We start from the raw sequence: 55,696 nt of genomic DNA, 5'->3' as shown, positions 1-55,696 counted from the left end.
TCGCCGGGCTGCTCGCTGACGAGCCCCAGCTTGCGCCGTGCCTGTGCCAGCCAGGCTTGCTGGTAGTGGTCCTGGAAGCGGTGGATGACCTCGGTGGCCTGCGCCACCGCAGCATCCATATCGGCAGCATCCAGCAGCGGCAGCAGTGCTTCCGCCAGCCGCGCCAGGTTCCACTGCGCGATGGCGGGCTGGTTGCCGTAGGCGTAGCGGCCGCGTTCATCGATGGAGCTGAATACCGTGGCCGGGTCGTACGCGTCCATGAAGGCGCACGGGCCGTAGTCGATGGTTTCGCCCGACAGCGTCATGTTGTCGGTATTCATCACGCCGTGGATGAAGCCAACGTGCAGCCACTGCGCCAACAGCCTGGCCTGACGCTGGCACACCGCCTCCAGCATGGCAAGGTAAGGGTTGGCCGCATCCTGCAGCTGCGGGTAATGCCGCTGCAGCGTGTACTGCGCCAGCTTGGCCAAGGTGTCGCGATCGCCACGGTTGGCAAAGTACTCGAAAGTGCCGACACGGATATGGCTGGCCGCCACCCGTGTCAGCACCGCCCCCGGCAACGGGCGGTCGCGGTAAACGGTATCGCCGGTGGCCACTACCGCCAGCGCGCGGGTGGTGGGGATGCCCAGCGCCTGCATCGCCTCGCCGATGATCACCTCGCGCAACATCGGCCCCAGCGCCGCCTTGCCGTCGCCACGGCGCGAATACGGCGTGCGGCCGCTGCCTTTCAGCGCGATGTCGCGGCGCTGGCCCTGTACGTCGATCACTTCGCCCAGCAACAGCGCACGGCCGTCGCCCAGCTGCGGCGAATAGCCGCCGAACTGGTGGCCGGCGTACACCTGGGCAAACGGCTGCGCGCCTTCCGGCACGGCGGCACCGGAAAAACAGGCGGCCAGCGCGGCCTCATCCAGCCCTGGCGCCAGGCCCAGCTCGCTGGCCAGGCGGGTGTTCCAGTAGCGCAGTTGCGGCGCGCTGGCGCTGGCGCTGGCAGGGCTAACGTGGCTGCCAGCTTGCGGCAAGGCCTCGGCGTAGCTGTGTTCAAACGGGAGGCGGATCATGGCGGGCTCCTGCAGGTGGGTGCGGTTTGGACGACATTATCGATAAAAAGTGCGGCCAGACAGCACAAAGCCGCCTGGCGGCGGCTTTGTGGACGGGCCAGACAGCGGGCTTAGCGGCTGCGGCCAACCTTGCCGCCCTGCTTGGCCTGCGGCTTGCCGGTGGCAGCCGCACGCGGGGCGGCCGGTTTGCCTGCCGGCTTGGCGCCGGCCGGTTTACCGGCGTGGGCCTTGGCGGTGGCCGGCTTGCCCTTGCCGGGTTGGCCGCCGTAGTTGCGCGGCTGGCCCTGCTGCGCCTTGGCGCGGGCGGCCAGGCTCTGGCCGGCAAAGCGGTGACGCGCAGCAGCGGCCTTGTCACCCGGCGGCGTCGGCGGAATCAGGCAGTGCTTGGCGTGGCCGATCAGGTCGGTGCGGCCCATGTCGACCAGCGCGTCGTGGATGATCTGCCAGTTATCCGCATGGTGGTAACGCAGCAGCGCCTTGTGCAGCTTGCGGCGGTAGCCGTCGCGCACCACGTCCACTTTTTCCGAGCTGCGCGACAGGCGCTTCAACGGGTTGCGGCGGGTGTGCCACATGGTGGTGGCCAGCGCCATCGGCGTCGGGGTGAAGGTTTGCACCTGATCGAGGCGGAAGTTGTTCTTCTTCAGCCAAAGCGCCAGGTTGACCATGTCTTCGTCGCTAGTGCCGGGGTGGGCGGCGATGAAGTACGGAATCAGGTACTGCTCCTTGCCGGCCTGGCGGCTGAAGCGCTCGAACAGCTCTTTGAACTTGTCGTAGGCGCCCATGCCCGGCTTCATCATCTTGGACAGCGGGCCGTCTTCGGTGTGTTCCGGTGCAATCTTCAGGTAGCCGCCCACGTGGTGCTGTACCAGCTCCTTGATGTACTCCGGCGATTTCACCGCCAGGTCGTACCGCAGGCCTGACTGGATGTTGATCTTCTTCACGCCCGGCAGCGCGCGCGCCTTGCGGTACAGCTGGATCAGGTGGCTGTGGTCGGTATTCAGGTTCTCGCAGATGTCCGGGTACACGCAGGACAGCTTGCGACAGGAACGCTCAATAGCCGGGTCTTTACACGACAGCCGGTACATATTGGCGGTGGGGCCGCCCAGGTCGGAAATATGGCCGGTGAAGCCCGGCGTCTTGTCGCGGATTTCCTCGATTTCCTTGAGGATGGACTCCTCCGAGCGGCTCTGGATGATGCGGCCTTCGTGCTCGGTAATCGAACAGAAGGTACAGCCGCCGAAACAGCCGCGCATGATGTTGACCGAGTACTTGATCATCTCCCAGGCCGGGATGTGGGCATCGCCGTAGCTGGGGTGCGGGTTGCGGGCGTAGGGCAGCCCGAACACGAAGTCCATTTCTTCGGTGCTCAGCGGAATCGGCGGCGCGTTCAGCCACACGTCGCGCGTACCGTGCAGCTGTACCAGTGCACGGGCGTTACCGGGGTTGGATTCCAGGTGCAGCGTGCGGCTGGCGTGCGCGTACAGTACCGGGTCGTGCGCCACCGCCTCGTAAGACGGAATGCGCAGCACGGTCTTGGCGCGTTCGGCACGGCGCTTGGCCAGGCGCTCTTCGCGCGACTCAATGCGGATCACCTGCGGCTTGGCCGGATCGTTGGCCGCCGTAGCCTCGGCAGCCTGCTCCGGAATCTCTTGGTACGGGTTCAGGATCACGTCCACCTTGCCGGGGGTGTCCACCACGCTGGAGTCCATCTCCTGCCACTCGTCGTCCGGCTTCCAGCCGTGCGGCACCATGAAGGCGGTACCGCGGATGTCGCGCATCTCGGACAGCTTCTCGCCACGGGCGGCACGGTGGGCAATCTCCACCAGCGCACGCTCGGCGTTGCCGTACAGCAGGATGTCGGCCTTGGACGTCACCAGCACCGACTGGCGTACCTTGTCGCTCCAGTAGTCGTAATGGGCGATGCGGCGCAGCGAGGCTTCGATAGAGCCGATCATCACGCCTACGCCGGGGAAGGCTTCGCGGCAGCGCTGCGCGTACACGGTAACGGCACGGTCCGGGCGCTTGTTCGGCTCGGCGTGCGGGGTGTAGGCGTCGTCGGAGCGCGGTTTGCGGTCGGCGGTGTAGCGGTTGATCATCGAGTCCATGTTGCCGGCGGTCACGCCGAAGAACAGGTTGGGCTTACCCAGCGCGCGGAAAGCGTCGGCGCTGTTCCAGTCCGGCTGCGCAATGATGCCCACGCGGAACCCCTGCGCCTCCAGCAAGCGGCCAACCAGCGCCATGCCGAAGCTGGGGTGGTCGATATAGCAGTCGCCGGACACGATGATGATGTCGCAGCTATCCCAGCCCAGCTCGTCCATTTCGGCGCGGCTCATGGGCAGGAAGGGGGCGGTACCAAAGCGCTGGGCCCAGTACTTGCGGTAGCTGTTGATGGCTTGGGGTGCGGCAGGAAGCGTCATTGTCATGCAGGTCTATTCTCGAAGACCGCGCATTGTGCCAGAAAGCGCACAGGCTTTCACCTGAAAAAAGGCTTTTTTTTCATCGACATAGACGCAGAATAACCCTGCCGCAAGGCTGGATTTTGTGTCTGGCAATAATTAATCTGCCAAATAGCCCTGATGAATTTGCCGCCTATTCTTTGGTATTCGATAATAAGTTGACAGCTTACAGGAGCACATCGGCATGACGTCACCATCATGGTTAGCGGGTTTGACTCTTCGAACCCAGTTTTTGCTGGTTCTTTCCATCGTGGGTGCCGGCCTGCTGGTCATGGGTATCCTGTCCTGGCGTCAAATGGAAGAGCTACGCATTAACGGCCCAGCCTACCATCGTATCGTGCAAGGCAAAGACGTCATTGCCGACATCTTGCCACCACCGCGCTACATCATCGAAGCCTATCTGGTGGTGCTGCAATCGGAACACAGCCAGAGCCTGACCGCCGTCAAAACCTACCAGGACAGACTGCAGGCACTGGAAAAGGACTTCAACGACCGTCACGCCTACTGGCAAAAGATGCCGCTGGACGACACCAGCAAGCAGCTGCTGCTGGAGAAATCGGACGCGAGCGCACGCGAATTCTTCAAGCTAGCCAAAGAGCAGTATTTTCCACAAAAGCTGGCCGAACAGGACACCCGTAGCGTGCTGACCCAACTGGCCAACTACTACCAGCAACACCGTTTCGAAATCGACAAGCTGGTGAAACTGCAAAACGAACTGCTGGCAGCAGAAGAGCTGCGGGCGGAACGGCTGGTGACCCAGGGCCGGCTACTGATGGGCGCCTCCCTGGGGCTGGTACTGGTACTGGCCATGCTGGTGGTGTGGCGAGTCAGCCAGCAGCTGCAGCGCAGTGTGAATACACTCCGCAAGGCGCTGGCCAGCCTGGCCAGCGGACGTCTCAATGTGACACTGCCACCGCAGGGTGATAATGAACTTGGCCAATTGGGGCAAAGCACCGAAAGCATGCGCCAGCAACTGCGTGAGCTAATTCTGCAAATGCAGCAGGCCGCTGCCGAGCTGCAGCACCATGAGCGTGACATCATGCACGAGGCCGGCCAAGTCCAGCAGCTGGCCAGTAACCAGCTGGACAACATCTCGCAAATGGGCGAACAGGTGCAATCGCTCACCGACACCCTGGCGCGGCTGGCGCAAGATAGCGAGACCTCGGCAGCCACCTCGGTTGCTGCCATCGATTCGGCACGCAACAGTGCCCAAGACCTGCAGCACAGCCGCGACGTGCTGGCGCAAGTGGTGCAAACAGTACGCGAAACCACGCAGCTGCTGGACGAGCTTACCCAGAAAGCCGGCCAGATCGGCGGTGTGGCCAACACCATCCAGGAAATCGCCGAACAGACCAATCTGCTGGCCTTGAATGCCGCTATCGAGGCGGCCCGCGCCGGCGAAAGCGGTCGCGGTTTTGCCGTAGTAGCCGACGAAGTGCGCAAGCTGGCCGAACGCACTTCGCAGTCTACCCATAGCATCAGCGCGATTCTGGATACCGTGCAGCGCTCCACTAGCGAAGCGGCCAACAGCATACGCCACGGCCTGACCCAATCCGAAGAAGGGCTGGACAAAGTTCAGCATGCCGGTAACAGCCTGGATGCCCTGCAACACAGCATCAACGCCTTGGGCCAAGCATTGCAGCACGTGGTGAACCAGATCCAGGGTAGCCAGCAAACACGACAGCAGGTACAGCATGACCTGGGGCAGGTTCTGCAGGACACACAACACCAGCAACAATCGGTTACCCGGCTCTACCAGCTCATCCGCGCTGCTGACGACACCACGCAAAAGCTGGAACAGGCCAGCCATCGCTTCACCCTCTGACAGGAACACCCTATGCCCTTACCTCGCCTGCTGCCGCTACTCACTTTGCTCGTGCTTAGCGGCACGCTTGCAGCCAACCCTATGCGCGGCACAGTGACCGTTGCCTTTGGTGAATCGCTGGAACCTTACGTCATACCGCAACTGGAGGCCGGCATTGAACTGGACATTATCCGCGCAGCACTCAAAAGCCAGCGTTATCAGATGCAGCCGGTATTCCTGTCGCAAAAGCGGCTGCCACAGGCGCTTAGCGACCGCAAGATCGATGCGGTAGCGACCATCGTGCCGGAGTCGGGTGCCAAGGGCGCCTACTCCGACGTATACATCAGCTACGAAGACGTCGCCATCACCCTTACTCAGCGCCGGCTGAACATCAACAAGATTGCCGATCTGGCTCCATACAGCATCTCGGCTTTTCCGCTGGCAGGCCAGTACTTGGGTAGCGAGTTTGCCGCGCTGAGCGCACGCCACCACGACTACCACGAAACCGGTAACCAGATTGACCAGAACCGCCTGCTGTACCGTGGTAGCGTCGATGTGGTAGTGGCCGACCACCGCATCTTTCATTACATGAACAAGCGCATGCAGGCTGATTTTGGCGAGCAGCCGCTCCCCGTTACCTACCACGACATCTTCATCAAATTGCCCTACCGCGTGCTGTTCCGCCAACCAGCACTGCGTGACGCTTTCAATAGCGGACTGAAAGCGATCCAGCAGAACGGCGATTACCAGCGCATCCTCAAACGTTACAACTAGCGGCAGCTTTGCTGCTGGCAAGGTGCAGCAGCTGGGCTAGAATGCGGCATCGTTTACACCCCGATACCCGATGAAACCGACCCTTGCCCTGCTAGGCAGCTGCGCGCTGCTTGGCGCCTGCGCTACCCCGCCGTCCCCACTGACCAGTCAGCCGGTGCCGGCCCCCATCCTGCAGCAAAACCAGCCCGCCGCCCCGTTACCGCCAGCAGCCAGCCAACCGCTGCCGCAGCCTCCAGCCAGCAGCCAACCGGTGGTGACACCGCCTGCGGTGGTGGTGCCGCCTGTCGTAGCGCCCAAGCCGGTAGCGGCCAACCCCAAGGCGCTGGTGGACAAGCTGCTGCCCGATTACGTGAAGCCGCGCCAGGGCTGGCGCGATGACCTGGTATCGGCGTTCAGCGCCTTGCAGATTCCGCACAGCGCCGAAAACTACTGCGCCGTCATCGCCATCATCGAGCAGGAATCCACCTTCCAGGCCGACCCGGTGGTACCAGGTCTGTCGCGCATCGTCTGGGACAAGATTGGCGACAAAGCCGGTAGCTATTACGTGCCGCTACCGGTGGTAAAAACCGCTTTGCTGAAAAAATCACCGAATGGCCAAAGCTATAAAGAGCGCATCGACAATCTGCGTACCGAAAGGGAAATGAACGAGCTGTTCGAAGACATGTCGGCCGAAGCGCAAAAGCTGGGGCTGCCGGTAGGCATGAAAAATCCGATCCGTACCGGCGGCCCGATGCAAGTCAGCGTCGAATTTGCTGAAGCCCATGTCCGTGCCTGGCCCTATCCTTACGCACGCAACGGCAGTATCCGCGACGAGGTATTTACTCGTCGCGGCGGTGTCTACTTTGGCAGTGCCATCCTGCTGCAATACCCGGCACCGTATACGGAAATGCGCTACCGCTTTGCCGACTTCAATGCTGGGCGCTACGCCAGCCGCAACGCCGCCTTCCAGCATGCAGTGAGCACACTCAGCGGTAACAAGCTGGCACTGGACGGCGACTTGCTGCGCTACAAGAACGGTCAGCCAGCGAGTGAGCGCAGCAGCACGCAGCAAGCACTGGCCAAGCTGCGCCCACGCCTGGGCCTGAGCGATGCCGATATGCTGCGCGATCTGAAGCAGGAAAAAAGCGCCGGGTTTGCACAAACCGCGCTCTATAGCCGCGTCATGCAATTAGCCGACCAGCAACAAGGGCGCAAGGTGGGCCGCGAGAAAATGCCGGAGATCCGCCTGCAAAGCCCCAAGATCACCCGCAAGCTCACCACGGCCTGGTTTGCCGATCGTGTCGATGGCCGCTACCAGCGCTGCTTGGCGCGACGTTAAGCGGTAGCGAACAGCAAAAAGCCCTTCCGTTTGCGGAAGGGCTTTTTGTTGCCGTTTTTATTACCGTGCCGGCCAAGGTTGGCCGCACACAGTCAAATAGGCAGGAAAAACAAAAAAGCCACCTTGCGGTGGCTTTTTTGTCGAATCTTGGCGTCCCCACGGGGATTCGAACCCCGGTTATCGCCGTGAAAGGGCGGTGTCCTAGGCCTCTAGACGATGGGGACAGGTGGCGCACCCGGAGCGATTCGAACGCCCGACCCTTTGGTTCGTAGCCAAATACTCTATCCAACTGAGCTACGGGTGCGCGGTTTTGGCGGAGAAAGAGGGATTCGAACCCTCGATACAGGTTTAAGCCCGTATGCTTCCTTAGCAGGGAAGTGCCTTCGACCTCTCGGCCATTTCTCCGTCAAGAGAACGCCATATTAATTAACACGACGCCCCCTGTCAAGCACTACTTGCAATAATTTTGCTTAGGCCGGCTGATCCAGGCCAAACACCTTGTGCAGCACGCGTACGGCCAGCTCCAGGTACTTCTCGTCGATCAGTACCGACACCTTGATTTCGGAGGTGGAGATCATCTGGATATTGATGCCCTCTTCCGCCAGGGTACGGAACATGGTGGACGCCACGCCGCAGTGCGAGCGCATGCCCACGCCCACGATGGACACTTTGGCAACCTTGTCGTCGGAGTCGATCTTGCCGGCGCCGATGTGGGTCTGCACGTCACGCAGGATGGACAGCGCCTGCTGGTATTCGCCACGCGGCACGGTGAAGGAGAAGTCGGTGGTACCGTTCTCGCCGACATTCTGGATGATCATGTCCACTTCGATGTTGGCATCGGCGATCGGGCCCAGGATCTGGTAAGCGATGCCCGGCTTGTCCGGTACGCCTTTCACGTTGATGCGTGCTTCGTTTCGGTCAAACGCGATACCTGCCACTACGGCCTTTTCCATGTTTTCATCTTCCTCAAACGTAATCAGTGTGCCTTCGCCCTCGTCTTCGAAACTGGAGAGCACGCGCAGGCGTACCTTGTATTTGCCGGCAAACTCTACCGAGCGGATCTGCAGCACCTTGGAACCCAGGCTGGCCATCTCGATCATCTCCTCGAAGGTGATGGTCTTCAGGCGGCGGGCTTCCGGCACCACGCGCGGGTCGGTGGTGTACACGCCATCCACGTCGGTGTAGATCTGGCATTCGTCGGCGTTCAGCGCGGCAGCCATGGCCACGGCCGAGGTATCGGAGCCGCCACGACCCAGCGTGGTGATGTTGCCGTCTTCGTCCAGGCCCTGGAAACCGGCTACTACCACCACACGGCCGGCGCTAAGGTCGGCACGCATGGCGGCGTCGTCGATGGACTGGATACGGGCTTTGGTGTGGGCGCTATCGGTGGTCACACGTACTTGCCAGCCGCAGTAGCTCTTGGCCGGTACGCCGATTTCGTTCAGGGCCATGGCCAGCAAGCCGATGGTGACCTGTTCGCCGGTGGACATGATCACGTCCAGCTCGCGCGGATCCGGGTAATCCTGGATTTCCTTGGCCAGCGCGATCAGGCGGTTGGTTTCACCACTCATGGCCGAAACCACAACCACCACGTCATGTCCCTGGGCTTTCCATTTGGCGACACGGCGGGCCACGTTCTTGATGCGCTCCGGGGAGCCCATCGAGGTACCGCCGTACTTTTGTACGATAAGTGCCATGTTTGTTTTCTTGAATAGGGTTGGGATGTCGGACAATGATTCTGTCCCGATAAGGGCCCTGCTGGCAAGGCACTTGCACCGCATTTCACCGCTTTTTTGCGGCAAGGCGGCATCCTGGCGCCTGCGCTGCAATGGATACAAAATCCCATTGAAAAAGCACGGTAACTGTATGCATGATTTGACAGCCCGGTGCGGCCAACTAGCATGAAGGTAGACACTGCGGCAGCCGGTGCTCACGCCGGCAGACAGGACACACCATGAAAAAGATCATCCTGATCGTCGATGACTCCGCTTTACTGCGCCAGATTTCCAGCGAGGCACTGACCGAAGCCGGCTACAAGGTAGTACAGGCGGCCAACGGCCAGGAAGGCCTGCAGCAACTGGATCTGATAATGCCGGCGCTGATCGTCAGCGACCTCAACATGCCGGTGATGAACGGACTGGAGTTCATCCGCGCGCTACGCCAGCGCCCTGCCCTTAAACAGCTGCCGGTGATCATGGTCACCACCGAGCTCAGCGACGCGCTGAAACAGGCCGGCCGCGATGCCGGCGCCACCGCCTGGCTGACCAAGCCGCTGCAGCCACCGCTGCTGCTGAAAGCCATCCGCACCCTGCTCGAACAATAGGCCCTCCGCCAGTGACAAGCCCCCAACCGTGTGCGGGCGGAGGCTTGGCCGGTGGCTGGGTCAGGGCATCGCCCACAGTGGCGGCTGCTGCATGGCCTGTAGCTGCTGCTCCAGCTCGCCGCGGCGCTCATGCCAGTAATTATCGCTACCGAACCAGGGGAACGCTGCCGGAAACGCCGGGTCGGCCCAGCGCGCCGACAGCCACGCGGTGTAATGCAGCAGGCGCAGGCTGCGCAGCGCTTCCACCAGCCGCAGTTCGCGGTAGTCAAAATCGCAGAACTCTTCATAGCCAGCCAGGATGGCGGCCAACTGCGACGACTGCTGTTCGCGCTCGCCGCTAAGCAGCATCCAGATATCCTGCACCGCCGGCACCATGCGGCTGTCGTCCAGATCGACAAAGTGCGGGCCGTCCGGCGTCCACATCACGTTGCCGGCGTGACAGTCGCCGTGGCAACGTAGCCAGTCCACATCGGGCACCGCCGCAAACGCTGCCTCTACCGCCGTCAGCAGTTCACGCGCTACCCGCAGGTAATCCGCGGCCAGCTGCGCGGGCAAATGGCCGCCAGCCTCGATGCCGGCCAGCGCCTGGTGGCCAAAACTGGCCACGTCCAGCCGCGGGCGGCTGCTGAACGGCCGGCTGCGGCCTACCAGATGGATGCGCCCCAGAAAGCGGCCCAGCCATTGCAGCGTGTCTTCGTCCTCCAGCTCCGGTGCGCGGCCGCCGCGGCGCGGGAACAGCGCAAAGCGAAAGCCCTGCCACTGCAGCAGCGTCTGCCCGTCGAAAGCCAGCGGCGCCACCACCGGAATCTCGGCGGCAGCCAGCTCGGCGGCAAAGGCGTGTTCTTCCAGAATCTGCGCGTCCTGCCAGCGGCCCGGGCGGTAGAACTTGGCCACCAGCGGGGTATCGTCTTCGATGCCCACCTGATAGACACGGTTTTCGTAGCTGTTCAGCGCCAGCACGCGGCCGTCGCAACGCAGGCCGGTGCTTTCCACCGCGTCCAGCAGCAGGTCCGGCGTTAGCGCGGTATAGGGGTGTAAGGTATCCATGCCGCCATTATGCGCGCCGTGCGCCGGCGGCGGCCAACCTTTGCAGTGGCGGCACCCAGGGCTTACCATCGTGGCATGAGCCTATCGTTTACCTACTTCGAAGCCGAAGACCGCCTGCTAGTGGTGATGCAGCCCGGCAACCACCAGCTGTGGCTGACGCGCTACCTGACCCAGTCCATCCTGCGCGATATCGCTGCGCTGTTTGCCCGCATGGTGCCGGGCGAAGGGGTGCCGGGCGCCGGCACGCCTGAGCAGCGCATTGCGCTGGAGCACCGCATGGCGATGAACGAGGAAGACCTGGCCGACCGCGACAACAGCAGCGTCAGCAGAATGGGCTTCAGTCAGCAGTCCCCCGCCCTGCCGGCGGCAGGCAGCGTGTTGGTGTGTACCGGGCTGGATGCCAAGGCCGGCGTGGATTACGCCAGCATCAGCTTTACCGTCGGCGACAACCAGATCAACTTGCGGCAAAGTCGGCCTGGCTTTCACCGTTTTTTGCGAACGCTGGCGCTGTGCGCCGACAAGGCCGGCTGGCAGATTCAGGACGTACCGCCGTGGCTAAGGCAAAGCCTGGTACAAGACCTGCTGGGCAAGCTACCACCACTGGATGAAGAGAAGCCAGACGAATACAAGCCGGACCAGCCGGTTTAAGCCTCCTCTCAGCCAGCCATGGCAGGCTGGCATTTTATCCGGAGCCACCTTATGGCCAGCCTTCACTCCGATAGCCCGCTGCAACGCGCCGCCCACCGTAGCCTGTGGGTCAGCGTCGGCGTCAACATCGTCCTGACTGCCATGCAGCTGATCACCGGCTTGTGGGCGGGGTCGCAGGCACTGGTGGCCGATGCGCTGCACTCGCTGTCCGACCTGGTAGCCGATTTTGTCGCCCTGCTGGCGCGCAAACACAGCCACAAGGCGCCGGATGCCGACCACCAGTACGGCCATCAGCGTTACGAAACCGCCGCCTCGCTGGTGCTGGGGCTGCTGTTGCTGGCTGCCGGCTGTAGCATGCTGCTGAGCGCTGGCAACAAGCTCACTGGTGCCACGCCGCTGGCAGCGGTGCATCAGGCCGCGCTGTATGCCGCGCTGTTCACGCTGGCCAGCAAGGAGCTGCTGTTCCGCTACATGCTGAAAATCGCCACCGAAGTCCGCTCCAGCATGCTGGTGGCCAACGCCTGGCACGCCCGTGCCGACGCCGCCTCCTCACTGGTAGTGGCGGTCGGCATTATCGGCAACCTGGCCGGCTATACCTGGCTGGACCCGCTGGCGGCCGCATTGGTGGGCTTCATGGTTGGCCGCACCGGCTGGCAGTTTGCCTGGGACGCGCTCAATAAGCTGATGGACCGCGCCGCCGACGACGACACCGTCGAGGCCATCCGCGCCACACTGCTGGCCACGCCGGGCGTGCAGGGCCTGCACGACATGCGTACCCGCCATATGGGCGACCAGATCCTGGTAGACGTGCACCTGGAAATCGACGGCGAACTCACCGTCTACCAGGGCCACGATATCGCCGCCAATGCCCGGGCAAGGGTGATGGCCGAGCACCACGTGCTGGACGTGATGACCCACATCGACCCGGTAAACGCCAGCCAAGCAGGAAGACACTAAGGCACGCCGGTGTGGCAGCAAGGGTAAGTCCGCATTGGCATCGCGCTGTGTCGTGGCTTTAATCAGGGTGAGGACCTGTCAGCACCCCTGCGGCGTCGGCAGACCTGTCCGTTTGGCATTGCGTCGGAGAGCCCCCACACCGCCATGAAAGTCGCCCTTTTCATCCCCTGTTTCGTCAACGAACTGTACCCGCACGTGGCCATGGCTACTGCCGAGCTGCTGGAAGGCTATGGCGTAGACGTGCACTACCCGCTGGCACAATCCTGTTGCGGCCAACCGTTGAGCAATAACGGCGACAGCCACGGCGCCTGTACGGCCGCGCAGCGCTTTACCGGTATCTTCAAGGATTACGACTACGTGGTATCGCCGTCCGGCAGCTGTACCGCCTACGTCAAGCACCACTACCCGTGGTACATCGCCGACAACACCGACTACCAGGCACTGCAGCCGCGCATCTACGAAATCGTGGAATTCCTGCAAGACGTGCTGAAGGTGGAAAAACTGCCGAAGCCGGTGTACTTCCCGCACACGGTGTCCATTCACCAAAGCTGCCACGGCCTGCGCGAGCTGGGTCACGCCGCACCGTCGGAGCTGATGATTCCGTACCAGTCGCGGCTGGAGCGCATCCTGCAGCTGGTGGACGGCATCGAGGTCAAGCAACCGGAGCGCCGCGACGAGTGCTGCGGCTTTGGCGGCACCTTCAGCGTGGACGAGCCGGAAGTGTCGGTAGCCATGGGCGAAGACCGCGTGGCGCAGCACGAAGCCACCGGCGCGCAGTACATCGTTGGCGCTGACCCGTCGTGCCTGATGCACATGGGCGGCATCATCCGCCATCGCTGCCGCCCGATCCGCCCGCTGCACATCGTGGAAATCCTCACCGGTCGCGGAGGCGCAGCATGAAGCACGACAATATCCACCACGCCGAAGCCGCCGCCGCCTTCCTGCAAGACCGCGAACAGGCACGCTGGCACGACAGCGCCATCTGGTGGGTACGCCAGAAGCGCGACATGCAGGCCAAGCAGCTGCCGGAATGGGAGCAACTGCGCGCACTAGCGCAGCAGATCAAGGCGCATACGCTGTCGCGGCTGGACGAGTACCTGCAACAGTTCCAGGCCAACGCCGAGAAAAACGGCGTCACCGTGCACTGGGCGGCCGACGCCGACGAGCACAACCGCATCGTGCATGGCATTCTGGCCGCCGGGGGCGTGAAGAAGCTGGTGAAGTCCAAGTCCATGCTCACCGAAGAGTGCGGGCTGAACCCTTATCTGGAACAGCACGGCATCGAGGTGATCGATACCGACCTGGGCGAGCGCATCGTGCAGCTGCGGCAAGAGCCGCCCAGCCACATCGTGATGCCGGCCATCCACCTGAAGAAAGAACAGATTTCCGAGCTGTTCCACCGCGAGCTGGGCACCGAGGCGGGCAATAACGACCCCACCTACCTCACCCACGCCGCGCGCGCCAACCTGCGCGAACACTTTCTTAGCGCCGACGCCGGCCTGACCGGCGTCAACTTCGCCATTGCCGAAACCGGTGGCGTGGTGGTGTGTACCAACGAAGGCAACGCCGACCTCGGCACCGCGCTGCCGCCGATACACATCGCCAGCATGGGCCTGGAAAAAATCATTCCGCGGCTGGAACACCTGGGCGTGTTCACCCGCCTGCTGGCGCGCTCGGCCATCGGCTCGCCGATTACCACCTACACCTCGCACTTCCACCGCGCCCGCCCCGGTGGCCAGATGCATATCGTGATCGTGGATAACGGCCGCAGCGACATCCTGGGCAACGACGACTTCTACCAGAGCCTGCGCTGCATCCGCTGCGGCGCCTGCATGAACACCTGCCCGGTGTACCGCCGCAGTACCGGCCACAGCTACAGCTACATCATCCCCGGCCCCATCGGTTCCACCCTGGGCCCCAGCCGCGACATCAAAAAGCACGGCAGCATGGCGTTTGCCTGCACTACCTGTGGTTCGTGCAGCAATGTGTGCCCGGTAAAAATCAACCTGCACGAGCAACTGGTGCTGCAGCGCAAGCGCGCCTTCGACGCCGGCACGCTGAAGCCGGCCAAGAAAATGGGCCTGCTGGCGATGCGCTTCCTCACCCAGCACCCGTCGCTGATGGACGCCGGCGGCAAGGTGATGCGCAAGGTGGTGCCCATCGTGCCGGACAGCCTCACCCGCCACAGCGCGTGGTCACGCGCCGGGCGGGCGCTGCCGGAGATGCCGGAACAAAGCTTCAAGGAAATGTGGCAAGCCCGTCAGGAGAAAAAAGCATGAGCAGCCGAGAACAGATCCTGGCGCGGCTGCGCCAGAACCGCCCGCAAGGCCCGGCGCTGCCGGACATCGACGCGGTGCCGTTCATCACCTTTGACGACAAGTTCGACGCCTTCCGCATCCTGGTGCGCAACCTGGGCGGCGACGCCGTGCAGCTGGCCGACGGCGACAGCGTGCTGAGCGTGGTGCAACAACGTTGGCCGCAACACGGCCGCCTGGTGGACCTGACCCGGGCAGGCCACGAAGAAAGCGCCAGCCCGCACGCCTGGCACGACGTGGACGTGGCCATCGTGCCCGGCGAACTGGCGGTAGCCGAAAGCGCGGCAGTATGGGTCAGCCACGCCGATAACCAGTGGCGCTCGATCTACTTCCTGACCCAGAAGCTGGTGCTGGTGGTACCGCGCGACGCCATCGTAGACACCATGCGCGATGCCTACCGCCGCATTGCCATCCGCGAGCACGGTTTTGGCGGATTCATCAGCGGCAGCTCGCGCACCGCCGATATCGAACAAAGCCTGGTGATGGGCGCGCACGGTGCCATGGCGGCGCTGGTGATTTTTGTCTGAATTACCGTAAGTTGTTGCTTCTTTGGCGGCCCGTGTGGCCGCTTTTTTTGCGGCCAACGTTGACCGCAGACGCAAAAAAAGCCACCCGGAGGTGGCTTGTTGCGACGCTGTGGACTCAGCGCTCCACTTTGTAGCGCGGCGGCAGCAGCAGGGCCGGAATCTCGCGCTGGCGTTGCGGCAGGATACGGCCGCCAATGCCCAGCTTCACTACCTTGCGGCCTTCGCCTTCACCTTCGTCGCCATCGCGGCGACGGTCGAGGTTGCTGGTATAGGTGGTGGCATTGCGTTCGCTATTGCTGTTGCGGTCGTGACGATCGCGGCTATGGCGCTCGGGCCGTTCGCGGCGCTCTTCGCGCTCACCACGTTCGCTGCGCTCCGGGCGTTCTGTGCGTTCCGGGCGCGCGCTACGTTCTTGGCGCTCGGCGCGCTCCGGCCGTTCGCTGCGCTCGCGGCGCGGCGCACTATCGGTCTCGTCACGTGGCGGGCGCGCACCGAAGCCTTCCGGCGGCGGCAGCGGCGTCAGCGTTTGCTTGGTGAGCTTTTCGATCGCTTCGTGCTGGCGGGTTTCGTCCGGCGCCATCAGCGAGATGGCCACACCGGAGGCGCCAGCACGACCGGTACGGCCGATACGGTGCACGTAGTCTTCCGGCGAGTTCGGCATTTCGTAGTTGACGACGAACGGCAGCTCGGAAATATCCAGGCCACGGGCGGCCACGTCGGTGGCAACCAGTACCTTGACCTCGCCGCTCTTGAAGCGCTCCAGCGTTTCCAGGCGGGCGCTCTGCGCCTTGTCGCCGTGGATGGCCTCGGCAGCGTGGCCGTCACGCTTCAGGTCGCGCGACAGCTGGTCGGCGGAAATCTTGGTCTTGCAGAACACGATAACCTGGCTCATCTCGCGCTGGCGGATGAGGTGGGACAGCAGCGCGCGCTTGCGGTAGGCATCCACGGCAAACACCAGTTGCTCTACCTGGGCGTTGGTGGAGTTCTGGCGCGCCACTTCCACCGTTTGCGGGTCGCGCATGAAGTCGGCGGCCAACTTCTTGATTTCCGGTGCAAAGGTGGCGGAGAACAGCAGCGTCTGGCGCTCTTTGGGCAGCAGCGACATGATCTTGCGAATGTCCTGGATGAAGCCCATGTCCAGCATGCGGTCGGCTTCGTCCAGCACCAGCACGTCCACCTTGTTCAGCTGGATGGTCTTCTGCTGAATGTGATCCAGCAGGCGGCCCGGCGTGGCGATGACGATCTCGACGCCACGACGCAGGTCGGCCACCTGCGGGTCCATGTTCATGCCGCCATAAATGGTAGTGCTACGCAGCGGCAGGTATTTAGTGTAGGCGCGAGCGTTGACGCCGATTTGGTCAGCCAGCTCGCGGGTGGGCGACAGGATCAGCGCGCGTACCGGGTGCATGGCCGGCGACACGCTGGGGTTGGCAAATTTTTTCAGACGCTCCAGGATCGGCAACAGGAAGGCGGCGGTTTTACCGGTACCGGTCTGGGCAGCAGCCAGCAGATCGCGTCCGGACAACACCAACGGAATGGCCTTGGCCTGGATGGGGGTAGCTTCCGAGTACCCCATTTCGTCGATGGCACGCAGGATTTCAGGTGCCAGGCCTAGCTCGGCAAACGACATGTCAGGAACTCCATCGGTCTCGCCGTCTCGTGCGGCAACACCGTTATGCAAACGTTAAAAAAAGCGAAGCGCCGCCAATGCCTGGCGGCGCCTGCAGGCCCGGCGCTAGCCGAACAGGCTGACCACACTGGTCAGCAGGATCACGAATAGCCACAGCAGCACGGTTCGCCATACCAGACCAACCGCACTCTTCAGATAGGCCGGGTCGGCGTCATCGCCAACCCCCAGCTCCGGGCGGAAATTAAGGGTGTAATTCTGACGCAGCGGGTCGCCCAGCTTGACGCCCAAGGCGCCGGCGGCAGACGCCAGCAGGATACCGGTAGCGTAGTTACCCCAGGTACGCGCCTGGGAGCGCCAGCAGTACACCGCATCCTCAAAGTCGCCCATCACGGCAAAGCTGGCCGCAGTCAACCGCACCGGCAACCAGTCCAGCCATTCGCCGGCACGCCCTGCAAAGCGACCAAACAGATCGTCGGCACTGCGGTTGCCCCATTTCTGCGCCAGCAACTGGGTAAAGCGGTAAAGCACGGCGCCACTGGGGCCAGGCAGCACCACGAACCAGAACATGGTGCCAAACACATGACGGTAGCTGTCCACCACACCTTGCTCGATGGCCAGGCGGGATACCTCGCCGACCGACAATTCGGCGGTGGGCTGGCCGGTCCAGCTGGCTAGCGCCTGCTTGGCCTCCAGCTCCTGGCCATCATTCAACGCCAGCGATACTTCCGAGAAGTAACTGGAAAAATGACGAAAACCCATGGTGAGGTAGAGTACCAACACGTTCCATGCCAGCCCCAGTACCGGATTGATGGCGTACAACACGTAATAACCCAAGCCAGCAATCAGCAACACCGGCACCATTGCACACAGCCAAGCCAGTACACCGTGCCGGTTATAACCGGCGTTCAGCGTGCGCTCCAGATGATTGGCATAGCGGATGAACACCAGCAGTACGCGGTTGCGGTTACCCAGCGGACGGAACTGCTCCAGCATCAGCGCAGCAATAAGTGAAATCAGGGTCATGGATCGGCAGAGTGGAAAAGGTGATTGCCCACCAAAGAAGATACCACAAAAGCGCCTTACGGCGGTGGCGGGCCGGCAAGGCTGGCAGCCTGCCTTGAAGAAGTCGATCAATCAGAAGAGTCAGGCAGAACCCAGGCGGCGAGAGCCGGTAAGCGCACTAGACAGCGTACCGTGGCGGCCATAACCATCCACTCCCTGCATCGAGTTGCGCAGCTTTTCAATAACAGCAGAGGCAAATTGCATGCGCTCATCCGCTAAGGCTGCGTTGATGTCATTGAGCGCCTTGAGCCGCATCATGGCTACTTCCAGCGCCTGCCATCGCTGTTGCACTTCCGGTGTGGCTTGCTGTAGCCACGGCAACCAGCTATCAGTCTGGTCAATACCCGCCGCCTGCTGCAAACCCAGGCGCTGTGCCCGCACTGCCGAAAGCTGCTGCAATTGCTGCAGCTTGATATCTGCAAGCTCGTCAATCAGCAAGGCATCCAAACGCAAAATAGCCTGCTGTTCCTGTTGCAGCGTGTGCTGCAAGCTATCCAGCAAGGCCATTTCCGACTGGCACGCGGCCAGAAATACTGCAACATCCATTGCGACGGTCCGTTACCAGCTCAGCGAGCCAACAGCTCCTTGGCAGACGCAATCAGGCTGTCAGCAATCGCACCGGGATTGATCTTGAATTCGCCAGAGGCAATCGCCGACTTGATTGCGGCGACCTTGTCGGCATCAAAAGCGGGAGAAGCTGCAGCAGCTTGCTCCATGCCTTGCAAACGGCTGGCAAACGGGTTGATCGCAACGCTTTCGCCTGTGGCACGAGAAGCAGCCTGGGCACTCGCATCGCTTTCTTTGGCGTTGGTACGGCTAGGTACGGAATAGCCTGTAACGACCTTGCCTGTGTTGTCGATTTTCATGATTCACCTGCACTACTCTCAATCGGTTATTTCTATTATCGCCCGAAAAATCCGAAACTTGACGCTTTTTTTAGGGCACATTCACAGAAACCGAACCATCAGCCTCGACAACGGCTGATACGACCTTACCGCTGGCTACGCGCACATTGACACGCTCACCCACGCCAGCATTGCCCAGCGCAGTAGCATCGCTGCCGACTGCGAACCCCTCTCCCCTAGCCAACAGCCGAACAGGCTGATTCATTTTGACAACATACGGCGCTCGAAGTTGCGCTCCTTGCAGCATGGCACCTGCCGGCACTGTGGCATCGATCATTTTACCCAACACGTCTTGCAAGTCACGCAGGCCTTGCGATTGCCGATTCTGTGCAACAGGCGCCAGGCGCACGTCAGCAGCTGTCAATACTTCACCGCGCCGCAGCAAGCGCGTCGCTATGACTGCTACAGGTAAAGCAGTGGCCTGCACCGGTAGACGCAAGCTCCAGCCCAAAGCGGGACACGCTACTTCAACCGCATTGCGTGGCGCAGTACTGCCAGCTGGCCACGCGGCTTGCAATGCTTGCTGGCAAGCCGGCATCTGTACTTTTTGCCGCGCCGACTGCAAGCGGTACTCGTAACCATCCACACCGCGCTGCGCTTGCAAGAATGCCTGGGCAACGCGCTCAGGCGGCCATTTGTCGACCGCTGCCGCGTTTAACGTCAGCAGCAGGCCAAGCAGGCCGAAAAAGATTTTGTTCATGATCTGAATTGTAACGCCATAACAACAAACCGGCTGGCGACGGCAACAATTTGGACAATTGTTTGAAACAGTCTCTATAAACGAGCTTATGCTCTAAATACACAACAAGCGGCACACCGCAGCCAACACGAGGAGACAACCCATCATGCGCTCAACCCTGCGCCTGGCCGTTATGGCCGCCCTGCTTGCCCCTGCCGCACACGCGGCAGGGGGCTTCAGCAATATCTATTTCTTTGGTGACAGCCTGACCGACACCGGTGCCTTTGGTGGCCAAGCCATCCCCAATGGTTCCGGCGGTTTTGTCATCCTGCCATCGGACGCCCGCTGGACAACGGATAATGCAGCCAACCACGCCAATGTGCTGGCCGGCAAACTGGGCCTGACCGTCACGCCCAGCAATGCCGCCAGTGCGCTAGGCACGGCAGGCAACAACTTTGCGCAGGGTGGCGCACAATCGGTCACTTATGCGACCGGCGCCACCCTGCCCAATAGTAGCAACACCCAAGGTGCCGGCCCGGGCGGGCTGGATATCCGCGATCTGCCACAGCAGGTACAAGATTATCTGGCAGCACACGGCGGCCAAGCAGACCCCAATGCACTGTACTTTGTCTGGAGCGGCGGCAACGACATTCCCACTGCCGCAGGAGCAGGTAGCAGCAACGCATCCAACGTCGCCTCTGCCGCAGCCGGTAGCCTGGCCACCCAGATTGCCACGCTGAAGAACGCCGGCGCCACGCTGATCATCGCACCCAACCTGCCGGCATTCGGCAACACACCGGCTGCGCTGTATGCCGTTATCGACAACGCCACCACTAATGAAACCACCCGCAATACGCTGAAAGGCATCGTTGCTGGCGTGTTGCGCAGTGAAGCCACGCCCACCAGTGCGTCGCAGGATGCGCTGGTGAACAAGGCTCTGGCCGCACTGGCGACTGCACTGAGCGGTGGAGCTACCAGTGGTACGCTATTCGATACCACGCTCACTCAGGTCACCAACGGTTACAACACCAGCAAAACCGGGCTGAACAACCTGTCCACGCTGTATAACACCACGGCAGACGGCGCCATTGCCGCTACCGGTGCCAACGTAGTGCGCGCCAACGTCAACCTGCTGTTTGCCGAAGTGCTGGCCAATCCGGCCGCCTACGGTATCGATAACGTTACCGGCCCGGCGTGCGGCACCACGTCGTCGCTGGTCTGCACCAGCGCCAACGTCAGCGGTACGCTGAGTTACCTGTTTGCCGACGACCGCCATCCTACCCCGACCACCCACGCCTTGCTGGGGAACTATTTTGCCAACCTGCTGCAAGCGCCCTATTTTGCCAAGGCGCTACGCCAGGTGCCGGCCGCTGCACAAGCACGCGTCGGCAATACGCTTGATGCCCGTGCCCGCGCGCTGGATCATGAAGCTCGCGCAGAAGACAGCGTCGGTGCATACAGCAGCCTTGGCGGTGGCAAGCAAGACGTTGGCCGCAGCGGTGAAAGCAGCAAGGGCGAACTGCTGACCGTGGGCATCGACTACCAGGCGACCCCAAGCCTAAGCCTTGGGCTGGCGTTCACCCAGGGCAAGCTTGATACCGGTGTCGGCAGCGCCGGCAGCTACGACAGCCGCCATCAGCTGGTGACGTTCAGCGGCAACTACCGGCTAGGCAGCTTCTGGCTGGATGGCGATGCCACGCTGGGCACCGCCCGGATCGATACCAGCCGCAATGTGGACCTGGGCAGTGTCAAGCGGGTGGAAAGCGGCAACGCCCGTGCGGTTCACCACGCGGTGCGCCTGAACGCCGGCTACCGTCTGCAACTAGGGCAGTTGCGTACCGGCCCGATGCTGGGCGTCAACATCCAGAACGGCGAGATCGGTTCCTTCACCGAAAGTAACAAGCAAAGTACCAGCATGCATTTCGGCACCCAGAAGCTGGACTCCACCGTGCTCCACGCCGGCTGGGAAGCCCAGGCATCGCTGGGCACGGTCAGCCCTTACCTCAGCATCAGTATGAAACAGGAACAGAAAGACGATGCCCGCGTACTGCGCAGCGGGGTATACGGCACGGTTGGCGAATTCAGCGTAACCGGCAGCAAACCCGACAGCCACTGGACCGAATGGCAGGCGGGCGCCACCGCCACGCTGGGCAAAGGGCTGAATGCGTTTGTCCAGGTTACCGGCACCAGTGGCCGCCAAGGCGGTAATGGCACACGCTACAACCTGGGTCTGGCGAGTACGTTTTAAGCACTGGCTCCCTCTGACAGCCCGCTTCCTCGGCGGGCTTTTTTTATGCTGCGGCCAACTGTGAAGGCCACGCCTAGCCACGCGGATGGTGGGCAGCGTGCAGGGCTTTCAGGCGCTCGCGCGCCACGTGGGTGTAAATCTGCGTGGTAGACAGGCTGGCATGACCCAGCAGCAGCTGCACCACGCGCAAGTCGGCACCATGGTTGACCAAGTGGGTGGCAAAGGCGTGGCGCAGCGTGTGCGGGCTAAGCGGTGGAATCCCCATCTGTTTGCCATAGCGGGTAATCAGGTGCCAGGCCATTTGTCGTGTCATCGCCTGCTTGCGGTTGCTGACAAACAGGTCCTCGCTGCGCGCTGCGCCCATGATCAGCGGCCGGCTTTCCGCCAGATAGCGGCGCAGCCAGTGTTCGGCCACTTCGCCCAGTGGCACCAGCCGCTCCTTGTTGCCCTTGCCGATGATGCGCACATAGCCTTCGCCCAGATACAACTGGCCCAGAGTCAGGCCAACCAGCTCGCTGACCCGCAGGCCGGTGGCGTACAGGGTTTCGATCATGGCCCGATCGCGCAATCCCAGCGGCGTGTCGGTATCCGGCGCCGCCAGCAGCGCATCCACGTGGCTTTCGGATAATGCCCCCGGCAGGCGCAGGCCCAGACGCGGCGCCTGCAAGCGCGCCGACGGATCGTCGTCGCGCAGTTTCTGCTGGCACAGGTAGTGGTAATAGCGCCGCGCAGCAGACAGCCGGCGGGCACGGGTGGCCGGCTTGTCGGTGTCGATCAGGCCCAGCATCACCTGCTCCAACGCCGGCGTGTCGGCACTATCCAGCGTATGGCCGTACGGCGCCAGCGCCGCTTCCAGCCGCAGCAGGTCACGGCGATACGCGGCCAGGGTGTTAGCCGACAGGTTGTCGGCCAACCACAGGGTGTCGAGAAAAGCGTCCAGATAAAGCGATTTTGCTGCCTGTTGCATGGAATGCGGCCAACCTTGAAACCATAAAAAAAAGCGCCAGCCGCAGCTGACGCTTTCAGGGTACGACAAGTTGCTCCCGAAGGGATTACTTGCGAACCAGTTTTTCCTTGATACGTGCGGACTTGCCGGTACGACCACGCAGGTAGTACAGCTTGGCGCGACGTACGTCACCGCGACGCTTCACTTCGATGGAAGCCAGCAGCGGGGAGTAGGTCTGGAAGGTACGCTCAACGCCTTCACCGGAAGACAGTTTACGTACGATGAAGGAGCTGTTCAGACCGCGGTTACGGATGGCGATAACAACGCCTTCGTAAGCCTGCAGACGCTCGCGGTTACCTTCCTTTACCTTAACCTGAACGACAACGGTGTCGCCCGGTGCGAATTCGGGAATGGTTTTACCCAGACGGGCGATTTCTTCCTGTTCCAGTTGTTGGATCAGATCCATGTTACTGCTCCTTGTTTTTGAGGATATCTTGTTCCTGCTGGTACTCTGCCAGCAGCCGAGATTCCTGTTTCGTTAATGTGCGCCCTGCCAGCAGCTCGGGACGACGCTCTTGCGTACGGCCCAGCGACTGCTTGAGGCGCCACTTGGCAATCATGGCGTGGTTACCGGACATCAACACATCCGGCACCCGCATGCCACGATATTCTTCCGGGCGGGTGTAATGCGGGCAGTCCAGCAGCCCGTTGACGAAGGAATCTTCGTACGCAGACTGGGCGTCGTTCAGCGCGCCGGGCAACAGACGCACAACGGCGTCCATCAGCACCATGGCGGGCAGTTCGCCGCCGGACAACACGTAATCACCCACCGATATTTCTTCGTCGACTTCGCTGGCGATCAGGCGCTCGTCCACCCCTTCGTACCGGCCGCACAACAGGATGAGGCCGGGACGGGCTGCCAGCTCGGCAGCCTTGGCGTGTGTCAGCGCACGACCTTGCGGCGACAGGTAGATCACATGAGACTGTGCCACCCCTGCCGCAGCCTGGCGCGCGCGCGCCGCCGCAATGGCTTTTTCCAGCGGTTCGATCAACATCACCATGCCGGGGCCGCCACCGTAGGGGCGATCGTCGATGGTGCGGTAATTGTCGCTGGTAAAGTCGCGCGGATTCCACGCGGCAAACTGCCAGATCGATTGCTCGATGGCCCGCCGGCTAACGCCGAAGCGGGTCACGGCATCGAACATTTCGGGAAACAGCGAAATGGCATCAAGCTGCATTAATAATCGAGGCCCCAGTCCACGGTAATCCGTTTTGCGGCCAGATCCACATCGACAATGTAATCGGACACAAAAGGTATCAGCCGCTCATCCGTTTCACCACGGACAACCAGGACGTCGTTGGCACCGGTTTCCATCAGCTGGCTTACCTTGCCCAGCACGATGTCTTCCTTGTTCACCACGTCAAGGCCGATCAGATCAATCCAGTAATACTCATCATCTGCTGCTGCCGGCAGCTGGTCGCGCGGAATGGCAATCTGCATGCCACGCATCGCCGCAGCGATTTCGCGGTCGTCGATTCCTTCGAACTTGACGACCAAACCTTTGGGCTGGGCAGAGCCATCCGCAAAGGTATAGGGCTTCCAGTCGCCGTTTCTGCCCAGCCACCACGTCGGGTAGTCGAACAGGCTATCGGCGTATTGGGTATCCGCCTGGACTTTCACCCAGCCACGAACACCAAAGGCGCCGCGGACAAACCCCATTACTACAAGATCAGCGTCACGCATGCGCCTTGCTTCCGTACTGTAGTCTGATCAAAGATCAGGCAGCTTTCTGCTCTTTCAGCAGTTTGGCTACGGAGTCGGTCACCTGGGCGCCAACGCCGATCCAGTAGTTTACGCGGTCCATGGCCAGACGAACGCGCTCTTGCTTGTCGTTGGCTACGGCGTTGTAGAAACCCAGACGCTCGATGAAGCGGCCATCGCGACGGTTGCGGGAGTCAGTAACAACGATGTTGTAGAACGGACGGTTCTTGGAGCCGCCACGTGCGAGACGAATTACTACCATTGTCGATTGTCCTTATATACGGAATCGTAGAAAAGCCCCCGATTCTAGGGCATTTTTCCCTTACGCTGCAAGTGCTTATTGGGGTGTTTGCACATCGGGCTGTTGCAGCAGGTCTTTGGTGACGATGGTCAGCGCCCGGTCCTCGGGGTGAACCTGTACGCTAAAGCCCAATCGGGACATGAGTTTAAGCATGCCCTTGTTGCCTGCCAGCACCTCGCCCACCATCACTTTCAGGCCCTGTTCGCGCGCGGCGTCGAACAAGGCGTTCATCAGGATGACGCCGATACCCTTGCCCTGCCAGTGGTCAGCCACCTCCAGGGCAAATTCGCAACTCTCGTTGTCGGGGTCGGTCACGTAGCGCGCCACCGCCAGCTGCTCTTCGCCAGCGTCGGTTTCGCGCGTCATCGCCAGCGCCATCTCGCGGTCGTAATCGAGCTGGGTAAAGCGCACCAGCATGGTTTGCGACAGCTGCTTGATGCTGGACATATAGCGGTTGTAGCGGCTTTCTTCCGACAGGTTGCGCACAAAAGCCTGCGTCATGTCGGCGTCTTCCGGCCGCACCGGGCGGATGTTCACCGGCGTGCCGTCCTTCAGCATCGAACAGTGCACCATGTGCATCGGGTACGGCATGATGGCCATGTGGCCGTACGGTTTGCCGCGCTTGGGTGCTTGCACGATGATGCGCGCGTCCAGCGCAATCACGCCCGATTCGTCCGCCACCAGCGGGTTGATGTCCATCTCGCGCACTTCCGGCAACTCGCACACCAGCTCGGACACGTGCAGCAGCACGCTCTTCAAGGTGTCGAGATCCACCCCCGGCATGTTCTTGAACGGCCCCAGAATCTTGCCGATGCGCGTCTTGTCGATCATGCGGTCCACCAGGTAGTGGTTGACCGGCGGCAGGCTCAGCGCCCGGTCCTGCATGATTTCCACGGCGATGCCACCGGCACCGAAAGTGATGACCGGCCCGAACGAGGCGTCGGCCGTCACCCCCACCATCAGCTCGCGCGCGTGGCGCCGCTTGCGCATGGCCTGTACCGACACGCCGTCGATGCGCGCCGTGGGCTGCGCCTCCAGCGTCCGCGCCATGATGCTGGCGTAGGCATCGCGCAGCGACTGCTCGCTACCGATGTTCAGCTCCACGCCGCCCACGTCGGATTTGTAAATGATGTCCGGCGAGTCGATCTTCAGCACCACCGGGTAGCCGATATCGGCGGCCAACCTCACCGCCTCGTTCACATCGCGCGCCAGCGCGGTGCGGTTGACTGGAATATTGAACGCCGCCAGCACGTCTTTGCTTTCGCGCTCGGACAGCACGCTGCGCCCTTCCAGCAAGGCGGTGGCAATCACCGCGCGGGCCGTCAGCACGTCCGGCACCACCTGTTCGCCTTCCAGCGGGGCGGGCGTTTGCAGCAGCATCTGCTGGTTATGATGGTAGGACGCCAGGTTGCGGAACACCTCGATGGCGAATTCCGGCGCACGGAAATGCGCGCACTTGGCCTTGGAGAACAGCTCGCGGCTTTCCGACACCTTGGCGTCACCCAGCCACGACAGGAACATCGGCTTGCTGCTTTCGCGCTGCAGCCCCACCATCAGCTGGGCGGTGGTCAGGTGGTCGGTACCCGCCTGCGGGGTAAAGATCACCAGCACGCCGTCCACGTTCGGGTCGTCCAGACAGGCTTTGACGGCGGTACGGAAGCGCACCGGGCTGGCGTCGCCGATGATATCCACCGGGTTGCCACGCGACCAGTTGGCCGGCAGCGACTCGTTCAGCAGGTCCAGCGTGGCCGGCGCCAGTTTGGCCAGCTCCACGCCGTACATATAGGCGCTGTCGGCGGCCAGCACGCCGGGGCCGATACCGTTGGTCACGATGGCAAGGCGCTTGCCGGTGACGCGGTAGTTGGCCGCCAGCACCTTGGCGGCGGTAAACAGCTGGGCGATGGTGGCCACGCGCAGCACACCGGCACGCGACAACGCGGCATCGAACACATCGCCGCTTTCCACCAGGTTGGACGAGTGCATCAGGCCGGTCACGTCGTCTTCGTAGCGGCCGGACTTCACCACTACCACCGGTTTGGTACGTGCGGCAGCACGCAGCGCGCTCATGAAGCGGCGAGCGTCGTGCACGTGGTGCACGTGCAGCAGGATGCCCTGGGTGAAGTTGTCGGCCACCAGGTAATCCAGAATCTCGCCGAACTCCACGTCCAGCGCCTCGCCCACCGACACCACGCTGGAAAAGCCGATGCCCTTGCTGTCGGCCCAGTCCAGCATGGCGGTACACAGCGCCGACGATTGCGACACCAGCGCCAGGTTGCCGGCTTTTACTTTACTGGTGTAATTGCTGGCGTTGAAGCCGGCCACTGGCCGCATCAGGCCCAGCACATTGGGGCCAAGAATGCGGATGCCGTAGTGCTTGGCAATCGATACCGCCTCGTTCAGCGCCTCGCGCTCCTGCGCTTCGCTGTCGCCGAAGTCCTTGGCCAGCAGAATGCCTTTTACCCCTTTCTTGCCACAGTCCTTCACGATAGCGGGCAGGCTGCGCAAGGCGGTGGTCACCACCACCATATCCACCGGGCCTTCGATCAGCCGGACCGAGGTGTAAGCCGGAATGCCGCCCACCACACGGTGGTGCAGGTTGACCGGGTACAGCTTGCCCTGGAAATTGCCGGCCAGCAGGTTGGCAAAAATCGCCTGCCCCACCGAGCCCGGGGTGTCACTGGCACCCACCACGGCAACGTTGCGCGGCGAAAACAGCGGTGTGAGGTAATGCGGTTTCATGGTTTGTCCGTCCAAGTAGTAAAGGCATGTTGCCGTAGCCGCCGTCTATCGACAACGGCCTGCGGCCAACCTTGCGCCGCTTTTATCCTGTTGTTCTGGCCACGCCGGCAGGGCTTTTGACACGGTCATCAGACGTATCAATGCAGTAGCGCAGTGTGCACAATATTGCTAATCTTCGCGGTTTCGCGGCGCGCCCATGTTGTGCCGCATCAAACGATGACCCACATCAGGAAAAGGCCCGTCCCGCCAGGGAGTACCGACATCATGAGCAAACGCGTTGTAACCCTCGCCCACTACTACACCCAGCCGGAAATCCAGCAAATGGCCGACAAGGTCGGCGATAGCCTGGAGCTGTCGCTGTTTGCCCGCGAGTCCAAGGCCGACATCATCGTGTTTGCCGGTGTCCGTTTCATGGCAGAAACCGCCAAGATCCTGAACCCGCAAGCCGAAGTGATCCTGCCGGACGCCGGCTCCACCTGCTCGCTGGTTACCCAGACCGACGTGGCTGCCCTGCAACAGTGGCGCGAAAGCCACCCCGACCACGTGCACGTGTCGTACATCAACTCGTCCGCCGCGCACAAGGCGCTGTCGGACTGGATCGTCACCAGCCGTAACGTGGACGACATCATCGCCCACCTGTACGAACAGGGTAAGCAGGTGATCTTCTCGCCCGACCGCAATATGGGCGCCTACCTCAATTATCAATACGGCTACGATATGCCATTATGGTCGGCCGTGTGCGAGGTACACGACAAGTTCAACGAGGCAGCGCTGGACGAAGCGCTGACCGCCAGCCCCAACGCCCACCTGATCGCCCACCCGGAAAGCCCGCTGCCGGTGCTGAAGCGTGCCGAGTACGTCGGCTCCACCTCCGGCATGCTCAACTGGGTAAAAGCCTACAGCGGCGATGCGGCCAACGTGATCTTCGTGGCCACCGAAGACGGCATCCTGTACAACATGCGCCTGGCACGCCCGGACCTGGACATCCGCCAGGCACCGATCTACGCCGGCTGCCAGTGCAACTCCTGTCCGTACATGAAGATGAACACCATCGAGGCGGTAAAACGGGCGCAGCAAGGCGAAGGTACCCGCATCGATTACCTGACCGAGGCCGAGATGGACGCCGCGCGCTTGCCTATCGAACGCATGCTGGACTTCAGCCAGCGTTACTACAAGTAACCGGCCCGCGCCACACAGCCCGCCCCCAGCGGGCTGTTTTTCTTTATGCAACCGGCACGGCGGTTTTCGCCCGCCCGATACACGGCTACAATCATCCGATCTTGACGGAACCTTGCCATGAAAATCCTGCTTAGCAACGACGACGGTTATTTCGCTCCCGGCCTTGCCACCCTGGCTGCCCACTTGTCTGCCTTGGGCGACGTCGTGGTAGTCGCGCCGGAACGCGACCGCAGCGGCGCCAGCAATTCGCTGACGCTGGACCGCCCCTTGTCGGTGAAGCAGGCCGCCAGCGGCTTTTACTATGTCAATGGCACCCCCACCGACTGCGTGCACGTTGCCGTCACCGGCTTTCTGGATTTCCGCCCCGATATCGTGGTGTCCGGCATCAACCACGGCCCGAATATGGGCGACGACACGCTGTATTCCGGCACCGTCGCCGCGGCGACCGAAGCCTTTTTGCTGGGCATTCCGGCCATTGCCGTGTCGCTGGCCGGCAAAAACCGCCATTTCGATACCGCAGGCCAAGTAGCGGCCAACCTGGTACGGCGCTTCCAGGCCCAGCCGTTCAGCCGGCCCATGCTGCTGAACGTCAACGTGCCCGACATCCCGGCCGAACAGCTGGCCGGCACCGAAGTGACCCGCCTGGGCCGCCGCCACCACGCCGAACCGGTGATCCGCGCCAACAACCCGCGCGGTGATACCGTATTCTGGGTCGGCCCGGTCGGCCCCGAACAAGACGCCGGTAACGGCACCGATTTTCACGCCATCCGCCAGCAGCGTGTGTCTATCACGCCGTTGATGATAGACCTGACCGCACGCGATCAACTGGATGTAATACAGACATGGCTCAATCCCTAGTCGCAGGCAACAATTTCGGCATGTTCTCCGACCGCACGCGCATGCGCATGATCGAGCGCCTGCGGCAGAACGGCATCCGCGAAGAGCGGGTGCTGGCCGCCATGTACGAAGTGCCGCGCCACCTATTCATCGACCAGGCGCTGGCTACCCGAGCCTACGACGACGTGTCGCTACCCATCGGCCAGGGGCAAACCATTTCGCAGCCGCTTACCGTGGCACGCATGACCGAAAAACTGCTGGAAGGGCGCGACAAGCCCGGCCGCATCCTCGAGATCGGCACCGGCTGCGGCTATCAGACCGCCGTGCTGCTGAAAACCGGCGCCGAGGTGTTCTCGATTGAACGTCTGGCCGGCATTCTGGACAAAGCCAGACAGAACCTGCGGCAAGCCAAGCTGGTGCATGCCCGTCTGGTACACGGCGACGGCCACCTCGGCCTGCCGGATGTTGCCCCCTTCGACGGCATCATCATTACTGCCGCCGCACGTCAGGTACCGCCCGCCTTATTGGCACAGCTAGCCGATAACGGCAGGCTGGTGTTACCGGTAGGCGATAAGGAGCAGCATCTGTGGCTTTACGAGAAAACTGCAGACGGCTTGCGCCAGACACAGCTGGAACCTGCCAAGTTTGTTCCGCTACTGCCAGGCAAGCAGTAAGCAAAAATGCAACACCCTTTCCTATAGATTCTTGTCTGACAATTTACAGCAAGCAGATAGCTGACATATAAAATCGACATCCAATGCAGAACATACTGTTAAAAAAACTGGTCGCCATCGGCAGCAGCACCGTCGCCCTGTCTTTGCTGGCAGGCTGCGCCCAGCTGCATCAGGAAACCCCGGCGGACATCGTCAGGGGCAGCCCCACGACGCTGAAACCGCGCAGCGAGGCTGTTGCCAAAGTGACAGGCAGTACCGCCACTAACAGCAGCCAGGCCAGTACACAGGCAATCGCACTGGGTAGCGCACCGCAAGCCAGGCCGGTTGCGGCAAAAACAACCCACACCGTTCAAGCCGGTGAAACCCTGTACCGCGTTGCCGTCAACAACGGCCTGCGCTATCAGGACCTGGCGGAATGGAACCGATTAGACGGTTACACCATCAAGGTTGGCCAAATCTTGCGGCTGACCCCGCCGGACGCACCACAAACTGGTGCGCCGGTAACCGTCAGCGCCGGCGCTGCTACCGCAGCCAAACCGGCAGAAACCAAACCGGCAGCGGGCCAGATGCCGGTTGAAGCGAAGGCACCGGCATCCGGTACCGACGCTCAGGCAGCGAGCAAGCGCTATCCGAAAGCCTTGAAGCTGCCCTACTCGGAAGAGGCCATCAAGAGCCTGCCGGCCCAGAGCGAAGGAAATGGCAAAGTAGCTGCCAACGTACCACCTGCCAAGAACACACCGGATAAGCCGGAAACCAAAGTTGCAGCCGACACACCTGTCGCCGCACCTGCTCAGGCAGCTACGGCGAGCAGTCCGAAGGCGGCGACAAGCAGCAACGTGGTATGGGCCTGGCCTACCCAGGGTAACGTGATCCGGGGTTTCTCGGAACAGAACAAGGGCATCGATATTGCCGGCAAGGCGGGGCAACCCGTGGTGGCGGCAGCAGACGGCAAGGTGGTGTACAGCGGTAGCGGTTTGCGCGGTTACGGCAAGCTGATCATCCTGCGACACGACAAAACCTATCTGTCGGCCTATGCCCATAACAGTCAGTTACTCGTCAAGGAAGGCCAGTCTGTCAAGAAAGGGCAGAAAATTGCCGAAATGGGTAATACCGATGCTGACCAAGTCAAACTGCATTTTGAAATCCGTCAACTCGGTAAGCCTGTAGATCCAAGCAAGTATCTGGAAACCAGACCCTGACAGGCCAGACCTGATCAGGAGCGCACAAGCGGGGGAACATCATGAGCGACGATCTTGATCTGCTGGAAGAAGTGCTGGAAGACGAGCTGGAAAACGAAGACGAGCCGCGTGCCGAAGCAGAAGATGCCGAAGAAGCCGCGGCCAGCAAGGGTTTTGAAGACATCGCCGATGTCACCCAGATTTACCTGAACGATATTGGCAGCAATGCGCTGCTAACACCGGCTCAGGAAGTAGAACTGGCGCGCCGCGTGGTGCAGGGCGACTTCAGCGCGCGCCAGAAAATGATCGAGCACAACCTGCGTCTGGTCGTAAACATTGCCAAGCACTACATCAACCGCGGCCTGGCGCTGCTGGACCTGATCGAGGAAGGCAATATCGGCCTGATGCACGCGCTGGAAAAGTTCGACCCGGAACGCGGCTTCCGCTTCTCCACCTACGCTACCTGGTGGATCCGGCAGAGCATCGAGCGCGCCATCATGAACCAGTCGCGTACCATCCGCCTGCCGGTGCACGTCATCAAGGAGCTGAACGTCTACCTGCGCGCTGCCCGCCACCTGGAAAGCCAGATGGGGCGCGAGCCGACTCTGGAAGACATTGCCCACCTCACCGGCAAGCCGGTAGACGAAGTGCGCAAAGTGCTCAACCTGAACGAACGCATGGCCTCGCTGGACGCGCCGCTGGATATCGACCCGATGCTGTCGATCGGCGAGTCCATCCCCGACGAGCAGCACGAAGAACCGGACATCCAGCTGCACAATGCGCAGATCGAGCACTTCGTGCAAGACTGGCTGGGCCAGCTCACCGACAAGCAGCGCATGGTGATCGAGCGCCGCTACGGCCTGAACGGCCACGAAGTCTGCACGCTGGAAGAACTGGCCTCCGCCCTCAGCCTGACCCGCGAGCGCGTACGCCAGATCCAGATCGAAGGCCTGGAGCACCTGCGCCGCATCCTGCGTCGCAAAGGCGTCACCAAAGACTACCTGATCTGATCTTGCACCACCCCAAAAAAACCGGCAGCCATAGCTGCCGGTTTTCTTTTGCCAGATCGCCCAAGCCTGCCCAAGCGATCACCGGTATGGGCAGGGCCTAGCGGCCGGTTTTGCGGCCAACCCTGGCCGGGCGGAACGCCTTCACTTCGCGCAATAGCGTGCGCCAAGCATTGTCGTCAACCGCCGGCGGCGCGTACTGCAGCCGTTGCCAGCGTTGCAGCAAGCCAGCCAGCTGATCACGCTCCGCCGCCGTCAATGCTGCCGCCCGCGCCTGCAGCTCGCTGGCGGTATCTGCAGCCTGCGCCGCGATGCCGGCAGCCTGCAAGCGGCGCAGCAACAGCGCATGCACCTGCTGCGGCAAGGTTTGCGGCGCCTGGCGACGGCGCAACAGCCACCACAGTAACGGCCCGCCTGCCAGCAGCATGCCGCCCAGCAGCGCCTTGACGATGCTGGCGGCCGACACATCACCCAAGCCCAGTTTCTGGAACAAGCCTTGCTGGCTGGCGGCATCGTACCCCACCACCCAGCGCTGCCAGCTGAAATTGGCCAGTTGCCACTGCTGGCCCACCCACTGCGCCCAACCCGGCGGTTTGCCGCCCACCAGCGGCATGCGCGGCGCTGCTTCGCCCAGGGTATTGGCGATGCCGGCCTCGATACGCTGCGGCGCCACCAGGCTGGTGGCGTCCACCCGCTGCCAGCGGCCGTCTACCCACACCTCGCTCCAGGCGTGCGCGTCCGACGACCGTATCTGCCAGAAGCGGCCCTGGCCATTGAATTCGCCGCCCTGAAAGCCCACCACCACCCTGGCCGGCAAACCGGCGGCGCGCGCCAGCACGGTAAAGGCCGAGGCAAAGTGCTCACAGAAACCCTGCCGGCTACCAAACAGGAAGCCATCCACCACGTCGCCCTGCAATTGCGGCGGGTTCAGCGTATAACGCAGGCCCTGCTCCGCCAGCCACAGTTGCAGCGCCTGCAAACGGGCAGCCGGCTGCGGGTGGCGCCCGGCCAGCGCCTGCGCTGCCGCCACCGTCCGCAGGTTGCCGGCAGGCAGGCTCAGGTAAAAGCCTTGCTCGCTGTCGGTCAGCGCATCGGCAAAACGCGGGCTGGCGATACTCTCTACCTGGTAGCGGAAGCGTGCCTGGTTGGCCGCATCCAGCCGCCGCAGCCGTTGCTGGTACACCAGCGTTACCCCGTCGCCGCTGGCTACGCCCTGCTCCAGCAGCGGCAGATAGCCCTGATACGGCTCGGCCACCACTTCGTAGCGCAGGCGCGGCGCATCGGCAGCCACCGTTACGCTGCGCTGGCGCGCCAGGTTGGCCGCACGCCAGCTGCTGCCGTCAAACTGGTCGAACACCATCACCCGCCAGTACAGCTGGCTGGGGCGCGGCTGGGTGCCGGCAAACTCGGCGGTAAACACCGGCTCGCGCGACAGGATCATCTTGCCGATGGCGCCCGGGCTCATGCTGTCGGCCAGGCCGGTAGTGGCGCCCTGCTGCTGGCTGGGCATGCTCCACAACGGACCGGGCAGCCGCGGCATCACCACGAACAGCACCACCATCAAGGGGAAGGACAGCAACAAGGCGCGGGCGGTGATGCGCGGGCTAAGCCGTGCTTCTTCGCCGGCCAGCAGCACCATGGCACAGGTCAGCGCAAACAGCGACAGCACCAGCCATAGCGCCGACAGCGGGCTCTGGTCGAACAGCAACGGGGTGGCCGCCAGAAAGAAGCCCAGCGCCAGCAGTACACGCCAGTCGCGCAGGGAGGCGGTTTCCAGCGCCTTGCCGCCTACCAGCAGCAACAGGAACGCCACGCCCCCCTCGCGGCCAACCAGCGTGCGCAGCTCGAACCACAGCGCGGCAATCGGCAACAGCAGCGCCAGCATCAGCCACACACTGTGCGGCAACGCCCGCCCGTGCCACACCAGCCAGCCGCGCCACGCCAGCAGCAGCATGTAGATCATCGGTATCCACGCCGGCAGTTGCAGCAACAGCGGCATGGCCACCAGCGCCAGCGCCAGCAAGGCGGCAAAACAGGCCAGACGGCGCGGGTCAGCCAGCATCGCGCACTCCAAAGCTGGCCAGCGCGATCAGGCCTTCATCGCCCTGCCCCGGCCCCAGCTGCAGCGCTTGCTGCGGCAGGCACAGCAACAGGCCCTGCCCCGCCGCCTGCGCTTGTAACAGCTGCCAGCACAGGTGCGACAAGCGCTGTTCCGGCGGCATGGTGGCCGGGTAGTCATCCCAGTTCAGGCACAGTTGGCCGCCGGGTGCCTGCGGCGTGGCAAATTCGCGCGCGGCCAGCACGCCACGGCGGGCGTACACGCGCCAGGCAATGCTGCGCACGCTCTGGCCCGGCTGCCAGGCTGCCAGGCCGGCAAAGTCGTCGCCACCGGGCAGGGCCAACGCCACGTCGGCCTCGCCCTCGTCGCTGGCGGCGGCCGGCACGCGTGCCTCGGCCAGCGGCCGCGGGTACACCCACAGCCGGCTATCCAGCCGCACCTGGGTAAAGGCGCGCACCAAGCCCAGCGGCGCTTCCGACCACACGCGCAGCACCGGCATCGCCAGTTGGCCGCGATGCGGCGCCGGCAGTGGCAAATCCAGCACTGCCGGCTGACGGCAGCGCTGCAAGGTGGCGGGCTGGCCGTACCAGCCCAGGCACACGTGGCGCGGCTGGCCGTCGTCCCACTGCAGGCGCAAGCGGAACAGCGCCTCGCCGCCGGCAAACACGTTGGCCGCCGGCAGGGCGTGCAGTTGCAGGCCGGCCAGCTGGCGATAAGCCAGCAGCACCGACACCAGCATCAACGCTGCAATCCAGAACGCCAGCCCGTAAGCCAGGCTGACGGCGTAATTGAGCGCGCCCACCCACACCGCCAGCGCCACCAGCAGCATCATCGCGCCCAGCGGCGTAGGCAGCAGGTAGATGCGACGCTGGCCCAGCGTGACGCTGGCTTCGCGCGGTGTGTGGCGCAGTACCCAGCGCTGCAGCGCCTCACGCCAGCGGAACATGGGCCAGCATCCGCTGCAGCAGCGCCGCGCTGTCGGCGCCCGGCAACCGCGGCACCAGCCGGTGCGCGGCCACCGCCACGAACACCGCCTTGATGTCTTCCGGCAACACGTGGTCGCGCTCGTCCAGCAAGGCCCAGGCGCGCGCGGCGGCCAACAGTGCCAGGCCGGCGCGCGGGCTCAGGCCGTGCACGAAGTGCTCCTGCTCGCGGGTGGCTTGCAACAGGGCCAGCACGTAGCCGGCCAGCGCCGGGGACACGTGCAGGCTGGCCGCTTTTTGCTGCAAGGCCTGCAGCTCGGCCACGCTCAGCGCGGCTTTTAGCTGCTGGGTGGCCTGACGCCGGTCGCCGCCCTGCAACAGCTTCAGCTCGGCATCGGCTGGCGGGTAGCCCAGCGAGATGCGCATCAGGAAGCGGTCCAGTTGTGATTCCGGCAACGGGAAGGTGCCGCGCTGACCATCCGGGTTCTGCGTGGCGATGACGAAGAATGGCGACGGCAGCGGGTGGGTATGGCCGTCGGCCGACACCTGGCGCTCTTCCATCGCCTCCAGCAGCGCGGACTGTACCTTGGGCGAGGCGCGGTTGATTTCATCCGCCAGCAACAGCTGCGAGAACACCGGGCCGGGCCGGAACTCGAAGCGGCCCTCCGCCGGCAGGAACACGCTGCCGCCCAGCACGTCGCCGGGCAGCAGGTCGCTGGTGAACTGCACCCGCCGGTAGCCCAGGCCCAGCACGGCGGCCAGGCTATGCGCCAAGGTGGTTTTGCCCACGCCGGGCACGTCCTCGATCAACAGGTGGCCGCCCGCCAGCAGGCAGGCCAACGCCAGCCGCGTTTGCTGCGGTTTCCCCAAAATCAAGGCATTAAGTTGACGATACGCAAAGGTGATGGATTGCATTCGGGCCTGCTTACGCGCACTATTTATTAAAAAATCATATATCCCTTTTGCCTCGGCAAAGCAACAAGGAAACGCTCGTGCTTAACTGGTTGAAATCCCATATTACCGGCGGGGGACTCACCGCCTACATCACACACGGAGACTGCCTGCAACACAATATGGGGGTGGGCCATCCCGAGTGCCCCGAGCGGCTGATCGCCATCCGCGACCAGCTGATGGCCGGGCAGATTTTCGACAGCCTGCAGGAAGTGGAAGCCCCAAAGGTCAGCGAACAGCAGCTGGCGCGCGTCCATCCCCCCCATTATGTGGAGTACATCGAGGCGTGCGCGCCGTCGGTGGGTACCTTCCGCGTCGACCCCGACACCGCAATGAACCCGGGCACCCTGCCCGCTGCCCAGCGCGCCGCCGGCGCCGTGGTCAAGGCCGTCGACATGGTGATGGGCCGCGAGGCGCCCAACGCCTTCTGCGCCATCCGCCCGCCCGGCCACCACGCCGAAAGCGACAAGGCGATGGGCTTCTGCTTCTTCAACAACATCGCCGTCGGCATTGCCCACGCGCTGTCGCAGCACCGGCTGGAACGCGTGGCCGTGATCGACTTCGACGTACACCACGGCAACGGCACCGAAGAAATCTTCCACGACGACCCGCGCGTGCTGATGGTATCCATCTTCCAGCACCCGTTCTACCCCTACAGCGGCGACAACCCGATGGGGCCGAACATGCACCACGTGCCAATGAAGGCCGGCAGTGGCAGCCGCGAGTTCCGTGAGGCGGTAGAGTATTTGTGGCTGCCGCAGCTGCGCGAGTTCCAGCCACAGATGATTTTCATCTCGGCCGGTTTCGATGCCCACCGCGAGGACGACATGGGCTCGCTGGGCCTGGTTGAAGCCGACTACGAGTGGGTGACGCGGCAGCTGATGATGGTGGCGGCCGAACACTGCGAGGGCCGCATCGTGTCGGTATTGGAGGGCGGCTACGACCTATCGTCGCTGGCGCGCAGCGTCACCGCCCACGTGAAGGTGCTGTCCGACGGCTAGCCCGGCAGCCGGCCCGGCATGCAAAAGCCCCGCTGTCGCGACAGCGGGGTTGTCGTTTCAGGGTGTCATGACGCCAGCTGCGGCAGCCATTGCGGGTGGCGCCAGTACACCCAGCGCTGACGCCAGCGCGGCAGGTGGTCGACAAACACGCGGCCGGCCAGGTGGTCCAGCTCGTGCTGGATGGCGGCGGCCTGGAAATCGTAAGCGGTGAGGGTAAAAGGTTGGCCGCAGCGGTCGAGTGCAGCCAGTTCGATGACTTCAGCGCGGGCGATGCTGGCGCGGTAGCCCGGCAAACTCAGGCAGCCTTCCTTGCCGCGCACCCGGCCGCGCTGCGCCACGATGCGCGGGTTGATCAGCACCAGCGGCGCATTGCGCTGGTCGCTGACATCCACCACGGCCACGGCGAATGTTTCGCCAATCTGGTTGGCCGCCATGCCCACCGCGTTGCGGGTGGCGTACAGCGTATCGAGCAGGTCATCCACCAGAGGCTGCACCTGACTGACATCGTTTACCGGTTGGGCCTGGCGGCGCAGGCTGGGGTCACTCAGGGGCAGTATCGGGCGGATGGTCATGGCTCAGGGCTGGTTTTTGTCTCCCGGCGCGGCTTGGCCAATCTTGTCTTCCTGGCCGGTCAACAGGTTTATCAGGTTCGATTTATGGCGGTGTACCACCAGAATCGCGATGATAATGCTGGTGCCCCAGTACACACTTTGCGGTCCGACAATAAAGAATGCATAAACCGGGGTCAGCACACAGGCCACGATGGCCGACAGCGACGAGATCTTGACCACAAAGGCCATGAACAGCCAGGTGGCCAGCGCCGCCAGCGCCAGCCAGCCATTGAACGCGGCCAGCACGCCCACCGCAGTGGCCACGCCCTTGCCGCCCTTGAAGCCGAAAAACACCGGCCACATGTGGCCAGCCAGCACCGCCAGGCCGGACATCGCCACCGCCTGCTCGCCCAGGCCGTAGGCCGGGCCGAAGTGGTTCACCAGTACCACGGCGATCCACCCTTTGACGCCGTCGCCCAGCAGGGTAAGCGCCGCCGCCAGCTTCTTGCCGGAACGCAGCACATTGGTGGCACCGGGGTTTTTGGAACCGTAGGTACGCGGGTCGGCCATGCCCATCAGCCGGGTAACGATCACCGCGAAAGACAGGGAGCCGATCAGATAGGCGCCCAAAATGAAGGCAAACGCTGTTGTGGTCATGGCTTATCCACTAGAATGCAAGGCTTGGCATTTTACGGTATCGGGCACTAAACCCAAAGCCCGCAACGATGGACATTATCTTTTTGCGCGAAGTGCGCGCCGACACGGTCATCGGCGTTTACGACTGGGAGCGTACCGCCGCCCAGACGGTGTTGCTGGATATCGAGTACGGCATTCCCAGCGAAGTGCCCTGCCACAGCGACAATATCGGCGACACCATCCATTACGGCGAAGTGGTGGAGCGCGTGCGCGCCTCGCTGGCCGAGCAGCACTTCCTGCTGATCGAAGCGCTGGCCGAGCACATCGCCAGCATTGTGCGCGACGAATTCGGCGCCCCGTGGGTGCGCGTCGCCGTCACCAAGCTGAACATCCTGCCGGACGTCAAACACGTGGGCGTGATGATCGAGCGCGGCCACCGCCCGCACTAAGCGACACGCCAAAGACAAAGCCCTGCGGCCAACCCTGTTACAGGTTGGCCGCAGGGCTTTTTGCTGCCGACCGAGCGAGGGTTAATCCTCGCGGTTACGCATGAAATCGGCGGTGTTGTAGAACGCCTCGATCAGCTTGGCCTTCAGCCAGTCTTCGCACACCAGCTCGTTCACCGCCTGCGTCATGCACTGCATCCACTGGTCGCGCGCTACGCTGTCCACCGCGAACGGCATGTGGCGCATGCGCAGGCGCGGGTGGCCGAACTTGTCCATGAACAGCGGCGGGCCGCCCAGCCAGCCGGATAGAAACATGTACAGCTTTTCGCGCGAGCCGGCCAGGTCGGCCGGGTGCATGTCGCGCAGCGCCTTGACCGACGGGTCGCTGTCCATGATGTCGTAGAAGCGGTCGGTCAGCCAGCGCACCACGCCAGCGCCGCCCAGCAGCTCGTATGGGGTCATTTCCTGCATGATGGTTTCCTGCCAAACAAGGCGCACATGGTAGCACGCGCCCCCGGCGCTGCCGCGTGCTCAGGTCAACAAATCACACGCCCAGGAACGGGAAGGCCAGCGGCACCGGGCGACCGCAGATCAACTCGGCCAGCGCACGGCCGGAGCCGGGGCCTTCGGTCCAGCCCAGCGTGCCGTGGCCGGTATTGAGCCACAGGTTGCGGTAGGCAAAGCGGCCGATCAGCGGCACATTGCCGGGCGAGGCCGGGCGCAGGCCGGTCCAGAAACGGGCGGCGTCCCAATCACAGGCGTCGGGAAACAGCTGCTGCGTACGGCGCACCAGCGCGGCGCAGCGCACCGGGTTCAAATGGCTGCTGTAGCCCGACAGCTCGGCGGTGCCGGCCACCCGCAGCGTGTCGCCCAGCCGCGAAAACACCAGCTTGTGCGACTCGTCGGTAATGCTCACCTGCGGCGCAGCGGCGGCGTTGCGCACCGGCAAGGTGGCGGAGTAGCCCTTGGCCGGGTACACCGCAATGCGCTGCCCCAGCGGCGCCAGCAACAGCGGGCTATGGCTGCCCAGCGCCAGCACGTAGGCGTCGGCCTGCAGCGTGTCGAAACGGCCATCCGGCCCGGTAATGGACACCCCGGCTAGCTGCGGCCCTTGCGGCAGCAAGGCATTGATGCGCGTCTGCCAGGCAAATTCGACGCCGGCGTCGGCGCAGGCAGCCGCCAGCTGGCAGGTAAACTGGTGCACGTCGCCCGATTCGTCGCTTTCGCACCAGGTGGCGGCCAGCAACTGCGGGGCGATCGCCGCCAACGCCGGCTCGCGCGCCACCGCGTCGTCCGGCGACACCAGCCGCCGGGTAACGCCCTCCTCCGCCAGCAGCTTGCAGGCGGTCAGCGCGTGCTCCACGTCCTGGCGCTGGAACAACAACGCCAGAATGCCTTGTTGGCGGTGCGCATACTGCAGCGGCAACTGCTGGCGCAGCATGGCGAAGGTTTGCTGGCTGTAACGCCCCAGCGCCACCATGTGGCGCAGGTTGGCCGCGTGGCGGCCGGGCAGGCACTCGGCCAGAAAGCGCAGCGCCCAGCGCCACTGCGCCGGGTCCAGGTGTGGGCGGAACCACAACGGCGCGTCCTCGCGCAGCATCCAGCGCAGCACGCGCCACGGTGTGGACGGGTGCGCCCACGGCTCGGACTGGCTGACCGAAATCTGGCCGCCGTTGGCAAAGCTGGTTTCGCGTGCCGGCCCGCTGGCGCGGTCCACCACCACCACCTCGTGCCCGGCCTGGCGCAGGAACCAGGCGGTGGAAATACCGATAATGCCGGCACCCAGTACCGCAACCTTCATCGCTTACCTTTCGTGCATGCATGCCGCCGCCACAGGCCACCACTGGCGCGGACAAGAAAAAGGGCCCCCGCAGGGGCCCGGGCCGGCAAGCATGGTAAAGCGATGCTTGCGGCATGCCAAGCTGACGTCTCCGTCAAGGCTTGCGCTTGGCCATCTCGTACACTGTCTTGCCGCGCAGGGTGAAGTACTCGGAAGCGAAATAGAAGTTTTCCGAGTGGCCGACAAACAGCAGGCCGTGCGGCTTGATCAGCGGATGGAACTTCTTCAGCACCGCAAACTGGGTATCGCGGTCGAAGTAGATCATCACGTTGCGGCAGAATAGCGCGTCGAACTGCTTGCGGATCGGCCAGTTGTTGTGCACCAGGTTCAGCTGGCTGAAGGTGATCATGCTGCGCAGCTGCGCCTTGGCCTGGTAGGTGCCGTCCGGCAGCTTGTCGAAGTAGCGGCTGGCGTAGCCGGCTGGCAGCTTGGCGATCTTGTCTTCGCTGTAAATGCCCTTGCGGCCAACCTCCAGCACGCTGGTATCGAGGTCGGTCGCCAGAATGCTGATATTGCCGCGGCCGCCGCTGGCTTCCAGCGCGGTCATGGCAATGGAGTACGGCTCTTCACCGGTGGAGGACGCCGCGCACCAGATGTTCACTTCCTGCCCGGCCGGCAGCGTTTTCAGGAAGTCGGCCAGCATGTGGAAATGGTGTTCTTCACGGAAGAAGAACGTGAGGTTGGTGGTGAGCGCGTTGACGAACAGCTCGAACTCGCGCTTGCCACCGGCGCTTTGCAGGTATTCGATATAGGGGCCGAAGCCGGCCAGTTTCAGCTCGCGGATACGGCGCACCAAGCGGCCGTATACCATGTCTTTTTTGGTCGGATTCAGCGAAATGCCGGCTTCCTTGTAGATCAGCTGACGGATGCGCTCGAAATCCTGTTCCGTAAAGGCAAACTCGCGGTTGAACTCCACCTTGGGCAATACGATGGGCGGAATCTTGTTATGCATGACGGTATCTCCGCAAACAAAAACCCGGGCGAACCCGGGTTTTGTACGACAGGCCAGGCCCGGACTTACACCGAGAAGGACGAGCCGCAGCCACAAGTGGTTTGTGCATTCGGGTTGCGAATGACAAACTGCGAACCTTCCAGGCTTTCCTGGTAGTCGATCTCGGCACCTACCAGGTACTGGTAGCTCATCGGGTCAACCAGGAAGGTTACGCCACCGCGCTCAATAGCGGTATCGTCTTCATTGGCGATTTCGTCAAATGTAAAACCGTACTGGAAGCCGGAGCAGCCACCGCCGGTAACGAAAACGCGCAGTTTCAGATCCGGATTGCCCTCTTCGGCTACCAGGTCGCGTACCTTGTCGCAGGCGCTGTCGGTAAAGTTGATCGGGGACGGGGTTTCGGTCGCTGCAGTCATTTCTCTAGCCTTTCGGTGCAAGGACGGGCCGCGCCTAGCGGCCCTTCATCCTAGTATTTTAGTAGGATATCGGGCCAGCTGGCGAGTTTTCAACCATTAGGGCAACAGGGGTACGATGTCCAGGCCGGCGTTTTCCGGCTGGCCGAACATCAGGTTCATCACCTGTACCGCCTGGCCGGATGCGCCTTTTACCAGGTTGTCTTCTACCACCAGAATCACCAGCAGGTCGCCGTTACCCGGGCGATGCACGGCAATACGGGCAGTGTTGGCGCCACGTACCGAGCGGGTTTCCGGGCAGCTGCCAGCCGGCAGCACATCGACGAACGGCTCGCCGGCAAAGCGCTGCTCGAATAGCTGCTGGAAATCCACATCACGGCCTTCCGGCTTCAGGCGGGCATAGATGGTGGAGTGAATGCCACGGATCATCGGCGTCAGGTGCGGCACGAAGGTCAGCCTCACCGGTGCACCGTGAATGGCAGACAGCCCTTGCTCGATTTCCGGGCTGTGGCGGTGGCCCTTCACGCCGTACGCCTTGAAGTTGTCGCCGGCTTCGGCAAACAGGGTGCCTACTTCGGCCTTGCGGCCGGCGCCGGACACGCCGGACTTGCAGTCGGCGATCAGGGTATCGGTTTCGATGTACTGCTTGCCCCCTTCCAGCAGCGGCAACAGGCCCAGCTGTACCGAAGTCGGGTAGCAACCGGCCATGCCGATCAGACGCGCTTGCTTGATGGCATCGCGGTTGACTTCGGGCAGGCCGTAGACCGCTTCGGCCAACAGGTCGGTGCAGCTGTGCTCCATCGCGTACCACTTGGCGAATACGGCCGGGTCTTTCAGACGGAAGTCGGCCGCCAGGTCGATCACCTTCACGCCGGCTTCCAGCAGCTCGCGTGCCTGGGCCATGGCCACGCCGTGCGGGGTGGCAAAGAACACCACGTCGCACGCCTTCAGGTCGGTCTCGTCCGGCGTGCTGAACGCCACGTCAACGCGGCCACGCAGGCTGGGGAACATCTCGGCCACTTTCATGCCGGCTTCCTTGCGCGACGTTACCGCCACCACTTCAGCACCCGGATGGTTGGCCAACAAACGCAACAGCTCAACACCGGTGTAACCGGTACCGCCGACAATGCCCACCTTGATCATGCCAGGCTCCTCTGGATATAAAAAAATGTCGCAAAGGCGACATGGTAAGGAGTGCTGCAGCGCAATGCAACCAGCAAAACAACGCGGGTCAGCTGCTGCCAAGCAGGGCTTTTCTGGCTAGGCAAGACAGCCGGCATTGCGGCCAACCTTGGCAGATAACACCCGCACCAAAAGAAAAAAGCCACCGCGAACGGTGGCTTTTTTTGTCTCGCAACAAGCAGATTAACGCTTGGAGAACTGCTTGCGACGACGGGCTTTGCGCAGACCCACTTTTTTACGTTCCACTTCACGGGCATCGCGGGTAACGAAGCCGGCGTGGGACAGGGTCGGTTTCAGCTCGGCGCTGAAGTCGATCAGGGCACGAGTAATGCCGTGACGGATAGCACCAGCTTGGCCAGTTTCGCCACCGCCGTTCACGTTAACCATGATGTCGAAAGACTCCAGGTGTTCGGTGATTTGCAGCGGTTGACGGATTACCATGCGACCGGTTTCGCGAGCGAAATACTGGTCAACAGGTTTGCCGTTAACGATGATCTGGCCGGAGCCTTTTTGCATGAACACACGAGCTACGGAGCTCTTGCGACGGCCGGTACCGTAGTAGTATTTACCGTTCATCTATACTTGCCTCGAATCAGAAGTCCAGCACTTTCGGCTGTTGGGCGGCGTGCGGGTGCTCGGTGCCGGCGTATACCTTGAGCTTCTTGATCATGGCGTAGCCCAGCGGACCCTTCGGCAGCATACCTTTAACGGCTTTCTCCAGAACACGCTCCGGGAACTGGTTTTGCAGTTCGGTGAAGTTGCGTTCGTAGATACCGCCCGGGTAGCCGGAGTGACGGTAGTACTTCTTGTCCAGTGCTTTGTTACCGGTAACGCGCAGTTTTTCGGCGTTAACGACAACGATGTAGTCACCGGTATCAACGTGCGGAGTGAACTCCGGCTTGTGCTTGCCGCGCAGACGACGAGCGATTTCGGCAGCGAGACGGCCCAACACCTTGTCTTCGGCGTCGACCACGAACCACTCGCGCTTTACCTCATGCGGCTTGGCAGAAAAGGTCTTCATGGAACTCTTCCATCGTAATTCTTGAAAGTTCCGGATTCTATTACAGCAACACTTTACTGTCAAACCTAAGTCACGATTCAAGGCCTTGTCGGGCAAGGAGAAACCGTTTTTGTCTCATCTGTCTGCAAAAGGCAAAAAAAGAGCGCAATCGGGCTTGCCTGATTGCGCCAAGTTCCACCTATAGAAGGAGGATGGAGGAGACAACACCAAAACGCACACTTTCACGCAACGTCCTGATGTAGTTTGATTATGGAATTGCCATCGGTGCTTGGCAAGGCAATTTTGTGCATTGCATCAAAAATTGTCGGCCTGACGCTACAATCCCGATGCAATGCACAAAAGCAGGGCAGCTTTACAGCTTCAGCGCGGTTTCCAGCGCGATGTCCATCATGTCGCGGAAGGTAGTCTGGCGCGCCTCGGCGTCGACCGCCTCGCCGGTCGGGATCACGTCCGACACGGTGACGATGCCCAGCGCCCGGGCGCCGTACTGCGCGGCCACGCCGTAAATGCCGGCAATTTCCATCTCCACGGCATTCACGTTCATCGATTTCAGCGTATCCAGCAGCTGCGGCTGCACGCCGTAGAACAGGTCGGCGGAGAACACATTGCCCACGTGTACCTTCTTGCCCAGCTCGGCGGCGGTATCTACCGCGGTGCGCAGCACCTCGAAATCAGCAATGGCGGCGTAATCGTGGTCCAGGAAGCGCATGCGGTTGACCTTGCTGTCGGTGCAGGCGCCCATGGCGATGACGATATCGCGCAGGCCCAGGCGGGCCGCGTCGACCGAGCCGCAGGAACCGATGCGGATGATGGTCTTGACGCCGAAATCCTTGATCAGCTCGGTGGTGTAGATGCTGGCCGACGGAATACCCATACCGTGCGCCATCACCGACAGGCGCTTGCCCTTGTAGGTGCCGGTGTAGCCGAACACATTGCGCACGCTGGTCACCTGTACGGCGTTTTCCAGGTAGGTGTCAGCAATCAGTTTGGCGCGCAGCGGGTCGCCCGGCATCAGCACGATGTCAGCGAAGTCGCCGCGTTCGGCGCCAATATGCGGTGTAGCCATGTCAATCTCCCAAATAATGATCGCGGCAGCCGGCCGATACACGGATAAGCGTGAACCTGCCACGCCGGAACGGTGCTCTGCCCGCTGCCGGAGATGGTGTGGCGGCCAACACGTCCGTTCCGGTGCGTGTATGTTGGCCGCAGTCAAATGCTTGCCGGGCTCAGCCCAGGAAGGCGGTGCCGTAATCCATGGCCGGCAGGCCCAGCCAGCTGGCCACGCTCTGGCCGATATCGGCAAAGGTGGCGCGCTCGCCCAGGCTGCCGGGCTTTACCTGCTTGCCGTAGCACAGCACCGGAATATGCTCGCGGGTGTGGTCGCTACCGGGCCAGGTGGGGTCGCAGCCGTGGTCGGCGGTGAGGATCACGATATCGTCGTCGCCCATGGCGGCCAGCAGCTCGGGCAGGCGGGCGTCGAACTGTTCCAGCGCGCGGGCGTAGCCGGCGACATCACGGCGGTGGCCGTAGCTGGAATCGAAATCGACAAAATTGGTGAAGATGATGCTGTTACCCGGCGTGGTCTTCAGCGCGGCCAGCGTGGTATCCCACAGCTCGTCCAGGCCGGTGGCCTTGTATTTCTGCGTAATGCCGACGTGGGCGTAGATATCGGCGATCTTGCCCACCGACACCACCTCGCCGCCGGCTTCGGCCAGCTTCTGCAGCACGGTAGGCGCTGGCGGCTCGACAGCCAGGTCCTTGCGGTTGCCGGTACGGCTGAACTGGCCCTTGCCGCTGCCGACAAACGGGCGCGCAATCACGCGCCCGATGTTGTACGGGCCCAGCGCCTCGCGCGCAATGCGACACAGTTCGTACAGACGCTCAAGGCCGAAGCTTTCCTCATGGCAGGCGATCTGGAATACCGAGTCGGCCGAGGTGTAGAAAATGGGCTTGCCGCTGGCCATGTGCTCTTCGCCCAGGCGGTCGAGGATCTCGGTGCCGCTAGCGTGGCAGTTGCCCAGGTAGCCCGGCAGGCCAGCCTTGGCCACCAGTTCGTCCAGCAGCGCCTGCGGGAAGCTGTTTTGCTTGTCGTGGAAGTAACCCCAGTCGAACAGCACCGGCACGCCGGCGATTTCCCAGTGGCCAGACGGGGTGTCCTTGCCACTGGACAGCTCGCGGGCGTAGCCGTAAGCCGCTACCGGCGCAGCCGGGTCCATGCCCTCGGGGAAGTAGCCGGACGACAGCTCACAGGCGTGGCCCAGCCCCAGACGGGACAGGTTGGGCAGCTGCAGCGGGCCGCTGCGGCCAACGTTGGCCGCGCCGCTGGCGGCGGCACGGGCGATACTGCCCAGCGTATTGCTGCCTACATCGCCAAACTTGTCGGCGTCGGCACTGGCGCCGATGCCCAGCGAATCCAGTACCAGAATGATGGCGCGTCGGTTTGTCATGGTGTTGCCTCTTCGTGTGGGTGACGCGGGGCATGGCCCGCGCTTTGTCTGTGTTTTTAGCACGCTGGCGGCGGCAAGGACAGTGCCTGCCGGGCCAGGGTGCCTCAAATGAAAAAGGTTGGCCGCATTGCTGCGGCCAACCTTGCAGGGCTCAAATAGCCCTTGGCGCCGCTAACAAAATCTCGCAACGCACCTGAGCCAAGGCGCGCCGACGAAGACAGTACAAGTAGTACGGCAAGGAGGCGCAACGCAGGATCAGGGGTTTTGTTGGCGGCGCTTAGTAGCCGCTGTGCTGGGTGATTACCCCGCCCTGCACTACCGCCTGCAAATTGGCCAGCAAGCCGGAGGCGCCAAAGCGGAAGTGTGCCGGCGTCAGCCACGCCGCGCCCATGATGTCGGTGGCTAACTGCAGGTAAACCACGGCATCGTCCAGCGTGCGTACGCCGCCCGCCGCCTTGAAGCCGCAGGGACGGCCGCTGTCGCGGATGGCCTGCAGCATGATGGCCGCCGCCTCCGGCGTGGCGTTCACCGCCACCTTGCCGGTGGAGGTTTTCAGGAAGTCGGCACCGGCGGCCAGCGCAATGTCGCTGGCCTGACGGATCAGCGCCGGCGTGGCCAGCTCGCCGCTTTCAATGATCACCTTCAGCAGTTTGTCGCCGCAGGCGGCTTTGCACGCCGACACCAGCTCGCGGCCAACATCTGCGTTGCCGGCCTGCAACGCACGCCACGGAAACACCACGTCTACCTCGTCGGCACCGTAAGCGATAGCCGCGCGGGTTTCGGCAAGCGCAATCGCCGCGTCGTCATCGCCATGCGGAAAGTTGGTGACGGTGGCGATGCGCACGCTGCCGGCACCGGCACGCTCCAGCGCACGGCGCGCGTGCGGCACAAAACGCGGGTACACGCATACTGCGGCCACCTGGCCGGCGTCGCTACGCGCGTTGGCGCACAGCGCCTCGATACTGGCGGCGGTGTCGCCGTCGTTGAGCGAAGTCAGGTCCATCAGCGACAGCGCCAGCTGCGCCTGCAATGTCGGGTCTTGCATGATGCACTCGGATAACAGTGATTGCAGGCCCATCCCGGGCCCGGCGCCAGCAGGCAGGCTGCCGACGAGAACACGCGGCGCGGCCAACGTTGGCCGCCGCCGCTTAGACGCGACGCGCTTCGTGCACGCCGCGCACCTCCATGATGTGGGCCAACACGCGGCTGATATCGCGCACCTGGCGCACCTCCACGGTAAAGCGCAGCTTGGCTTTCTGCGCCCGCGACAGCGTGTTGACGCCGATCACGTTCAGTTTTTCGCGCGAGAACACGTCGGAAATATCGCGCAGCAGGCCGGAGCGATCCAGCGCGTGGATTTCCAGATCAATCGGGAACACGCTGCTCTTCTGCTCGCCCCAGTCGGCGGCGATCAGCCGCTCCGGCGCTTCCGCCGACAAACGCTTCAGGGTGATGCAGTTGCTGCGGTGGATGGAGATGCCACGGCCACGGGTCACAAAGCCGGCCACGCTGTCCGGCGGCGCCGGCTTGCAGCATTTGGCCAGGATGGTCATCAGGTTGCCGACGCCCTCGATCAGCACACCGCCGGAATCGTGGCCGCCACGGCTGCGGCGTACCAGGTCTTCCGGCGCCACCTCCAGCGGTTGCTGCGGGGCAAAGCTTTCGATGGCGTTGCTGATGGCGCGGGTGCCCAGCTCGCCGTGGCCCAGCGCGGCGTACAGCTCGTCCATGCGCGAGAAGCCCAACTTGTCGGCAATCTGCGCCAGGCTGGGTTGCACGTGCTGGTGGCGGGACAGCTCGCGCTCGAACAGCTGGCGGCCGGTCTCGCGCACCACGTCGGCGTTTTGCTGGCGCACGTACTGGCGGATCTTGGCGATGGCGCGGTGGCTCTTCACCCAGCCTTCGTGCAGCCAGTTGACCGACGGGCCGCCCTCTTTCGCGGTAAGGATCTCCACCCGCTGCCCGTTTTGCAGCGGGGTGGACAGCGGCACGATATGGCCTTCCACCTTGGCACCGCGGCAACGGTGGCCGAGGTCGGTATGCAGGCTGTAGGCAAAGTCGATCGGCGTGGCGCCGTACGGCAAGGCCAGTACCCTGCCCTGCGGTGTCAGCACGTAGATGGTGTCGGAGAACAGCTCGGTCTTGAAGGCGTCGGCCAGGTCGCTGCGGTCGGAGTCTGACATGTCCTCGCGCCAGTCCAGCAGCTGGCGCAGCCAGGAGATTTTCTCTTCGTACTGCGCGTCGCCCTTGCCGCCTTCCTTGTAGCGCCAGTGCGCGGCCACGCCGAATTCGGCGTGCTCGTGCATTTCGAAGGTGCGGATCTGCACCTCCACACCGCGCCCTTCCGGGCCGATGACGGCGGTGTGCAGGCTGCGATAATCGTTGGCCTTGGGGTTGCTGATGTAGTCGTCGAACTCGCCCGGAATCGGCTGCCACATACTGTGGATCAGGCCCAGCACGGTGTAGCAGTCTTGCAGGCGCTCCACCAGGATGCGTACGGCGCGGATGTCGTAAAGCTCGGAGAAGTCGAGCTTCTTTTTCTTCATCTTCTTCCAGATGGAATAGATGTGCTTGGGCCGGCCGGCCACATCGCCCTTGATGCCGGCTTTCTTCAGCTCGCCGCGCAAGATGTCCAGCACGCGCTCGATATAGTCGATGCGCTCCAGCCGGCGCTCGTCCAGCAGCTTGGCGATCTTCTTGTAGTTGTCCGGCTCGGTGTGGCGGAAGCCCAGGTCTTCCAGCTCCCACTTGATCTGCCATACGCCCAGGCGGTTGGCCAGCGGCGCAAACAGGTCCAGCGTTTCTTGCGCAATCTGGCGGCGCAGGCCGGTGTCGGCCACCTGCGACAGGTAGTGCATGGTCTGCGTGCGCCACGCCAGCTTGATCAGCACCACACGGATGTCGGCCACCATCGCCAGCAGCATCTTGCGCATGGTTTCGGCCTGGCGGGCGCGGTCGTCCGGGGTGGCCAGCTTGTCCAGCCGCGCCACTTCGGTGAGGCGGCGCACGCGGTTGCCGCCCTCAACCAGCGTCAGCACGGTGCGGTTGAACGCTTGCGGCAGCCACTCCTGCCAATCTTCGCGGTAGTCGGGCACGGCAAACAGCAAGGTGGCGGCGATGGCGTCGGGCAGCAGGTTCAGGTCGGCCACGATGGCGGCGGCGGCTACCGCATGGCTGAACACATCCTCGCCGGTATGCGGCAGCTTCTTGCCGGCGTACAGCTCGCGGGCGGCGTCGAAGGCGCGTTGCAGCATGGCGCGCTCGGCGTCAGTCAGCGCGGCGGACAGCTGGGCCAGCCATACCGCCGGATCGGCGGCGTCGGCCAGGGTATCGGCGACGGAACGTACTACGGAAACCATCTTTCAATTCACCTTGCGGCCTGGCCGCGTCAGGGTTGGGCTAAGCGGGTGCCGCTTGCGGGCGCCTTGCGCGGCAGCCCGGGGCGACACGGTCAATCAGCGCAGGCCTTGGGCCTGCAACAACAATTTGCGCACCGGCGCCGGCACGCCGGCGTCCACAGCCTCGGCCAGCGGCAGCCATTGCCAGCCGTCGTCGTGACAGGCGCTACCCGCCAGGCTTTGCAACTGCACCAGCTGCGGGGTAATGGTGAGGCGGAAATGGGTGAAAACATGCACCATTTCCGGCCACGCTGGCAACAGTTCGCCATCGGCGTTGGCCGCCAGCCAGTCGTCTACCGCCAGCGTGCTGTCGAACTCCGGCAGGCTCAGCAAACCGCCCCAAATACCGGAAGGTGGCCGCCGCTGCAACAACACCTGCCCCTGGTACAGCGCCAGCAACATCACGGTTTCGCGCTGCGGCACAGCCTTGCGCGGCTTGCGCTGCGGCAGCTCGGCGGTTCGCCCGCTGTTGGCCGCCACACAGCCGTCCAGCATCGGGCATGCAGTACAGGCCGGTTTGCTGCGGGTACAGACGGTGGCGCCCAGGTCCATCAGGCCTTGGGTATAAGCCTGCATATCGGCCGCCGCGGCCGGCGTCAGCCGCTCGGCCAGCTGCCACATGCCGGTTTCCACTGCCTTGTCGCCGGGGTAGCCCTCCACGCCGAAGCAGCGCGCCAGCACGCGTTTGACATTACCGTCCAGAATGGTTTCGCGCTGGCCAAAGGCAAACGCGGCAATCGCCGCTGCGGTGGAACGCCCCACGCCGGGCAGGCGTTCGATGTCTGCCCGCTGCTGCGGGAACGCACCGCCAAATTCCTGCATCACCATCTGCGCCGCCTTGTGCAGGTTGCGGGCACGGGTGTAGTAGCCGAGGCCGCTCCACAGCGCCAGCACGTCGTCCACCGGGGCGGCGGCCAACGTGGCCAGGTCCGGGAAACGCGCCAGAAAGCGCGGGTAGTAGCCCAGCACCGTCGCCACCTGGGTCTGCTGCAGCATGATCTCGGACAACCATACCTTGTACGGGTCGCTAACCTGCCACGGCAGGCCATGCCGGCCAAACTGGCGCTGCCATGCCACCAGGCGCGCCGCAAACTGCTTTTCGAGCGTTGCCACTGCGTATGCCATTCAAAATCGAACCGGCCATGTTAAACCAAAGCGCAGCGAGCACCAAGCAGGCCAGGCCCGAATAGGCTAGAATGGTGGATTGATTTCAAAGGATTACCGCACGATGTCCACTTTCCGTTCCCGACAGCGCGCCGCGCAACGCCGCCAGCCCACTTCGTTTGCCGAGCGCAACGCACCACCTGCCGGGAATGACGCACCGCCAGCTGGCCAGGCCGGCCATAACTCCCGTTTTGGCAATGACAGCCGCGGCTTCGACAAACCGCGTGACGGCAACTTCGCCCCGCGTGGCGAGCGTCGCGAAGGTGGCTTCCAGCGCGAAGAACGCAGCTTCGACAAACCGCGCTCCGGCGGCGACAAACCGCGTGATGGCAATTTCGCTCCGCGTGGCGAACGTCGTGAAGGCGGCTTCCAGCGCGACGAGCGCAGCTTCGACAAGCCGCGCTTCGGCGGCGACAAACCGCGTGACGGCAACTTCGCCCCGCGTGGCGAGCGTCGCGAAGGCGGCTTCCAGCGCGAAGAGCGCAGCTTCGACAAGCCGCGTTTTGGCGGCGACAAAGCGCGTGACGGCAATTTCGCCCCGCGCGGCGAGCGTCGTGAAGGTGGCTTCCAGCGCGAAGAGCGCAGCTTCGACAAGCCGCGCTTTGGCGGCGACAAACCGCGCGACGGCAATTTCGCTCCGCGTGGCGAGCGTCGTGAAGGTGGCTTCCAGCGTGAAGAACGCAGCTTCGACAAACCGCGCTTTGGCGGCGACAAACCGCGTGATGGCAACTTCGCCCCGCGTGGCGAGCGTCGCGAAGGTGGTTTCCAGCGCGAAGAGCGCAGCTTCGACAAGCCGCGCTTCGGTAGCGACAAACCGCGCGACGGCAACTTCGCCCCGCGTGGCGAGCGTCGCGAGGGTGGCTTCCAGCGCGAAGAACGCAGCTTCGACAAACCACGCTTCGGCGGCGACAAACCGCGCGACGGCAACTTCGCCCCGCGTGGCGAGCGTCGCGAAGGTGGTTTCCAGCGCGAAGAGCGCAGCTTCGACAAGCCGCGCTTCGGTAGCGACAAACCGCGCGACGGCAACTTCGCCCCGCGCGGCGAGCGTCGTGAAGGCGGTTTCCAGCGCGAAGAGCGTAGCTTCGACAAGCCGCGCTTTGGTAGCGACAAGAGTCGTGATGGCAATTTCGCCCCGCGTGGAGAAAGCCAGGGCGACAACCACATGCAGCGTAGCGAGGGCCACGCCCCGCGCGGCGATCATGGCCTGGATAAACCGCGCACCCTGTTTGGTGGCAAATCGTTTGCACCGGCAGCGGATACTGCGGCCCCTGCGCCAGCCGAACGTCCGCAAAAGACCTACACCCGCGACCGCGTTGCCGGTCGTGGTGGCAAGGCTCACCCGGACTACGTGGCACCGCCAAGCCAGGAGACGCCGGATACCCCTGCCCAACCCGCTTCTAGCCAGGCACCGCGTACCGGCTTTCTGAAGCGCGTTGGTGATACCCCCACTGCACCGCAAGCCGAGCGCCAAGAAGGCGGCTTCCAGCGCGAAGAACGCAGCTTCGACAAACCTCGCTTTGGCGGCGAGCGTCGCGAGGGCGGCTTCCAGCGTGAAGAACGCAGCTTCGACAAACCGCGCTTCGGCGGCGAGCGTCGCGAAGGCGGCTTCCAGCGCGAAGAGCGCAGCTTCGACAAACCGCGCTTCGGTGGCGAGCGTCGCGAAGGCGGCTTCCAGCGCGAAGAACGCAGCTTCGACAAACCACGCTTCGGCGCCGAGCGTCGTGAAGGTGGCTTCCAGCGTGAAGAACGCAGCTTCGACAAACCACGCTTCGGCGGCGAGCGTCGTGAAGGTGGCTTCCAGCGTGAAGAACGCAGCTTCGACAAACCGCGCTTCGGCGGCGAGCAGCGTGAAGCGCGCGGCGAGCATCCGCGTCAACACGGCGGGGACAAGGTTGGCCGCACACCGTTCGTGAAAGCGCAACCGCGCAGCCTGAAAGCCGGCGAGTTTGCGCTGTTTGCCAGTTGCCCGCGTGGCCTGGAAAAGATTCTGGCCGACGAGATTACCCAGCAAGGCGGCACCGAGCTGCAGCTCACCGACGGTGGCGTGGCCTTCACCGGCAACCGCGAAGTGATGATGCGCGTGAACCTGCACTCGCGCACCGCCAGCCGCTTGCTGATGCAGCTGGCGATAGGTAGCTACCGCGACGAACGCGACATCTATAACCTGGCCCGTGGCATCGACTGGCCGGCGCTGTTCGACGTTGGCTGCACCATCAAGGTAAAAACCGACGGCCATGCCCGCCTGAAGAGCATCGATTACGTGTCGCTGGTAGTAAAAGACGCCATCTGCGACCGCTTCCGCGAGCTGGGCGGCGAGCGCCCTAGCGTCGATACCCGCACCCCGGACATGCGCATCCGCGTATTCCTGTCCGGCTTTGATATCCAGATCTATCTGGATACCAGCGGCGAAGCCCTGTTCAAGCGCGGCTGGCGCGAAGAAACCGGCGAGGCCCCGCTGCGTGAAAACCTGGCGGCCGGCATCCTGCTGCTGGCTGGCTACAACGGCACCCAGCCGCTGCTGGACCCGATGTGCGGTAGCGGCACCTTCCTGGTGGAAGCTGCCGACATCGCGCTGAACCGCGCCCCAGGCCGCGATCGCCGCTTCGCCTTCGAGCTGCTGAAAGACCACAACGACCTGCTGTGGCACAGCATCAAGAACGATGCCGAGCTGGCGAGCCGCCAACTCGACACCCTGCCGCTGTTCGGTAACGACCGCTCAGCGCAGATGGTAGACATCGCCCGCCGCAACCTGGAACGCGTTGGTATCGACCATCTGGTTACCCTCAGCGCCGGCGACGCCACCGCGCTCACCGCCCCGGCGGCCAGCGGCCTGATCGTGTGTAACCCGCCTTACGGTGTCCGCCTGGACGAACAGGAAAGCCTGGCCGAACTGTACCCCCTGCTGGCCACCTGGCTGAAGCGCCAGTTTGCCGGCTGGACCGCGCACCTGATGACCGCCGATAGCCGCCTGCCGGGCCTGATGCGCCTGGCAGCAGATACCCGCCCGATGCTGTACAACGGCGCACTGGAATGCCGCGTTTATGGCTTTACCCTGGTAGAAGGTTCCAACCGCAAGGACAAACACGACACAAGCGGTCAGTAATCCGACACCTGGTCTTGGCAAACGGCGGCGGCGTGACATAATCACGCCCTACCGCCAACTGCCCTCTGTACCGGGCACCCGCATAGACAAAAGGCCTTACGCTCCGCGCAAGGCCTTTATTGCTGCCTGCGGCCAACCTTGGCCAGCCTGACTGACCGGACTAAGGTTGGCCGCGACAGCAGTTGTTTTTTATCGAACATCGCGTAGTGTAAAACTTATGGATACCTCTTTCCTGTCCGCCACCATCCTGCTGATCCTGATTACCGATCCGCTGGGAAACATCCCCCTGTTCATCGCCGCGCTGAAACAGGTGAAGCCGGAACGCCGCCGCAAGGTCGTGTTCCGTGAATGCTTCATTGCCTTCACTGTCCTGCTGACCTTCATGTTCTTTGGCAAAGGCTTTCTGGAGCTGATGCACCTGACCGACGAAAGCCTACGCGTAGCCGGCGGCGTCATCCTGTTCCTGATCGCCATCAAGATGATTTTCCCTGGTGAAGGCAGCGTATTCGGTGGCGACAAGATGCAGGGCGAGCCCTTCATCGTACCTATTGCCGTCCCGCTGATCGCCGGCCCCTCCGCGATGGCTACCGTACTGCTGATGTCCACCCGTGAACCCGACCGCATGCTGGAATGGATTGGCGCCCTGACGCTGACCATGCTGGTAACACTGCTGGTCTTCCTGTTCTCCGGCAAGATCCACCGCGCGCTGGGCGAACAAGCCATCACCGCACTGGAACGCCTGATGGGCCTGGTACTGACCGCCATTTCCATTGAAATGCTGCTTGGCGGCGTAGCTGCCTACATCAAAAAACTGGCGTAAAAAAATCGCCCCGAGGGGCAATGCCAGTCAGTTAAGCGAATATGCTTGGCCTTCAAGTAGGAGAGCGTGAGTGAAGCGCCCCATCCCGTTGGCGCGAGCCGGTCAAAATGGTGCGCCCCAGGTTTTAAGACGCCGATTTGTTTGAGTCCCGAGCCGTTAGCGAGGGGCGAGTTCGGCGGCGCCTGGGGCGTGCCATTTTGGACGGGGTTTCGAGCAGCCCCGGGTTGCGGGGGAATGAAAAGGGGGCGGCAATCCGCCCCCTTTCCCGTCTGCCGGGCGGAACCGGCATCTAATTGTAATGACCCAGCCCTTTCTGCACAGATCAGGCTACTAATTGATACGCCATCGCCGGCGTCTTCATCCCCAAAGCTTGGTGCGGGCGCCGGTGGTTGTAGAACCCGATCCAGTCGGCAAT

General features: G+C 63.0%; 52 protein-coding genes and 3 tRNA genes (1 of these 55 cut by a window edge). 19 read left to right on the top strand and 36 right to left on the bottom strand.

What is annotated here, in order from left to right; translation table 11 throughout:
* Together ACK4FZ_RS12740 and ACK4FZ_RS12735 are read right to left on the bottom strand one after the other, a co-directional pair.
* Positions 1 to 1,058, bottom strand: the 5' portion of a protein-coding gene (locus tag ACK4FZ_RS12740; RefSeq protein ID WP_409821464.1) for a protein adenylyltransferase SelO. 424 nt of this gene lie to the left of the window's left edge; the window shows 1,058 of its 1,482 coding nt (coding positions 1-1,058); the start codon lies at positions 1,056 to 1,058; its stop codon lies beyond the left edge, outside the window.
* 110 nt (positions 1,059 to 1,168) lie between these two features.
* The gene (locus tag ACK4FZ_RS12735) at positions 1,169 to 3,481 is read right to left on the bottom strand and encodes a YgiQ family radical SAM protein (protein ID WP_409821463.1); all 2,313 of its coding nucleotides are present in this window, start codon (positions 3,479 to 3,481) and stop codon (positions 1,169 to 1,171) included.
* A 244-nt stretch (positions 3,482 to 3,725) separates the two neighbouring features.
* On the opposite strand from ACK4FZ_RS12735, the gene ACK4FZ_RS12730 reads away from it, so the two are divergent.
* From ACK4FZ_RS12730 to ACK4FZ_RS12720, 3 genes are all read left to right on the top strand, one after another.
* A complete protein-coding gene (locus ACK4FZ_RS12730) occupies positions 3,726 to 5,339 on the top strand; it encodes a methyl-accepting chemotaxis protein (protein WP_409821461.1) in 1,614 nt (537 codons plus the stop codon).
* Positions 5,340 to 5,351: 12 nt separating this feature from the next.
* Positions 5,352 to 6,092, top strand: a complete 741-nt coding sequence (locus ACK4FZ_RS12725; protein ID WP_409821459.1) for a substrate-binding periplasmic protein — start codon at positions 5,352 to 5,354, stop codon at positions 6,090 to 6,092.
* A gap of 70 nt (positions 6,093 to 6,162) precedes the next feature.
* Positions 6,163 to 7,410, top strand: a complete 1,248-nt coding sequence (locus tag ACK4FZ_RS12720) for a DUF1615 domain-containing protein (protein WP_409821457.1) — start codon at positions 6,163 to 6,165, stop codon at positions 7,408 to 7,410.
* A gap of 148 nt (positions 7,411 to 7,558) precedes the next feature.
* Here the strand turns inward: ACK4FZ_RS12720 and ACK4FZ_RS12715 are convergent.
* The 4 genes from ACK4FZ_RS12715 to ACK4FZ_RS12700 form a co-directional block, all read right to left on the bottom strand.
* Positions 7,559 to 7,634: transfer RNA gene (locus ACK4FZ_RS12715), tRNA-Glu, on the bottom strand.
* A 3-nt stretch (positions 7,635 to 7,637) separates the two neighbouring features.
* A tRNA-Arg gene (locus ACK4FZ_RS12710) sits at positions 7,638 to 7,714 on the bottom strand.
* Positions 7,715 to 7,721: 7 nt separating this feature from the next.
* Positions 7,722 to 7,815 (bottom strand) — tRNA-Ser (locus ACK4FZ_RS12705).
* Between the two features lie 65 nt (positions 7,816 to 7,880).
* Positions 7,881 to 9,107, bottom strand: a complete 1,227-nt coding sequence (locus tag ACK4FZ_RS12700; RefSeq protein ID WP_144373204.1) for an aspartate kinase — start codon at positions 9,105 to 9,107, stop codon at positions 7,881 to 7,883.
* A gap of 257 nt (positions 9,108 to 9,364) precedes the next feature.
* Between ACK4FZ_RS12700 and ACK4FZ_RS12695 the strand changes: the two genes are divergently transcribed.
* On the top strand, positions 9,365 to 9,733 hold the full coding sequence (locus tag ACK4FZ_RS12695) for a response regulator (protein WP_409821455.1): 369 nt from the start codon (positions 9,365 to 9,367) through the stop codon (positions 9,731 to 9,733).
* A gap of 60 nt (positions 9,734 to 9,793) precedes the next feature.
* On the opposite strand, the gene ACK4FZ_RS12690 is transcribed toward ACK4FZ_RS12695, so the two are convergent.
* Complete coding sequence (locus ACK4FZ_RS12690) at positions 9,794 to 10,780, bottom strand: serine/threonine protein kinase (protein WP_409821453.1); 987 nt, start codon at positions 10,778 to 10,780, stop codon at positions 9,794 to 9,796.
* A 75-nt stretch (positions 10,781 to 10,855) separates the two neighbouring features.
* Between ACK4FZ_RS12690 and ACK4FZ_RS12685 the strand changes: the two genes are divergently transcribed.
* The 5 genes from ACK4FZ_RS12685 to ACK4FZ_RS12665 all read left to right on the top strand — a co-directional run bounded on the left by ACK4FZ_RS12685 (position 10,856) and on the right by ACK4FZ_RS12665 (position 15,227).
* Entirely contained in the window at positions 10,856 to 11,428 is a 573-nt protein-coding gene (locus tag ACK4FZ_RS12685) for a hypothetical protein (protein WP_409821451.1), read from the top strand.
* Between the two features lie 51 nt (positions 11,429 to 11,479).
* Positions 11,480 to 12,385 carry a cation diffusion facilitator family transporter gene (locus tag ACK4FZ_RS12680; protein WP_409821449.1) on the top strand — a complete coding sequence of 302 codons (906 nt, stop codon included), beginning with the start codon at positions 11,480 to 11,482 and terminating at the stop codon, positions 12,383 to 12,385.
* Between the two features lie 144 nt (positions 12,386 to 12,529).
* On the top strand, positions 12,530 to 13,285 hold the full coding sequence (locus tag ACK4FZ_RS12675; protein WP_144373211.1) for a (Fe-S)-binding protein: 756 nt from the start codon (positions 12,530 to 12,532) through the stop codon (positions 13,283 to 13,285).
* Entirely contained in the window at positions 13,282 to 14,664 is a 1,383-nt protein-coding gene (locus ACK4FZ_RS12670) for a lactate utilization protein B (RefSeq protein ID WP_144373212.1), read from the top strand. Before ACK4FZ_RS12675 ends, ACK4FZ_RS12670 begins: the two co-directional genes overlap by 4 nt.
* Positions 14,661 to 15,227 carry a lactate utilization protein C gene (locus ACK4FZ_RS12665; RefSeq protein WP_409821447.1) on the top strand — a complete coding sequence of 189 codons (567 nt, stop codon included), beginning with the start codon at positions 14,661 to 14,663 and terminating at the stop codon, positions 15,225 to 15,227. The genes ACK4FZ_RS12670 and ACK4FZ_RS12665 overlap by 4 nt, the downstream gene beginning before the upstream one ends.
* 115 nt (positions 15,228 to 15,342) lie before the next feature.
* Here ACK4FZ_RS12665 and ACK4FZ_RS12660 read toward each other — a convergent pair whose 3' ends face one another.
* From ACK4FZ_RS12660 to flgA, 5 genes are all read right to left on the bottom strand, one after another.
* Positions 15,343 to 16,857, bottom strand: coding sequence for a DEAD/DEAH box helicase (locus ACK4FZ_RS12660; protein WP_409821445.1), 1,515 nt, complete (start codon positions 16,855 to 16,857; stop codon positions 15,343 to 15,345).
* Positions 16,858 to 16,962: 105 nt separating this feature from the next.
* The gene (locus ACK4FZ_RS12655; RefSeq protein WP_409821443.1) at positions 16,963 to 17,880 is read right to left on the bottom strand and encodes a CobD/CbiB family protein; all 918 of its coding nucleotides are present in this window, start codon (positions 17,878 to 17,880) and stop codon (positions 16,963 to 16,965) included.
* Positions 17,881 to 18,000: 120 nt separating this feature from the next.
* Entirely contained in the window at positions 18,001 to 18,465 is a 465-nt protein-coding gene (locus ACK4FZ_RS12650) for a flagella synthesis protein FlgN (RefSeq protein ID WP_409821441.1), read from the bottom strand.
* A 20-nt stretch (positions 18,466 to 18,485) separates the two neighbouring features.
* Complete coding sequence (gene flgM / locus ACK4FZ_RS12645; protein ID WP_409821439.1) at positions 18,486 to 18,785, bottom strand: flagellar biosynthesis anti-sigma factor FlgM; 300 nt, start codon at positions 18,783 to 18,785, stop codon at positions 18,486 to 18,488.
* A 70-nt stretch (positions 18,786 to 18,855) separates the two neighbouring features.
* The gene (gene flgA / locus ACK4FZ_RS12640) at positions 18,856 to 19,524 is read right to left on the bottom strand and encodes a flagellar basal body P-ring formation chaperone FlgA (protein WP_409821437.1); all 669 of its coding nucleotides are present in this window, start codon (positions 19,522 to 19,524) and stop codon (positions 18,856 to 18,858) included.
* Between the two features lie 145 nt (positions 19,525 to 19,669).
* On the opposite strand from flgA, the gene ACK4FZ_RS12635 reads away from it, so the two are divergent.
* Entirely contained in the window at positions 19,670 to 21,751 is a 2,082-nt protein-coding gene (locus ACK4FZ_RS12635) for an autotransporter domain-containing protein (protein ID WP_409821435.1), read from the top strand.
* Positions 21,752 to 21,824: 73 nt separating this feature from the next.
* On the opposite strand, the gene xerD is transcribed toward ACK4FZ_RS12635, so the two are convergent.
* From xerD to ACK4FZ_RS12605, 6 genes are all read right to left on the bottom strand, one after another.
* Positions 21,825 to 22,718: a site-specific tyrosine recombinase XerD gene (gene xerD / locus ACK4FZ_RS12630; protein WP_409821433.1), complete on the bottom strand. Its 894-nt coding sequence runs from the start codon at positions 22,716 to 22,718 to the stop codon at positions 21,825 to 21,827.
* Between the two features lie 85 nt (positions 22,719 to 22,803).
* The gene (gene rplS, locus ACK4FZ_RS12625; RefSeq protein WP_144373231.1) at positions 22,804 to 23,163 is read right to left on the bottom strand and encodes a 50S ribosomal protein L19; all 360 of its coding nucleotides are present in this window, start codon (positions 23,161 to 23,163) and stop codon (positions 22,804 to 22,806) included.
* A gap of 1 nt (position 23,164) precedes the next feature.
* Complete coding sequence (gene trmD, locus ACK4FZ_RS12620; protein ID WP_144373232.1) at positions 23,165 to 23,935, bottom strand: tRNA (guanosine(37)-N1)-methyltransferase TrmD; 771 nt, start codon at positions 23,933 to 23,935, stop codon at positions 23,165 to 23,167.
* Positions 23,935 to 24,441, bottom strand: coding sequence for a ribosome maturation factor RimM (gene rimM, locus ACK4FZ_RS12615; protein WP_144373233.1), 507 nt, complete (start codon positions 24,439 to 24,441; stop codon positions 23,935 to 23,937). Before rimM ends, trmD begins: the two co-directional genes overlap by 1 nt.
* Before the next feature lie 34 nt (positions 24,442 to 24,475).
* Positions 24,476 to 24,721, bottom strand: coding sequence for a 30S ribosomal protein S16 (gene rpsP, locus ACK4FZ_RS12610; protein ID WP_144373234.1), 246 nt, complete (start codon positions 24,719 to 24,721; stop codon positions 24,476 to 24,478).
* A gap of 75 nt (positions 24,722 to 24,796) precedes the next feature.
* Positions 24,797 to 27,499, bottom strand: a complete 2,703-nt coding sequence (locus ACK4FZ_RS12605; protein ID WP_409821430.1) for a GNAT family N-acetyltransferase — start codon at positions 27,497 to 27,499, stop codon at positions 24,797 to 24,799.
* Between the two features lie 264 nt (positions 27,500 to 27,763).
* Here ACK4FZ_RS12605 and nadA point away from each other — a divergent pair, with 264 nt between their 5' ends.
* The 5 genes from nadA (at position 27,764) to rpoS (ending at position 32,377) form a co-directional block, all read left to right on the top strand.
* Complete coding sequence (gene nadA / locus ACK4FZ_RS12600; protein WP_144373236.1) at positions 27,764 to 28,678, top strand: quinolinate synthase NadA; 915 nt, start codon at positions 27,764 to 27,766, stop codon at positions 28,676 to 28,678.
* Positions 28,679 to 28,795: 117 nt separating this feature from the next.
* Positions 28,796 to 29,536 carry a 5'/3'-nucleotidase SurE gene (gene surE, locus ACK4FZ_RS12595; protein WP_409821427.1) on the top strand — a complete coding sequence of 247 codons (741 nt, stop codon included), beginning with the start codon at positions 28,796 to 28,798 and terminating at the stop codon, positions 29,534 to 29,536.
* On the top strand, positions 29,521 to 30,189 hold the full coding sequence (locus ACK4FZ_RS12590) for a protein-L-isoaspartate(D-aspartate) O-methyltransferase (RefSeq protein ID WP_409821425.1): 669 nt from the start codon (positions 29,521 to 29,523) through the stop codon (positions 30,187 to 30,189). Before surE ends, ACK4FZ_RS12590 begins: the two co-directional genes overlap by 16 nt.
* Before the next feature lie 83 nt (positions 30,190 to 30,272).
* Entirely contained in the window at positions 30,273 to 31,388 is a 1,116-nt protein-coding gene (locus tag ACK4FZ_RS12585; protein ID WP_409821423.1) for a peptidoglycan DD-metalloendopeptidase family protein, read from the top strand.
* Between the two features lie 41 nt (positions 31,389 to 31,429).
* Complete coding sequence (rpoS, locus tag ACK4FZ_RS12580; RefSeq protein WP_409821421.1) at positions 31,430 to 32,377, top strand: RNA polymerase sigma factor RpoS; 948 nt, start codon at positions 31,430 to 31,432, stop codon at positions 32,375 to 32,377.
* A 97-nt stretch (positions 32,378 to 32,474) separates the two neighbouring features.
* On the opposite strand, the gene ACK4FZ_RS12575 is transcribed toward rpoS, so the two are convergent.
* Genes ACK4FZ_RS12575 through ACK4FZ_RS12565 form a run of 3 tightly spaced genes read right to left on the bottom strand, consistent with a single transcriptional unit; the run spans position 32,475 to position 36,271 of the window.
* Positions 32,475 to 34,436, bottom strand: coding sequence for a transglutaminaseTgpA domain-containing protein (locus tag ACK4FZ_RS12575; protein ID WP_409821419.1), 1,962 nt, complete (start codon positions 34,434 to 34,436; stop codon positions 32,475 to 32,477).
* Entirely contained in the window at positions 34,426 to 35,379 is a 954-nt protein-coding gene (locus ACK4FZ_RS12570) for a DUF58 domain-containing protein (protein WP_409821417.1), read from the bottom strand. The genes ACK4FZ_RS12575 and ACK4FZ_RS12570 overlap by 11 nt, the downstream gene beginning before the upstream one ends.
* On the bottom strand, positions 35,363 to 36,271 hold the full coding sequence (locus ACK4FZ_RS12565; RefSeq protein WP_409821416.1) for an AAA family ATPase: 909 nt from the start codon (positions 36,269 to 36,271) through the stop codon (positions 35,363 to 35,365). The genes ACK4FZ_RS12570 and ACK4FZ_RS12565 overlap by 17 nt, the downstream gene beginning before the upstream one ends.
* Before the next feature lie 77 nt (positions 36,272 to 36,348).
* Between ACK4FZ_RS12565 and ACK4FZ_RS12560 the strand changes: the two genes are divergently transcribed.
* Entirely contained in the window at positions 36,349 to 37,308 is a 960-nt protein-coding gene (locus tag ACK4FZ_RS12560; RefSeq protein WP_144373244.1) for a histone deacetylase family protein, read from the top strand.
* Between the two features lie 65 nt (positions 37,309 to 37,373).
* Here the strand turns inward: ACK4FZ_RS12560 and def are convergent, their stop codons facing one another.
* Complete coding sequence (gene def / locus ACK4FZ_RS12555; protein WP_409821413.1) at positions 37,374 to 37,880, bottom strand: peptide deformylase; 507 nt, start codon at positions 37,878 to 37,880, stop codon at positions 37,374 to 37,376.
* Positions 37,881 to 37,883: 3 nt separating this feature from the next.
* The gene (plsY, locus tag ACK4FZ_RS12550; protein WP_144373246.1) at positions 37,884 to 38,516 is read right to left on the bottom strand and encodes a glycerol-3-phosphate 1-O-acyltransferase PlsY; all 633 of its coding nucleotides are present in this window, start codon (positions 38,514 to 38,516) and stop codon (positions 37,884 to 37,886) included.
* Positions 38,517 to 38,584: 68 nt separating this feature from the next.
* Here plsY and folB point away from each other — a divergent pair, with 68 nt between their 5' ends.
* Positions 38,585 to 38,944, top strand: a complete 360-nt coding sequence (gene folB, locus ACK4FZ_RS12545) for a dihydroneopterin aldolase (RefSeq protein ID WP_144373247.1) — start codon at positions 38,585 to 38,587, stop codon at positions 38,942 to 38,944.
* 81 nt (positions 38,945 to 39,025) lie between these two features.
* On the opposite strand, the gene ACK4FZ_RS12540 is transcribed toward folB, so the two are convergent.
* The 12 genes from ACK4FZ_RS12540 to mutY form a co-directional block, all read right to left on the bottom strand.
* A complete protein-coding gene (locus tag ACK4FZ_RS12540; RefSeq protein ID WP_144373248.1) occupies positions 39,026 to 39,412 on the bottom strand; it encodes a group II truncated hemoglobin in 387 nt (128 codons plus the stop codon).
* Positions 39,413 to 39,485: 73 nt separating this feature from the next.
* The gene (locus ACK4FZ_RS12535; RefSeq protein ID WP_409821411.1) at positions 39,486 to 40,742 is read right to left on the bottom strand and encodes a D-amino acid dehydrogenase; all 1,257 of its coding nucleotides are present in this window, start codon (positions 40,740 to 40,742) and stop codon (positions 39,486 to 39,488) included.
* 133 nt (positions 40,743 to 40,875) lie between these two features.
* Positions 40,876 to 41,733 carry a CheR family methyltransferase gene (locus ACK4FZ_RS12530; RefSeq protein WP_409821409.1) on the bottom strand — a complete coding sequence of 286 codons (858 nt, stop codon included), beginning with the start codon at positions 41,731 to 41,733 and terminating at the stop codon, positions 40,876 to 40,878.
* A gap of 65 nt (positions 41,734 to 41,798) precedes the next feature.
* Entirely contained in the window at positions 41,799 to 42,149 is a 351-nt protein-coding gene (gene erpA / locus ACK4FZ_RS12525) for an iron-sulfur cluster insertion protein ErpA (protein ID WP_144373251.1), read from the bottom strand.
* 96 nt (positions 42,150 to 42,245) lie between these two features.
* Positions 42,246 to 43,289, bottom strand: coding sequence for an N-acetyl-gamma-glutamyl-phosphate reductase (gene argC / locus ACK4FZ_RS12520; RefSeq protein WP_409821407.1), 1,044 nt, complete (start codon positions 43,287 to 43,289; stop codon positions 42,246 to 42,248).
* Positions 43,290 to 43,511: 222 nt separating this feature from the next.
* The gene (rpsI, locus tag ACK4FZ_RS12515; RefSeq protein WP_017509911.1) at positions 43,512 to 43,904 is read right to left on the bottom strand and encodes a 30S ribosomal protein S9; all 393 of its coding nucleotides are present in this window, start codon (positions 43,902 to 43,904) and stop codon (positions 43,512 to 43,514) included.
* A gap of 16 nt (positions 43,905 to 43,920) precedes the next feature.
* A complete protein-coding gene (gene rplM, locus ACK4FZ_RS12510) occupies positions 43,921 to 44,349 on the bottom strand; it encodes a 50S ribosomal protein L13 (protein ID WP_144373253.1) in 429 nt (142 codons plus the stop codon).
* 352 nt (positions 44,350 to 44,701) lie between these two features.
* Positions 44,702 to 45,415, bottom strand: coding sequence for a purine-nucleoside phosphorylase (gene deoD, locus ACK4FZ_RS12505; protein ID WP_409821404.1), 714 nt, complete (start codon positions 45,413 to 45,415; stop codon positions 44,702 to 44,704).
* Between the two features lie 160 nt (positions 45,416 to 45,575).
* Positions 45,576 to 46,796: a phosphopentomutase gene (locus tag ACK4FZ_RS12500; protein WP_409821402.1), complete on the bottom strand. Its 1,221-nt coding sequence runs from the start codon at positions 46,794 to 46,796 to the stop codon at positions 45,576 to 45,578.
* 277 nt (positions 46,797 to 47,073) lie between these two features.
* On the bottom strand, positions 47,074 to 47,841 hold the full coding sequence (deoC, locus tag ACK4FZ_RS12495) for a deoxyribose-phosphate aldolase (protein WP_409821401.1): 768 nt from the start codon (positions 47,839 to 47,841) through the stop codon (positions 47,074 to 47,076).
* A gap of 103 nt (positions 47,842 to 47,944) precedes the next feature.
* Entirely contained in the window at positions 47,945 to 50,155 is a 2,211-nt protein-coding gene (locus ACK4FZ_RS12490; RefSeq protein WP_409821399.1) for a RelA/SpoT family protein, read from the bottom strand.
* Between the two features lie 96 nt (positions 50,156 to 50,251).
* Positions 50,252 to 51,307, bottom strand: coding sequence for an A/G-specific adenine glycosylase (gene mutY / locus ACK4FZ_RS12485; RefSeq protein ID WP_409821397.1), 1,056 nt, complete (start codon positions 51,305 to 51,307; stop codon positions 50,252 to 50,254).
* A gap of 115 nt (positions 51,308 to 51,422) precedes the next feature.
* Between mutY and ACK4FZ_RS12480 the strand changes: the two genes are divergently transcribed.
* Positions 51,423 to 54,461 (top strand): THUMP domain-containing protein, encoded by a 3,039-nt coding sequence (locus ACK4FZ_RS12480; protein ID WP_409821395.1) that lies wholly within the window; start codon positions 51,423 to 51,425, stop codon positions 54,459 to 54,461.
* 217 nt (positions 54,462 to 54,678) lie between these two features.
* Positions 54,679 to 55,281: a MarC family protein gene (locus ACK4FZ_RS12475; RefSeq protein WP_409821393.1), complete on the top strand. Its 603-nt coding sequence runs from the start codon at positions 54,679 to 54,681 to the stop codon at positions 55,279 to 55,281.
* Positions 55,282 to 55,603: 322 nt separating this feature from the next.
* Here the strand turns inward: ACK4FZ_RS12475 and ACK4FZ_RS12470 are convergent, their stop codons facing one another.
* On the bottom strand, positions 55,604 to 55,696 hold the full coding sequence (locus tag ACK4FZ_RS12470; protein WP_409821557.1) for an integrase core domain-containing protein: 93 nt from the start codon (positions 55,694 to 55,696) through the stop codon (positions 55,604 to 55,606).

This window comes from Vogesella sp. (assembly GCF_046297735.1).
GTDB lineage: Bacteria > Pseudomonadota > Gammaproteobacteria > Burkholderiales > Chromobacteriaceae > Vogesella > Vogesella urethralis.
This window is presented reverse-complemented; position numbering and strand designations above follow the sequence as displayed.

Excerpts from the sequence above, each read along its gene's own strand:
- ACK4FZ_RS12475 (WP_409821393.1), top strand. The coding sequence starts at position 54,679 with ATGGATACCTCTTTCCTGTCCGCCACCATCCTGCTGATCCTGATTACC.
- ACK4FZ_RS12690 (WP_409821453.1), bottom strand. The coding sequence starts at position 10,780 with ATGGATACCTTACACCCCTATACCGCGCTAACGCCGGACCTGCTGCTG.
- rplM (WP_144373253.1), bottom strand. The coding sequence starts at position 44,349 with ATGAAGACCTTTTCTGCCAAGCCGCATGAGGTAAAGCGCGAGTGGTTC.
- ACK4FZ_RS12660 (WP_409821445.1), bottom strand. The coding sequence starts at position 16,857 with ATGTCGTTTGCCGAGCTAGGCCTGGCACCTGAAATCCTGCGTGCCATC.
- surE (WP_409821427.1), top strand. The coding sequence starts at position 28,796 with ATGAAAATCCTGCTTAGCAACGACGACGGTTATTTCGCTCCCGGCCTT.
- ACK4FZ_RS12670 (WP_144373212.1), top strand. The coding sequence starts at position 13,282 with ATGAAGCACGACAATATCCACCACGCCGAAGCCGCCGCCGCCTTCCTG.
- rpsP (WP_144373234.1), bottom strand. The coding sequence starts at position 24,721 with ATGGTAGTAATTCGTCTCGCACGTGGCGGCTCCAAGAACCGTCCGTTC.
- ACK4FZ_RS12635 (WP_409821435.1), top strand. The coding sequence starts at position 19,670 with ATGCGCTCAACCCTGCGCCTGGCCGTTATGGCCGCCCTGCTTGCCCCT.
- ACK4FZ_RS12735 (WP_409821463.1), bottom strand. The coding sequence starts at position 3,481 with ATGACAATGACGCTTCCTGCCGCACCCCAAGCCATCAACAGCTACCGC.
- ACK4FZ_RS12605 (WP_409821430.1), bottom strand. The coding sequence starts at position 27,499 with ATGAAACCGCATTACCTCACACCGCTGTTTTCGCCGCGCAACGTTGCC.
- ACK4FZ_RS12590 (WP_409821425.1), top strand. The coding sequence starts at position 29,521 with ATGGCTCAATCCCTAGTCGCAGGCAACAATTTCGGCATGTTCTCCGAC.
- xerD (WP_409821433.1), bottom strand. The coding sequence starts at position 22,718 with ATGCAACAGGCAGCAAAATCGCTTTATCTGGACGCTTTTCTCGACACC.
- ACK4FZ_RS12695 (WP_409821455.1), top strand. The coding sequence starts at position 9,365 with ATGAAAAAGATCATCCTGATCGTCGATGACTCCGCTTTACTGCGCCAG.
- nadA (WP_144373236.1), top strand. The coding sequence starts at position 27,764 with ATGAGCAAACGCGTTGTAACCCTCGCCCACTACTACACCCAGCCGGAA.
- ACK4FZ_RS12500 (WP_409821402.1), bottom strand. The coding sequence starts at position 46,796 with ATGACAAACCGACGCGCCATCATTCTGGTACTGGATTCGCTGGGCATC.
- deoD (WP_409821404.1), bottom strand. The coding sequence starts at position 45,415 with ATGGCTACACCGCATATTGGCGCCGAACGCGGCGACTTCGCTGACATC.
- folB (WP_144373247.1), top strand. The coding sequence starts at position 38,585 with ATGGACATTATCTTTTTGCGCGAAGTGCGCGCCGACACGGTCATCGGC.
- ACK4FZ_RS12570 (WP_409821417.1), bottom strand. The coding sequence starts at position 35,379 with ATGTTCCGCTGGCGTGAGGCGCTGCAGCGCTGGGTACTGCGCCACACA.
- plsY (WP_144373246.1), bottom strand. The coding sequence starts at position 38,516 with ATGACCACAACAGCGTTTGCCTTCATTTTGGGCGCCTATCTGATCGGC.
- deoC (WP_409821401.1), bottom strand. The coding sequence starts at position 47,841 with ATGCAAGACCCGACATTGCAGGCGCAGCTGGCGCTGTCGCTGATGGAC.
- ACK4FZ_RS12665 (WP_409821447.1), top strand. The coding sequence starts at position 14,661 with ATGAGCAGCCGAGAACAGATCCTGGCGCGGCTGCGCCAGAACCGCCCG.
- ACK4FZ_RS12565 (WP_409821416.1), bottom strand. The coding sequence starts at position 36,271 with ATGCAATCCATCACCTTTGCGTATCGTCAACTTAATGCCTTGATTTTG.
- rplS (WP_144373231.1), bottom strand. The coding sequence starts at position 23,163 with ATGGATCTGATCCAACAACTGGAACAGGAAGAAATCGCCCGTCTGGGT.
- ACK4FZ_RS12685 (WP_409821451.1), top strand. The coding sequence starts at position 10,856 with ATGAGCCTATCGTTTACCTACTTCGAAGCCGAAGACCGCCTGCTAGTG.
- ACK4FZ_RS12680 (WP_409821449.1), top strand. The coding sequence starts at position 11,480 with ATGGCCAGCCTTCACTCCGATAGCCCGCTGCAACGCGCCGCCCACCGT.
- ACK4FZ_RS12700 (WP_144373204.1), bottom strand. The coding sequence starts at position 9,107 with ATGGCACTTATCGTACAAAAGTACGGCGGTACCTCGATGGGCTCCCCG.
- ACK4FZ_RS12655 (WP_409821443.1), bottom strand. The coding sequence starts at position 17,880 with ATGACCCTGATTTCACTTATTGCTGCGCTGATGCTGGAGCAGTTCCGT.
- rpoS (WP_409821421.1), top strand. The coding sequence starts at position 31,430 with ATGAGCGACGATCTTGATCTGCTGGAAGAAGTGCTGGAAGACGAGCTG.
- ACK4FZ_RS12575 (WP_409821419.1), bottom strand. The coding sequence starts at position 34,436 with ATGCTGGCTGACCCGCGCCGTCTGGCCTGTTTTGCCGCCTTGCTGGCG.
- ACK4FZ_RS12675 (WP_144373211.1), top strand. The coding sequence starts at position 12,530 with ATGAAAGTCGCCCTTTTCATCCCCTGTTTCGTCAACGAACTGTACCCG.
- ACK4FZ_RS12725 (WP_409821459.1), top strand. The coding sequence starts at position 5,352 with ATGCCCTTACCTCGCCTGCTGCCGCTACTCACTTTGCTCGTGCTTAGC.
- ACK4FZ_RS12720 (WP_409821457.1), top strand. The coding sequence starts at position 6,163 with ATGAAACCGACCCTTGCCCTGCTAGGCAGCTGCGCGCTGCTTGGCGCC.
- flgA (WP_409821437.1), bottom strand. The coding sequence starts at position 19,524 with ATGAACAAAATCTTTTTCGGCCTGCTTGGCCTGCTGCTGACGTTAAAC.
- ACK4FZ_RS12650 (WP_409821441.1), bottom strand. The coding sequence starts at position 18,465 with ATGGATGTTGCAGTATTTCTGGCCGCGTGCCAGTCGGAAATGGCCTTG.
- def (WP_409821413.1), bottom strand. The coding sequence starts at position 37,880 with ATGACCATCCGCCCGATACTGCCCCTGAGTGACCCCAGCCTGCGCCGC.
- ACK4FZ_RS12585 (WP_409821423.1), top strand. The coding sequence starts at position 30,273 with ATGCAGAACATACTGTTAAAAAAACTGGTCGCCATCGGCAGCAGCACC.
- trmD (WP_144373232.1), bottom strand. The coding sequence starts at position 23,935 with ATGCAGCTTGATGCCATTTCGCTGTTTCCCGAAATGTTCGATGCCGTG.
- flgM (WP_409821439.1), bottom strand. The coding sequence starts at position 18,785 with ATGAAAATCGACAACACAGGCAAGGTCGTTACAGGCTATTCCGTACCT.
- ACK4FZ_RS12490 (WP_409821399.1), bottom strand. The coding sequence starts at position 50,155 with ATGGTTTCCGTAGTACGTTCCGTCGCCGATACCCTGGCCGACGCCGCC.
- ACK4FZ_RS12530 (WP_409821409.1), bottom strand. The coding sequence starts at position 41,733 with ATGCATAACAAGATTCCGCCCATCGTATTGCCCAAGGTGGAGTTCAAC.
- argC (WP_409821407.1), bottom strand. The coding sequence starts at position 43,289 with ATGATCAAGGTGGGCATTGTCGGCGGTACCGGTTACACCGGTGTTGAG.
- rimM (WP_144373233.1), bottom strand. The coding sequence starts at position 24,441 with ATGCGTGACGCTGATCTTGTAGTAATGGGGTTTGTCCGCGGCGCCTTT.
- rpsI (WP_017509911.1), bottom strand. The coding sequence starts at position 43,904 with ATGAACGGTAAATACTACTACGGTACCGGCCGTCGCAAGAGCTCCGTA.
- erpA (WP_144373251.1), bottom strand. The coding sequence starts at position 42,149 with ATGACTGCAGCGACCGAAACCCCGTCCCCGATCAACTTTACCGACAGC.
- ACK4FZ_RS12480 (WP_409821395.1), top strand. The coding sequence starts at position 51,423 with ATGTCCACTTTCCGTTCCCGACAGCGCGCCGCGCAACGCCGCCAGCCC.
- ACK4FZ_RS12535 (WP_409821411.1), bottom strand. The coding sequence starts at position 40,742 with ATGAAGGTTGCGGTACTGGGTGCCGGCATTATCGGTATTTCCACCGCC.
- ACK4FZ_RS12540 (WP_144373248.1), bottom strand. The coding sequence starts at position 39,412 with ATGCAGGAAATGACCCCATACGAGCTGCTGGGCGGCGCTGGCGTGGTG.